Annotated in this window: 48 protein-coding genes (2 of these 48 cut by a window edge); 34 read left to right on the plus strand and 14 right to left on the minus strand. The window is 65.7% G+C overall.

Features of this window, described 5'->3' with window-relative positions; genetic code table 11:
- Nucleotides 1-727, plus strand: the 3' end of a protein-coding gene (gene adeC, locus WHX56_RS17625; RefSeq protein WP_338878521.1) for an AdeC/AdeK/OprM family multidrug efflux complex outer membrane factor. Its footprint begins 737 nt before the window's first position; the window shows 727 of its 1,464 coding nt (coding positions 738-1,464); the start codon falls outside the window, past its left edge; it ends in the stop codon at nt 725-727.
- Nucleotides 728-814: 87 nt separating this feature from the next.
- Here adeC and WHX56_RS17630 read toward each other — a convergent pair whose 3' ends face one another.
- The 6 genes from WHX56_RS17630 to WHX56_RS17655 all read right to left on the minus strand — a co-directional run bounded on the left by WHX56_RS17630 (nt 815) and on the right by WHX56_RS17655 (nt 7,932).
- Complete coding sequence (locus tag WHX56_RS17630) at nt 815-1,066, minus strand: GlsB/YeaQ/YmgE family stress response membrane protein (RefSeq protein ID WP_129245500.1); 252 nt, start codon at nt 1,064-1,066, stop codon at nt 815-817.
- A 101-nt stretch (nt 1,067-1,167) separates the two neighbouring features.
- Complete coding sequence (locus WHX56_RS17635; protein WP_129245502.1) at nt 1,168-1,782, minus strand: SCO family protein; 615 nt, start codon at nt 1,780-1,782, stop codon at nt 1,168-1,170.
- 183 nt (nt 1,783-1,965) lie between these two features.
- Nucleotides 1,966-4,032: a M3 family metallopeptidase gene (locus WHX56_RS17640; protein WP_338878522.1), complete on the minus strand. Its 2,067-nt coding sequence runs from the start codon at nt 4,030-4,032 to the stop codon at nt 1,966-1,968.
- 612 nt (nt 4,033-4,644) lie between these two features.
- Nucleotides 4,645-5,499 (minus strand): bifunctional methylenetetrahydrofolate dehydrogenase/methenyltetrahydrofolate cyclohydrolase FolD, encoded by an 855-nt coding sequence (gene folD / locus WHX56_RS17645; protein ID WP_287756377.1) that lies wholly within the window; start codon nt 5,497-5,499, stop codon nt 4,645-4,647.
- Nucleotides 5,500-5,554: 55 nt separating this feature from the next.
- Nucleotides 5,555-6,181, minus strand: coding sequence for a response regulator transcription factor (locus WHX56_RS17650; protein WP_129245508.1), 627 nt, complete (start codon nt 6,179-6,181; stop codon nt 5,555-5,557).
- The gene (locus WHX56_RS17655) at nt 6,178-7,932 is read right to left on the minus strand and encodes a PAS domain-containing sensor histidine kinase (RefSeq protein ID WP_129245510.1); all 1,755 of its coding nucleotides are present in this window, start codon (nt 7,930-7,932) and stop codon (nt 6,178-6,180) included. The genes WHX56_RS17650 and WHX56_RS17655 overlap by 4 nt, the downstream gene beginning before the upstream one ends.
- A 349-nt stretch (nt 7,933-8,281) precedes the next feature.
- On the opposite strand from WHX56_RS17655, the gene aceE reads away from it, so the two are divergent.
- The 3 genes from aceE to lpdA are packed head-to-tail and all read left to right on the plus strand — an operon-like array spanning nt 8,282 to nt 14,509.
- On the plus strand, nt 8,282-10,990 hold the full coding sequence (gene aceE / locus WHX56_RS17660; protein WP_129245512.1) for a pyruvate dehydrogenase (acetyl-transferring), homodimeric type: 2,709 nt from the start codon (nt 8,282-8,284) through the stop codon (nt 10,988-10,990).
- Nucleotides 10,991-11,002: 12 nt separating this feature from the next.
- The gene (gene aceF, locus WHX56_RS17665) at nt 11,003-12,688 is read left to right on the plus strand and encodes a dihydrolipoyllysine-residue acetyltransferase (RefSeq protein WP_338878523.1); all 1,686 of its coding nucleotides are present in this window, start codon (nt 11,003-11,005) and stop codon (nt 12,686-12,688) included.
- Nucleotides 12,689-12,700: 12 nt separating this feature from the next.
- The gene (lpdA, locus tag WHX56_RS17670; protein WP_338878524.1) at nt 12,701-14,509 is read left to right on the plus strand and encodes a dihydrolipoyl dehydrogenase; all 1,809 of its coding nucleotides are present in this window, start codon (nt 12,701-12,703) and stop codon (nt 14,507-14,509) included.
- Nucleotides 14,510-14,612: 103 nt separating this feature from the next.
- Here lpdA and WHX56_RS17675 read toward each other — a convergent pair whose 3' ends face one another.
- The 3 genes from WHX56_RS17675 to WHX56_RS17685 all read right to left on the minus strand — a co-directional run bounded on the left by WHX56_RS17675 (nt 14,613) and on the right by WHX56_RS17685 (nt 16,743).
- Complete coding sequence (locus WHX56_RS17675; protein WP_338878525.1) at nt 14,613-14,807, minus strand: YjfB family protein; 195 nt, start codon at nt 14,805-14,807, stop codon at nt 14,613-14,615.
- A gap of 338 nt (nt 14,808-15,145) precedes the next feature.
- On the minus strand, nt 15,146-15,697 hold the full coding sequence (locus tag WHX56_RS17680; protein WP_338878526.1) for an REP-associated tyrosine transposase: 552 nt from the start codon (nt 15,695-15,697) through the stop codon (nt 15,146-15,148).
- A 335-nt stretch (nt 15,698-16,032) separates the two neighbouring features.
- Nucleotides 16,033-16,743, minus strand: a complete 711-nt coding sequence (locus tag WHX56_RS17685; protein ID WP_338878527.1) for a hypothetical protein — start codon at nt 16,741-16,743, stop codon at nt 16,033-16,035.
- A gap of 493 nt (nt 16,744-17,236) precedes the next feature.
- Between WHX56_RS17685 and WHX56_RS17690 the strand changes: the two genes are divergently transcribed.
- Entirely contained in the window at nt 17,237-18,841 is a 1,605-nt protein-coding gene (locus WHX56_RS17690; RefSeq protein WP_338878528.1) for a class I SAM-dependent methyltransferase, read from the plus strand.
- A 410-nt stretch (nt 18,842-19,251) separates the two neighbouring features.
- Here the strand turns inward: WHX56_RS17690 and WHX56_RS17695 are convergent, their stop codons facing one another.
- Nucleotides 19,252-21,120, minus strand: a complete 1,869-nt coding sequence (locus WHX56_RS17695; protein WP_338878529.1) for a flagellin — start codon at nt 21,118-21,120, stop codon at nt 19,252-19,254.
- Nucleotides 21,121-21,475: 355 nt separating this feature from the next.
- A complete protein-coding gene (locus WHX56_RS17700; protein ID WP_129247111.1) occupies nt 21,476-22,231 on the minus strand; it encodes an RNA polymerase sigma factor FliA in 756 nt (251 codons plus the stop codon).
- A 433-nt stretch (nt 22,232-22,664) separates the two neighbouring features.
- Between WHX56_RS17700 and flhD the strand changes: the two genes are divergently transcribed.
- From flhD to flhF, 16 genes are all read left to right on the plus strand, one after another.
- Nucleotides 22,665-22,988, plus strand: a complete 324-nt coding sequence (gene flhD, locus WHX56_RS17705) for a flagellar transcriptional regulator FlhD (RefSeq protein WP_006219025.1) — start codon at nt 22,665-22,667, stop codon at nt 22,986-22,988.
- A gap of 33 nt (nt 22,989-23,021) precedes the next feature.
- The gene (gene flhC / locus WHX56_RS17710; protein ID WP_338878530.1) at nt 23,022-23,603 is read left to right on the plus strand and encodes a flagellar transcriptional regulator FlhC; all 582 of its coding nucleotides are present in this window, start codon (nt 23,022-23,024) and stop codon (nt 23,601-23,603) included.
- 345 nt (nt 23,604-23,948) lie between these two features.
- Complete coding sequence (gene motA / locus WHX56_RS17715; RefSeq protein ID WP_129247107.1) at nt 23,949-24,824, plus strand: flagellar motor stator protein MotA; 876 nt, start codon at nt 23,949-23,951, stop codon at nt 24,822-24,824.
- Between the two features lie 11 nt (nt 24,825-24,835).
- Nucleotides 24,836-25,825: a flagellar motor protein MotB gene (gene motB / locus WHX56_RS17720; RefSeq protein ID WP_129247105.1), complete on the plus strand. Its 990-nt coding sequence runs from the start codon at nt 24,836-24,838 to the stop codon at nt 25,823-25,825.
- 2 nt (nt 25,826-25,827) lie between these two features.
- Nucleotides 25,828-26,208: a response regulator gene (locus WHX56_RS17725; RefSeq protein ID WP_129247103.1), complete on the plus strand. Its 381-nt coding sequence runs from the start codon at nt 25,828-25,830 to the stop codon at nt 26,206-26,208.
- A gap of 29 nt (nt 26,209-26,237) precedes the next feature.
- Nucleotides 26,238-28,364, plus strand: coding sequence for a chemotaxis protein CheA (gene cheA / locus WHX56_RS17730; RefSeq protein WP_338878531.1), 2,127 nt, complete (start codon nt 26,238-26,240; stop codon nt 28,362-28,364).
- A gap of 16 nt (nt 28,365-28,380) precedes the next feature.
- A complete protein-coding gene (gene cheW, locus WHX56_RS17735) occupies nt 28,381-28,881 on the plus strand; it encodes a chemotaxis protein CheW (RefSeq protein ID WP_129247084.1) in 501 nt (166 codons plus the stop codon).
- Nucleotides 28,882-28,973: 92 nt separating this feature from the next.
- Nucleotides 28,974-30,677: a methyl-accepting chemotaxis protein gene (locus tag WHX56_RS17740; protein ID WP_338878532.1), complete on the plus strand. Its 1,704-nt coding sequence runs from the start codon at nt 28,974-28,976 to the stop codon at nt 30,675-30,677.
- Between the two features lie 38 nt (nt 30,678-30,715).
- Complete coding sequence (locus WHX56_RS17745) at nt 30,716-31,540, plus strand: CheR family methyltransferase (RefSeq protein WP_129247099.1); 825 nt, start codon at nt 30,716-30,718, stop codon at nt 31,538-31,540.
- Nucleotides 31,541-31,554: 14 nt separating this feature from the next.
- On the plus strand, nt 31,555-32,613 hold the full coding sequence (locus WHX56_RS17750) for a protein-glutamate methylesterase/protein-glutamine glutaminase (RefSeq protein WP_129247088.1): 1,059 nt from the start codon (nt 31,555-31,557) through the stop codon (nt 32,611-32,613).
- Between the two features lie 45 nt (nt 32,614-32,658).
- Nucleotides 32,659-33,048, plus strand: coding sequence for a chemotaxis response regulator CheY (cheY, locus tag WHX56_RS17755; protein ID WP_006219033.1), 390 nt, complete (start codon nt 32,659-32,661; stop codon nt 33,046-33,048).
- An 8-nt stretch (nt 33,049-33,056) separates the two neighbouring features.
- Complete coding sequence (gene cheZ, locus WHX56_RS17760) at nt 33,057-33,689, plus strand: protein phosphatase CheZ (protein WP_129247091.1); 633 nt, start codon at nt 33,057-33,059, stop codon at nt 33,687-33,689.
- Between the two features lie 205 nt (nt 33,690-33,894).
- Nucleotides 33,895-35,442, plus strand: coding sequence for a methyl-accepting chemotaxis protein (locus WHX56_RS17765; RefSeq protein ID WP_338878533.1), 1,548 nt, complete (start codon nt 33,895-33,897; stop codon nt 35,440-35,442).
- 186 nt (nt 35,443-35,628) lie between these two features.
- Nucleotides 35,629-36,783 carry a flagellar biosynthesis protein FlhB gene (gene flhB, locus WHX56_RS17770; RefSeq protein WP_338878534.1) on the plus strand — a complete coding sequence of 385 codons (1,155 nt, stop codon included), beginning with the start codon at nt 35,629-35,631 and terminating at the stop codon, nt 36,781-36,783.
- A 3-nt stretch (nt 36,784-36,786) separates the two neighbouring features.
- Nucleotides 36,787-38,907 carry a flagellar biosynthesis protein FlhA gene (gene flhA, locus WHX56_RS17775; RefSeq protein ID WP_129247095.1) on the plus strand — a complete coding sequence of 707 codons (2,121 nt, stop codon included), beginning with the start codon at nt 36,787-36,789 and terminating at the stop codon, nt 38,905-38,907.
- A complete protein-coding gene (flhF, locus tag WHX56_RS17780) occupies nt 38,904-41,624 on the plus strand; it encodes a flagellar biosynthesis protein FlhF (protein WP_338878535.1) in 2,721 nt (906 codons plus the stop codon). The genes flhA and flhF overlap by 4 nt, the downstream gene beginning before the upstream one ends.
- Nucleotides 41,625-41,819: 195 nt before the next feature.
- On the opposite strand, the gene WHX56_RS17785 is transcribed toward flhF, so the two are convergent.
- From WHX56_RS17785 to flgA, 3 genes are all read right to left on the minus strand, one after another.
- The gene (locus WHX56_RS17785) at nt 41,820-42,308 is read right to left on the minus strand and encodes a flagella synthesis protein FlgN (RefSeq protein ID WP_129246961.1); all 489 of its coding nucleotides are present in this window, start codon (nt 42,306-42,308) and stop codon (nt 41,820-41,822) included.
- A 31-nt stretch (nt 42,309-42,339) separates the two neighbouring features.
- Nucleotides 42,340-42,633 carry a flagellar biosynthesis anti-sigma factor FlgM gene (flgM, locus tag WHX56_RS17790; protein WP_129246963.1) on the minus strand — a complete coding sequence of 98 codons (294 nt, stop codon included), beginning with the start codon at nt 42,631-42,633 and terminating at the stop codon, nt 42,340-42,342.
- A gap of 128 nt (nt 42,634-42,761) precedes the next feature.
- Nucleotides 42,762-43,475 carry a flagellar basal body P-ring formation chaperone FlgA gene (gene flgA, locus WHX56_RS17795; RefSeq protein ID WP_338878536.1) on the minus strand — a complete coding sequence of 238 codons (714 nt, stop codon included), beginning with the start codon at nt 43,473-43,475 and terminating at the stop codon, nt 42,762-42,764.
- Between the two features lie 176 nt (nt 43,476-43,651).
- Here flgA and flgB point away from each other — a divergent pair, with 176 nt between their 5' ends.
- From flgB to WHX56_RS17860, 13 genes are all read left to right on the plus strand, one after another.
- Complete coding sequence (gene flgB, locus WHX56_RS17800; RefSeq protein ID WP_129246967.1) at nt 43,652-44,059, plus strand: flagellar basal body rod protein FlgB; 408 nt, start codon at nt 43,652-43,654, stop codon at nt 44,057-44,059.
- Between the two features lie 22 nt (nt 44,060-44,081).
- Nucleotides 44,082-44,501, plus strand: coding sequence for a flagellar basal body rod protein FlgC (flgC, locus tag WHX56_RS17805; protein WP_129246969.1), 420 nt, complete (start codon nt 44,082-44,084; stop codon nt 44,499-44,501).
- Between the two features lie 19 nt (nt 44,502-44,520).
- Complete coding sequence (locus WHX56_RS17810) at nt 44,521-45,219, plus strand: flagellar hook capping FlgD N-terminal domain-containing protein (protein WP_129246972.1); 699 nt, start codon at nt 44,521-44,523, stop codon at nt 45,217-45,219.
- 72 nt (nt 45,220-45,291) lie between these two features.
- Entirely contained in the window at nt 45,292-46,758 is a 1,467-nt protein-coding gene (locus WHX56_RS17815) for a flagellar hook-basal body complex protein (RefSeq protein ID WP_338878537.1), read from the plus strand.
- A 172-nt stretch (nt 46,759-46,930) separates the two neighbouring features.
- Nucleotides 46,931-47,695: a flagellar basal body rod protein FlgF gene (locus WHX56_RS17820; RefSeq protein WP_129246976.1), complete on the plus strand. Its 765-nt coding sequence runs from the start codon at nt 46,931-46,933 to the stop codon at nt 47,693-47,695.
- A 64-nt stretch (nt 47,696-47,759) separates the two neighbouring features.
- Nucleotides 47,760-48,545 carry a flagellar basal-body rod protein FlgG gene (gene flgG, locus WHX56_RS17825; RefSeq protein WP_129246978.1) on the plus strand — a complete coding sequence of 262 codons (786 nt, stop codon included), beginning with the start codon at nt 47,760-47,762 and terminating at the stop codon, nt 48,543-48,545.
- A complete protein-coding gene (locus WHX56_RS17830; protein WP_129246980.1) occupies nt 48,545-49,234 on the plus strand; it encodes a flagellar basal body L-ring protein FlgH in 690 nt (229 codons plus the stop codon). Before flgG ends, WHX56_RS17830 begins: the two co-directional genes overlap by 1 nt.
- A gap of 32 nt (nt 49,235-49,266) precedes the next feature.
- The gene (locus tag WHX56_RS17835) at nt 49,267-50,394 is read left to right on the plus strand and encodes a flagellar basal body P-ring protein FlgI (RefSeq protein WP_129246982.1); all 1,128 of its coding nucleotides are present in this window, start codon (nt 49,267-49,269) and stop codon (nt 50,392-50,394) included.
- Between the two features lie 5 nt (nt 50,395-50,399).
- On the plus strand, nt 50,400-51,377 hold the full coding sequence (gene flgJ, locus WHX56_RS17840) for a flagellar assembly peptidoglycan hydrolase FlgJ (protein WP_287753155.1): 978 nt from the start codon (nt 50,400-50,402) through the stop codon (nt 51,375-51,377).
- A 73-nt stretch (nt 51,378-51,450) separates the two neighbouring features.
- Nucleotides 51,451-53,124, plus strand: a complete 1,674-nt coding sequence (gene flgK, locus WHX56_RS17845) for a flagellar hook-associated protein FlgK (protein WP_338878538.1) — start codon at nt 51,451-51,453, stop codon at nt 53,122-53,124.
- A 47-nt stretch (nt 53,125-53,171) separates the two neighbouring features.
- On the plus strand, nt 53,172-54,419 hold the full coding sequence (gene flgL / locus WHX56_RS17850) for a flagellar hook-associated protein FlgL (RefSeq protein WP_129246988.1): 1,248 nt from the start codon (nt 53,172-53,174) through the stop codon (nt 54,417-54,419).
- A gap of 140 nt (nt 54,420-54,559) precedes the next feature.
- Nucleotides 54,560-56,428, plus strand: a complete 1,869-nt coding sequence (locus WHX56_RS17855) for a methyl-accepting chemotaxis protein (RefSeq protein WP_129246990.1) — start codon at nt 54,560-54,562, stop codon at nt 56,426-56,428.
- Between the two features lie 100 nt (nt 56,429-56,528).
- A protein-coding gene (locus WHX56_RS17860) for a methyl-accepting chemotaxis protein (RefSeq protein WP_338878539.1) crosses the window boundary here: on the plus strand, nt 56,529-57,671 show its 5' portion. The gene runs 720 nt beyond the window's last position; 1,143 of the gene's 1,863 nt are visible here — the first part of the coding sequence; the start codon lies at nt 56,529-56,531; the stop codon falls past the right edge of the window.

Here is a 57,671-nt window from a genome sequence, read left to right on the forward strand (position 1 = left end):
GCAGGCCGCGCAGGACCGCAATGCCCTGGTGCTGCTGGTGGGCCAGCCCTTGCCGCCCGAGATGACGGCGGCGCTGGACAGCGCGGTCAAGCTGGACGACGGCATGCTGCCGATCACGCTGCCGGCCGGGCTGCCCTCGGACCTGCTGGCGCGGCGCCCGGACATCCGCGCGGCCGAGCACCAGTTGAAGGGCGCCAACGCCAATATCGGCGCGGCGCGCGCCGCCTTCTTCCCGACCATCAGCCTGACCGGCTCGGCCGGCACCGCCAGCGCCAGCCTGGGCGGCCTGTTCGAAGGCGGCTCGGGCGCCTGGAGCTTCGTGCCCCAGATCACCGTGCCGATCTTCGCCGGCGGCTCGCTGCTGGCCGGCCTGGACCTGGCGAAGGTGCAGAAGAACATCCAGGTGGCGCAATACGAGAAATCCATCCAGACCGGCTTCCGCGAGGTGGCGGACGCCCTGGCCGGGCGCGGCACGCTGGACGAGCAGATCCAGGCGCAGCAGCTCCTGGTGGCGGCCAACCAGCGCGCTTACGACGCGTCGGAGCAGCGCTTCCGCCAGGGAATCGACGACTACCTGAGCGTGCTGGATTCGCAGCGTTCGCTCTATAGCGCGCAGCAGGCCCTGGTGGATACCCGCCTGGCCCGCCTGGCCAACCTGGTTACCCTGTACAAGGTGCTGGGCGGCGGCTGGACCGAACGCACCGCGACCGCCCAGGCCGGGTCTTGATAGGCGCCGCGCACCCCGCGCGGCGCCTGGAATGAAAACGGGCCGATCTTCCGATCGGCCCGTTTTCATTGCCTATGCAGCAAGGCGTCAGGCGCGCTTCTTGGCGATCAGGCCCACCACGAACAGCACGACGATCGCGCCGACGACCGAACCGATCCAGCCCGCGGGCTCGCCCGGCGCGTACCAGCCCAGGGACTGGCCCAGGAAGCCGGCGACGACCGAACCGATGATACCCAGGATGGTGGTCATGATGATCCCCATGTTCTGGTCTCCGGGCATGATGGCGCGGGCGATCAGGCCCACGATGAACCCGACGATGATCATGATGATGATGCTCATGCGCGTACTCCTTGACTAGAGTAAAAGGGGGCAGTGTGCACAGATGATACCCAAGCCGCGCCCGCGCCGGCTGTAACAACTGGTATGCGAAGGGCGCCGGCTCAGGAGGTCAGGTCGATAAGCTGGCGCACGTCCTTGGTCAGCGCCTCGATGCTGTCCGTATCCGAGGCCAGCAGGCGCGCCTTGCCGTCCTTGTCGAAAATGTACACGCCGCGGCTGTGCGTGACCTCGTACATGTCCGCGTCGTCGCCGGGGCGGGGCTTCTCGATCTGGTAGGCCACGCGGTAGCGCCGCGCCAGGTCGGCGATCTGCTTTTCGTCGCCCGTCACGCCGATGGCGTTGTTGTTGAAGGCGTTGACGTAGGCCTGCAGGATATCGGGCGTGTCGCGGTGCGGGTCCACGCTGACGAACAGGATGCGCACGTCGCGGGCCTTGTCGCCCAGGTTCTGCAGCACGGCCGTCAACTGCGCCATGGTGGTGGGGCAGATGTCCGGGCAACTGGCGTAGCCGAAGAACAGCAGCACGGTCTTGCCCTTCAGGTCGTCGCTGCTGACCGTCTTGCCGCCCGCCCCGGGCAGCGAGAATTTGAGGTCGGGCAGGTGCCCCTTCACGTTGTAGAGCGTCCAATCGACGTTCCTGTCGCCGCAGGCGGCAAGGAACACGCACAGGGCCAACAGCAGGCCGCGCCAGGCGCGGCCGGAAATGAGGTGTCGCATGAGTCCAGGGGCGGGTAAAGGGGTAAACCTTTCGATTCTACCCGCAAGCCGGGGACGTGGCCTCGGAGCGGCCGCCGGCGCGCGCGGCGATGTGGCGGCGGCTTGTCCTGGCGCAAGCGCGGCGCGGAAAGCGCGACGGCCCGCGCGAGGCGGGCCGTCGGAGAACGCGGGGGCGCCGGGCGATCAGGCGGGCGTCATGCCGCTGTGGCGCAGCAGGGCGTCGATGCGCGGGGCGCGGCCGCGGAAAGCGGCGAAGGAGTCGGCCGCCGGGCGCGAACCGCCCACCGCCAGCACTTCGCGCCGGAAACGGGCGCCCGTCGCCGGGTCCAGCGTGCCCAGCGCATTGCCGGCCTGCAGGGCGGCGGCTTCCTCGAAGGCCTCGTAGGCGTCGGCCGACAGCACTTCCGCCCACTTGTAGCTGTAGTAGCCCGCGCCGTAGCCGCCCGCGAACAGGTGCGAGAAGGCGTGCGGCAGGCGGTGCCAGGCCGGCGGGAACAGCACGGCCACTTCCTTGCGCACTTCCTGCAGCAGGTCCAGCACTTCGCCGATGGAAGCGCCCTTGGCGCGGTCGTGCATCAGCATGTCGAACAGCGCGAACTCGATCTGGCGCACCGTCTGCATGCCGCTCTGGTAGTTGCGCGCGGCGAGCAGGCGGTCGTAGAGCGCGCGCGGCAGCGGTTCGCCCGTATCGACGTGGGCCGACAGCTTCTGCACCACCGCCCACTCCCAGCAGAAGTTCTCCATGAACTGCGAGGGCAGTTCGATGGCGTCCCATTCCACGCTGGCGAAGGCCGCCGCGCCCGGCTCGTCCACCTCGGACAGCAGGGCGTGCAGGGCATGGCCGGTTTCATGGAACAGCGTGATCACGTCGTCGTGGGTCAGGACGGCGGCGCGGTCGCCGTTGGGCCGCGAGAAATTGCAGGTGAGATAGGCGATGGGCGTCTGCACCTGGCCGCCCACGACGCGGCGCGTGCGTTCGCTGTCGACCCAGGCGCCGCTTTGCTTGCCGGAGCGGGCGTACAGGTCCAGGTAGAGGTGGCCGATGAGCTTGCCGTCGGGGCTTTCCACGCGCACGCCGCGCACGTCGCCGTGCCAGGACGAGACCGGCGTTTCCGCCAGGCGCACGTCGAACAGGGTTTCGATCACTTCGAACAGCCCGGCCAGCACGCGCGGCTCGGTGAAGTACTGCTTCACCTCATCCTCGGAATAGGCGTAGCGGGATTCGCGCAGGCGCTCCGAGGCATAGGGCACGTCCCAGGGCTGCAGCTCGTCCAGCCCGAGTTCGGCGGCGGCGTAGGCCTTCAGTTCGGCCAGGTCGCGCTGGGCGAACGGCTTGGCGCGCGCCGCCAGGTCGCGCAGGAAAACGGTGACTTCGCGGGCGTCGCGGGCCATGCGGGTCTGCAGGCGCAGCGCCGCGAAAGTACCCAGGCCCAGCAGGCCGGATTCTTCGGCGCGCAGCGCCAGCAGTTCTTCGATCAGGGGGGAATTGTCGAACTGGGCGTCGCCCTGTTCGGAGGCCACCGTGCCGTAGCCGCGGTACAGCGCCTCGCGCAGCGCGCGGTCCTGGGCGTACTGCATGACGGGCAGGTAGCAGGGCATCTTCAGCGTGAGCTTCCAGCCCGGCTTGCCGTCTTCCTCGGCGGCGGCGCGGGCGGCGGCCCGCACGTCGGCGGGAATGCCGGCCAGGCGGGATTCGTCCTCGATCGTCAGCGACCAGGCGTCGATGGAATCCAGCACGTTTTCGGAGAATTTCTGCGAAGCCTGGGCCTCGCGGTCGGAAATGGCGGCGTAGCGTTCGCGGTCGGCGCCTTGCAGCTCGACGCCGCTGAGCCGGAAATCGCGCAGGGCCATTTCCACGATGCGCCGGCGCACCGGCGGCCAGGAGGCGAAATCGGGGGCGGCGGCCAGGCGCTGGTACTGCTTGTACAGGCCTTCGTGCAGGCCGACCCAGGTGGAGAATTCGGTCACCAGGGGCAGGGCGGCGTTGTACGCCTCGCGCAGCTCCGGCGTATTGACCACGGCGTTCAGGTGGCCCGCCACCGACCAGGCGCGCCACAGGCGTTCCGAGGCGGTATCCAGCGGCTCCACCACGGCTTCCCAGGTGGGCGCGAGCGCGGGGGCGGCGGCAAGATCGACGGCCTGGCGGGCGACGCCCAGCAGCTCCTCGACGGCGGGGACGATATGCCCGGGCTTGACGGCCGCGTAATCGACCAGATCGGAAACAGGAGCAAGCAGGGGGTTTTGGGACATGGCGGTAGCGGCGTGAATGAGGGCGGGCGATGGATAAAGATCAGGTAGGGACGAAATACCCGAATGCAAGGTGCGCCGGCGAAGGCGGTGGAGCAGGCAATGGAGCAGGTGTCTGACACCCCTACGGGATGACCGTCAGGCTGCCAGGATCGTTTCCGGGTGTCAGACACCCACGGAGAGGCAGGCTCGACGCAAGTGTCTGACACCCCTACGGGATGACCGTCAGGCTGCCAGGATCGTTCCCGGGTGTCAGACACCCACGGAGAGGCAGGCTCGATACAAGTGTCTGACACCCCTACGGGATGACCGCCAGGCTGCCAGGATCGTTCCCGGGTGTCAGACACCCACGGAGAGGCAGGCTCGATACAAGTGTCTGACACCCCTACGAGATGACCGTCAGGCTGCCAGGATCGTTCCCGGGTGTCAGACACCCACGGAGAGGCAGGCTCGATACAAGTGTCTGACACCCCTACGAGATGACCGTCAGGCTGCCAGGACCGTTCCCGGGTGTCAGACACCCACGGGATACCCAGACAAAGCGACGATCATCTCCTCGGGTGTCAGACACAAACGGACCTCTCTCCCTAGGGCGTCAGACACAGAGAGACAATCTCAGGAAGCCGCCGCCCGTTCGGCCGCTTCGACGGTATTGACCAGCAGCATGGCGATGGTCATGGGGCCCACGCCGCCCGGAACGGGCGTGATGGCGCCGGCCACTTCCTTGGCAGAGGCGAAGTCCACGTCGCCGCACAGCTTGCCGTCCGCGCCGCGGTTGATGCCCACGTCGATGACGACGGCGCCGGGCTTGATCATCGAGCCGTCGATCATGCCGGGCTTGCCGGTGGCGACCACCAGCACGTCGGCGCGGCGGGTCTGCGCGCCCAGGTCGCGCGTCTTGGAATTGCACAGGGTGATGGTGGCGCCCGCCTGCAGCAGCAGCATCGCCATGGGCTTGCCGACGATATTGCTGGCGCCCACGATCACGGCCTCGGCGCCGCGCAGCGCCACGCCTTCGGATTCCAGCATCTTCATCACGCCGTAGGGCGTGCAGGGGCGGAACAGCGGCTGGCCGGTCATGAGCAGGCCGGCGTTGCTGATGTGGAAGCCGTCCACGTCCTTCTCGGCCGCGATGGCCTCGATGACCTTGTGGGAGTCCATGTGCTTGGGCAGGGGCAATTGCACCAGGATGCCGTGGATGGACGGATCCCGGTTCAGCTCGCCGATGCGGGCCAGCAATTCGGCCTCGGTCATGTCGGCGGGGTATTGCTCTTTCACGGAGTGCAGGCCGGCCTTTTCGCAGGCGGCGACCTTGTTGCGCACGTAAACCTGGGAGGCGGGGTCTTCGCCCACCAGCACCACGGCCAGGCCGGGGCGGGTTCCCTTGGCGGCCAGGGCGGAAACGCGCTGGGCCACTTCTTCGCGGATGCGCTGCGACAGGGCGGCGCCGTCAATAATCCTTGCGGTCATGCGTAAACCTCCGCGCTGCGCGCTTCGGTATTCGCCTTGGGGGCGGCCCGGCGGCTCATGCATGCGCCTCCGGTTTGGCCAAGGCGACCTTCATCAAGTCGGCTACGGTAGTCACTTCCAATTTCTCCATGATGTTGGCGCGGTGCGCCTCGACGGTCTTGATGCTGATGCCCAGGTCGTCGGCGATCTGCTTGTTCAAGCGGCCGGCGACGATGCGCTCCAGCACCTGCTGCTCGCGCGCGGTCAGGCGCGCCAGCATGGCTTCGTGGTCCTTCTGGGCCTGGTGCTTGCTGACGCGCTGCGTCGCCTGCTCCAGCATGCGCGCCACGATTTCCCGCAGGTCCGATTCATTGAACGGCTTTTCCAGGAAGTCGACCGCGCCCTTTTTCATCGTCGATACGGCCATCGGCACGTCGCCGTGGCCGGTGATGAACACGATGGGCAGCGGGGCATTGCGGGCGATCAACTGTTCCTGCAGTTCCAGGCCGCTCATGCCGGGCATGCGCACGTCGGCGATCAGGACGCCGACCTGGCTGGCGTCGTAGTCTTCCAGGAAGGATTCGCCGCTGGCATAGGCGCGGACGCGATAGCCATTGGCCTCCAATAGCCAGCGCAGCGAATCGCGTACCGCTTCGTCGTCGTCAACAATGAATACCGTGGTCGACAGGTGGGGCGTGTTCATGCGTGCAACTCCTCGGACTGATCGTTCTGGGCCTGCGTCTGGGTCGCAGCGCAGGGCAGGGTAAAGCGGAAGATAGTACCGCCGGCGGGGTTGGGGTCTGCCCACAGGCGGCCGTGATGCGATTCAATAATGGTACGGCAGATATTCAGTCCCATGCCCAGGCCCTGGGTCTTGGTGCTGAAGAAAGGTTCGAACAGGCGCTCGGGCTCGGCCAGGCCGTGGCCGCGGTCGACCACCGCCACTTCGATGTGCTGTTCGTGCAGGATCACGGCGACCTTGAGTTCGTCGGATTCGCTTTTTTCCATGGCCTCCAGCCCGTTTTTCAGCAGGTTCAGCAGCACCTGCTCGATCAGGATGGGGTCGGCCAGCACGTCCGGCGCGTTCGACGGCACGAACCTGTCGATGCGGATGCGGCGCTTGCGCGCGTCGATGTCGGCGAAGCCGATGGCATTGTCGACAATGCGGCCGATGGCCACGCGCTGGCGGCGGGGCTCGCTGCGCTTCACGAATTCACGGATGCGGCTGATGATCTTGCCGGCGCGCTCGGCCTGGGAGGCGGCCTTTTCCAGGGCGGGCAGCAGCATGTTGGGGCTGGTGTGGCCGGCCTTGACCAGCGCCACCGCGCCCATGCTGTAGTTGGCGATGGCGGTCAGCGGCTGGTTCAGTTCGTGCGCCAGCGACGAGGCCATTTCGCCCATGGTGGTCAGGCGGCTGGTGAGCTGGATTTTTTCCTGCTGCACGCGGGACGCTTCTTCGTGGACGCGGCGCTCGGTGATGTCGCGCGCCACCTGCATGCGCACGCGGCGGCCGTCGGTCCAGGCCAGCATGCGGTGGTGCACTTCGAACCAGCGCTGCACGGAGGGCGCGAAGACCTCGACGGATTCGTCGGTGAAGCGGCCGCGGCGGCCGGCCAGGAGTTCGTCGTGGCCGCCGGTCTGTGCGCCGAAGACGCGCCGGTAAGTGCGGTTGGCGAACAGCAGTTCCAGGCCGTCGTGGGTGTCGGCCGTGACCGAAATGGCGTCGTCCAGGCCTTCCAGCACCGTCATGAAGCGCTCGTGCGCGGCGGTCAGGGCCTCGCGGATGCGCTTGGGTTCGGTGATGTCGGTCATGGAGGTCATCCAGCCGATCTGGTTGCCGTTGGGATCCAGCAGGGGCGACACGTACATGCGCGCCGTAAAGCGGGAACCGTCGCGGCGCTGCGCCTCGACCTCCAGCCCGCTGCTGGGCGTCTTGCCCGACATCAGCACGTCCAGGGTGTGCTGGTGCTGTTCGTGGCGGCCCGGCACCCAATAGGGGAAGGGGGGGCTGCGGCCGATCAGGTCGGCCTCGTTCCAGCCGATCATGCGGCAGAACGCGGGGTTCACGTAGGCGATGCGGCCTTCCATGTCCAGCACGCGCATGCCGGTGGACATGGAATTCTCCATGGCGCGGCGAAAACCGGTCTCGGCGATCAGGGCGGCTTCGGCGGACGAGCGGAAGCGCGTGTACCGCCACAGCATCAGCAGGCTGATGACGATCACGCAGGACAGGGCCAGCACCACCCATATCAGGCGCTGCTGGCGCATTTCCTGGTCGATCGTGACAAACATGACGCTGTCGTCATGGATGCGCTGCAACCAGAAGAACACCGCCATCACACAGATATAGAGGATCAGCACCATCGCGGGCGTGACCCAGTACACCCCCCGCCGGCGGGTGCGGGCGTGATCGTGGAACGGCGTAGGAATATTGGACTTGGGCGCGCTGGACATGGAATTCGGGCCGGATAGACCGCGCATTTTAGTGCGTGTTGGCGGTGAATTGCCGGGAATCAACGCCTCCATTTGGAGGACATACTAAAAAGGATGAGGCGAAGTCGTTCAGCTTGGGGTCAATTTTCCGCATTATGAAATGCCGTACCGCAACATGAAATTTTCCTTGCGACCGGTTACTCTTCTTTCTTAGAATGCCGGCTGATAGGGAACCGACCCAAGCAGGTCTCTAGAACACCCCGACCCATGCATTGCATGGTAGCCCGGATGATCCCGGCTACCATGCAATGTCCGCGAGTAGACAAATAAGCGGGTGTGGTCACGAACGAACCCCAACAGGAGACACACGATGTCCTCTTTCGCCCAGGCTGGCGCCGTGCAGGCTGCCAACGACGAAGACACCCTTGAAACCCAGGAGTGGCTCGAAGCCCTGGCGGCAGTCCTTGATCGCGAAGGACCGCAGCGCGCCCACTATCTGCTCGAACGCCTGATCGACGAAGCCCGTCGTTCCGGCGCTCACATCCCATTTTCGCCCAACACCGCGTACGTCAACACGATTCCCCCCGGCCTGGAGCCGGCGCATCCGGGCAACCTGGAACTGGAAGCCCGCATCCGTTCGTACGTGCGCTGGAACGCCATGGCCATGGTGGTCAAGGCCAACAAGCACAACCCGCCGGACGGCGGCGACCTGGGCGGCCACATCGCGTCGTTCGCGTCGCTGGCCACCATGATCGGCTGCGGCCAGAACCACTTCTGGCATGCGGAAGACGAAAGCCACGGCGGCGACCTGGTCTATTTCCAGGGCCACACCTCGCCCGGCATGTACGGCCGCGCCTACCTCGAAGGCCGCCTGACCGAAGACCAGTTGAACCACTTCCGCCAGGAAGTGGACGGCAAGGGCCTGTCCTCGTACCCGCACCCGAAGCTGATGCCGGACTTCTGGCAGTTCCCGACGGTGTCGATGGGCCTGGGCCCGCTGATGGCGATCTACCAGGCGCGCTTCCTGAAATACCTGCACGCGCGCGGCATCGCCGACACGAGCAAGCGCAAGGTCTGGGTATTCTGCGGCGACGGCGAGATGGACGAGCCCGAATCGCTGGGCGCCATCGCGCTGGCTGCGCGCGAAAAGCTGGACAACCTGATTTTCGTGATCAACTGCAACCTGCAGCGCCTGGACGGTCCGGTGCGCGGCAACGGCAAGATCATCCAGGAACTGGAAGGCGACTTCCGCGGTTCGGGCTGGAACGTGATCAAGCTGATCTGGGGCGGCTACTGGGATCCGCTGCTGGCGCACGACAAGGAAGGCATCCTGCGCCAGATCATGGAAGAGACCGTGGACGGCGAGTACCAGGCGTACAAGGCCAACGACGGCAAGTTCGTGCGCGAGCATTTCTTCGGCAAGCATCCGAAGCTGCTGGAAGCGGTGTCGCGCATGAGCGACGAGGACATCTGGCGCCTGAACCGCGGCGGCCATGACCCGCACAAGGTGTTCGCCGCGTTCGACTCGGCCGCCAAGCACGAAGGCCAGCCCACCGTGATCCTGGCCAAGACGATCAAGGGCTACGGCATGGGCCACGTCGGCCAGGCCAAGAACCCGACCCACCAGCAGAAGAAGCTGGAGCTGGATTCCATCCGCGAATTCCGCGACCGCTTCGCGATCCCCATCCCGGACGACCAACTGGCCGATCTGCCGTACTTCAAGCCGGCCGACGACTCGCCCGAAATGAAGTACCTGCACGAGCGCCGCGCCGCGCTGGGCGGCTACCTGCCGCACCGCCGCCAGAAGGCCGACGAGCACCTCAAGGCCCCGGCGCTGGACGCCTTCAAGGCCGTGCTGGAGCCCACCGCGGAAGGCCGCGAGATCTCCACCACCCAGGCTTTCGTGCGCATCCTGAACCAGGTCCTGCGCGACAAGGAACTGGGTCCGCGCGTCGTGCCGATCCTGGCCGACGAATCGCGCACCTTCGGCATGGAAGGCCTGTTCCGCCAGATCGGCATCTACGCGCCGGAAGGCCAGAAGTACACCCCGGTCGACAAGGACCAGGTCATGTACTACAAGGAATCGGCCGACGGCCAGCTCCTGCAGGAAGGCATCAACGAAGCGGGCGCGATGAGCTCCTGGATTGCGGCGGCCACGTCGTACTCCTCGAACAACCGCATCATGATCCCGTTCTTCATCTATTACTCGATGTTCGGGTTCCAGCGCATCGGCGACCTGGCCTGGGCGGCCGGCGACATGCAGGCGCGCGGCTTCCTCCTGGGCGGCACCGCCGGGCGCACCACGCTCAACGGCGAAGGCCTGCAGCACGAGGACGGCCACAGCCACATCCTGGCGTCCACGATCCCGAACTGCGTCTCGTACGACCCGACGTTCGGCCACGAACTGGCCGTGATCGTCCAGCATGGCTTGAAGCGCATGGTGGAAGACCAGGAAAACGTCTATTACTACCTGACGGTGATGAACGAAAACTACCCGCAGCCCGGCCTGACCGCGGGCGACGAGGAAGGCATCATCAAGGGGATGTACAAGCTGCAGTCGCGCGGCAAGGGCAAGAATCGCGTCCAACTGATGGGTTCGGGCACGATCCTGCGCGAAGTCATGGCCGCGCAAGAGCTGCTGGAAGCCGATTGGGGCGTGGCCTCGGACCTGTGGAGCGTCACCAGCTTCACCGAACTGCGCCGCAACGGCCTGGATGCCGAACGCCACAACATGCTGCACCCCGAAGAAAAGAAGCCGCAGGTGGCTTACGTCACGGAGCAACTGGCCAAGACGGAAGGTCCGATCATCGCGTCGACCGACTACATGAAACTCTTTGCCGACCAGATCCGTCCGTTCGTGCCCAAGGGCCGCGAATACAAGGTGCTGGGCACCGATGGTTTCGGCCGCTCGGATTTCCGCTCGAAGCTGCGCGAGCACTTCGAAGTGGACCGCCACTTCGTCGTGGTCGCCGCGCTGCGCGCGCTGGCCGACGAAGGCAAGGTGCCGGTGGCCAAGGTGGCCGAAGCCATCAAGAAGTACGGCATCAATCCGAACAAAGCCAACCCGCAATACGCCTGAGGGTAAAGAGACATGAGCAACATCGTGCAAATCAAGGTTCCCGACATCGGCGACTTCAAGGAAGTGGAAGTCATCGAGGTGCTGGTGGCGGTGGGCGACACGATCAAGGCCGAACAAAGCCTGATCACCGTCGAATCCGACAAGGCCTCGATGGAAATCCCCGCCTCGCAGGGCGGGGTGGTGAAGTCCATCAACGTGAAGGTGGGCGACAAGGTCGCCGAAGGCACGGTCGTGCTGGAAGTGGAAGCGGGCGAGGCCCAGGTGTCAGACACCCAAGCCAAGACAGCGCCCCAAGCTGCCGGCAGCCAGGTGTCTGACACCCAAAAGAATGCCTCGGCCGCCCCGGTGTCTGACACCCCCAAGAACGCGCCGGCGCCCGCCACCAGCACCGGCCCCATCGAGATCCAGGTCCCCGACATCGGCGACTTCAAGGAAGTCGAAGTCATCGAAGTCATGGTCAACGTCGGCGACACCATCAAGGCCGAACAAAGCCTGATCACCGTCGAGTCCGACAAGGCCTCGATGGAAATCCCCGCTTCGCAGGGTGGGGTGGTCAAGGAAGTGAAGGTCAAGGTGGGCGACAAGGTCGCCAAGGGCTCGGTCGTGGTCGTGGTGGAGGGCGCCGCGCCCGCCGCCGCCGGCGCCGCTGCCGCCCCGGCCGCCAAGGCCGAGGCCGCTCCCGCGCCCGCGGCCAGGACCGAAGCCGCGCCGGCGCCAGCCGCGCCCGCGCAGCGCCCGGCGCCGACCGCCGCGCTCGAAGACGCCGGCCTCAAGCCCGGCCAACTGCCGCATGCCTCGCCGTCGGTGCGCAAGTTCGCGCGCGAACTGGGCGTGAACCTCAGCAAGGTCAAGGGCTCGGGTCCCAAGGACCGCATCACCGCCGACGACGTGCGCGGTTTCGTCAAGCAGGCGCTGGCCGCCGGCACGACGGCCGCCGCCGCGGGCGGTTCGGCCGATGGCGCCGCGCTGGGCCTCTTGCCCTGGCCGAAGATCGACTTCACCAAGTTCGGCCCGATCGAAGCCAAGCCGCTGTCGCGCATCAAGAAGATCTCCGGCGCGAACCTGCACCGCAACTGGGTCATGATCCCGCACGTCACCAACAACGACGAAGCGGACATCACCGACCTGGAAGCGCTGCGCGTCACGCTGAACAAGGAAAACGAGAAGTCCGGCATCAAGGTCACGATGCTGGCCTTCCTGATCAAGGCCGTGGTCGCGGCCCTGAAGAAGTTCCCCGAGTTCAACGCTTCGCTGGACGGCGACAACCTGGTGCTCAAGCAGTACTACCACATCGGCTTCGCCGCCGACACGCCCAACGGGCTGGTGGTGCCGGTGATCCGCGACGCCGACAAGAAGGGCATCCTGCAGATCGCGCAGGAAATGACCGAACTGTCCAAGAAGGCGCGCGACGGCAAGATCTCGCCCGCCGAAATGCAGGGCGGCTGCTTCTCGATCTCGTCCTTGGGCGGCATCGGCGGCACCTCGTTCACGCCCATCATCAACGCGCCTGAAGTGGCCATCCTGGGAGTGTCGCGCTCCTCGCACAAGCCCGTATGGGACGGCAAGCAGTTCGTGCCGCGCCTGATCGTGCCGCTGTCGCTGTCCTATGACCACCGCGTCATCGACGGCGCGTCCGCTGCCCGCTTCAACGCCTATCTGGGCGCCTTGCTGGCCGACTTCCGCCGCATCGCGCTGTAAACGGGGAGCCCCATGAGCAATACCGTTCAAATCAAAGTGCCCGACATCGGCGACTTCAAGGAAGTGGAAGTCATCGAGGTTCTGGTGGCGGTGGGCGACACGATCAAGGCCGAGCAAAGCCTGATCACCGTCGAGTCCGACAAGGCCTCGATGGAAATCCCCGCGTCGCAGGGCGGCGTGGTGAAGTCCATCAACGTGAAGGTGGGCGACAAGGTCGCCGAAGGCACGGTCGTGCTGGAAGTGGAAGCAGGCGAGTCTGCCCAGGTGTCAGACACCCAAGCGAAGACAGCGCCCCAAGCTGCCGGCAGCCAGGTGTCTGACACCCAAAAGAAAGCCTCGGCCGCCCCGGTGTCCGACACCCAGAAGAAAACCGAAGCCCCCCCCGCCTCGACCTTCAAAGGCTCCGCCGACGCCGAATACGACGTGCTGGTCCTGGGCGCCGGCCCCGGCGGCTATTCCGCCGCCTTCCGCGCCGCCGACCTGGGCCTGTCCGTGGTCCTGGTCGAACGCTACGACACCCTGGGCGGGGTCTGCCTGAACGTGGGCTGCATCCCGTCCAAGGCCCTGCTGCACAACGCCGCCATCATCGACGAGGCCCGCGAGCTGGCCGCCCACGGCATCAGCTTCGGCGAGCCCAAGATCGACCTGGACAAGCTGCGCGGCTACAAGGACAGCGTGGTCGCCAAGCTGACCGGCGGCCTGGCCGGCATGGCCAAGGCGCGCAAGGTCACCGTGGTGCACGGCGTGGGCGAATTCGCCGACCCCAACCACCTGACGGTCAAGTCGGCCGACGGCAAGAGCCAGACGCTGCGCTTCAAACAGGCCATCATCGCCGCCGGCAGCCAGTCGGTGAAGCTGCCGTTCCTGCCCCAGGACGACCGCATCGTCGACTCCACCGGCGCCTTGCTGCTGCGCGAGATCCCCAAGAAGATGCTCATCATCGGCGGCGGCATCATCGGCCTGGAAATGGGCACGGTGTATTCCACGCTGGGCGCGCGCCTGGACGTCGTGGAAATGCTGGACGGCCTGATGCAGGGCGCCGACCGCGACCTGGTCAAGGTCTGGCAGAAGAAGAACACCGGCCGCTTCGACAACATCATGTTGAAGACCAAGACGGTGGGCGCCGAAGCCAGGAAGGACGGCATCTACGTCACCTTCGAAGGCGAGGGCGCTCCCAAGGAACCGCAGCGCTACGACCTGGTGCTCCAGGCCGTGGGCCGCAGCCCCAACGGCAAGAAGATCGGCGCCGACCGCGCCGGCATCGCCGTGACCGACCGCGGCTTCATCGAGGTCGACCGCCAGATGCGCACCAACGTGCCGCACATCTACGCCATCGGCGACATCGTCGGCCAGCCCATGCTGGCGCACAAGGCGGTGCATGAAGGCCACGTGGCGGCCGAGGCCGCCGCCGGCCAGAAGTCCTTCTTCGACGCGCGCGTCATCCCGTCGGTGGCCTACACCGATCCGGAAGTGGCGTGGGTCGGCCTGACCGAAGACGAAGCCAAGAAGCAGGGCATCAAGGTCGAGAAGGGTGTGTTCCCCTGGGCCGCCTCCGGCCGCGCCATTGCCAATGGCCGCGACGAAGGCTTCACCAAGCTGATCTTCGACGCGGAAACGCATCGCATCCTGGGCGGCGGCATCGTGGGCACCCACGCGGGCGACCTGATCAGCGAATTGTGCCTGGCCGTGGAAATGGGCGCGGACGTCGTCGACATCGCCAAGACCATCCACCCGCACCCGACCCTGGGTGAATCGGTGGGCATGGCCGCGGAAGTCGCCGAGGGCGTCTGCACCGACCTGCCGCCGATGAAGAAGAAGTAAACGCCGGGCGGCCCGCCGCCCGACGCAAAGCAAAAGCGCCGGCCCTGTTCAGGGACCGGCGCTTTTTTTCGGCCTGCCGTGCCGCAGGCGCCGAGCCGCGCGGTCAGGCGTGCGTGTCGATACGCGAACCCAATGTGGCATCCACCGCCAGCACGGGCAGCGACTGCATCAGCGTCAGCGCGGTATCCGCCTGGGCGTTCAGTGCCTTTTTCAATACCCGCGCCTGGATCTCCTGATTGAGATTCGCATCCTGCAAAGCCAGGGCGGTATTGACGGTGCTGCTGATCGAAGCGTCCATGTTCAGGCAATCCCAATGCGTAAAGCCCGGCACACGCCGGTCCGCAATTATTGCGCACAGTGCGACGCAAAGCCAAGTGTCTGAGCCAGGTGTCTGACACCCCTACGAGACAGCCCTCAATCCACACCGCTGTCCCCGGGTGTCCGACACCCATGAGCCACAGCCGACCGTTCCTATCAGCTCAGGCAGCCCAGGTGTCAGACACCCCAGGGCCACGGCCGTCCGTCGCCATCAAACCACTTCAGCCCAGGTGTCAGACACCCCATGAGACCCAGGTTCAATTCGCAGTTGCCCTCCACGGGTGCCTGACACCCATCAACCACAGCCATCCACCCCCCTCAAACCCCTTCCCGGCACCACTCCTCATAAGCCCTCCGCCGAGCCTCTGCATCCATCCCCATCGCCAGATACAACGCATGCAGATCCAGTTCCCCCCCATTCCCCCATCCCATCCTCGCCCGATAACTCGACCAAGGATACGCCGCGACAGACTCCGCCAGCCTTGCCCGCACCGGATTCATTTCAATGTACCGGCAGCATTCCAGCAAATACCGCTCGGCGTCGATCACCCGCGACTTGAAGCGCGCCTCCCACAGCGAGCCGCCAGTTTCCCGGCGAACATTCCAGCGCCGCGTCGCTCGCCTTGCCAGGCGTTGCATCAACACGGATACCGTCCGCGGATCGTCACCCGGCGTCAGCAGCAAATGCACATGGTTGGGCATCAGGCACCAAGCGTGCAGGGCGACGCCCAATGCCGTGCGATAGGTATGCAGATCGCGCAGATAAGCACGATAGGCAGCCGGACCATCGAACACGGCCTGCCGCCGATGGCCGCGCTGCACGACATGGTGGGGTTGATGGGCGATGAGAATGCGGGGAGGTCTTGCCATGGCTGCGCACGCGTATAAGCTGAATGGCGTTTCAGGATATGCGTTCGGCGCCGGGCGTGGAGCAAGGGAGGGATGTTTTCGGCACGCTGAAGCGGCGGGCGGGTGTCTGACACCCGGTAACGCCATCGCGGATTGATGCGTCTCCCCGTAAGGGTGTCAGACACTGAACGCGGTGCTCGCGTCCGCAGTCACGCAGATGGAAATGGCGGCGGTGTCCAGTGTCTGACACCCTTACGGGCGATCGCCACGAACCGTAGCGGTCTTCCCGGGTGTCAGACACCAGTGAGAAACCGCCAGCCCGACCCGCACAACGGCGTGCCCAAGCACTTGCCCCGTCAAGGCCGGCTCGGACATTCCTTGACCGTGCCCCAGGCACGATGCGGTTCACAGAACTGCTCGCGGGCGGTCCAGGCGCAATCCGGCCGCTCGAAAAAGCCCAGTTGCGCGCAACGCGCCAACTCGCTCTTGAGCGCATCCACCCAGCCCAAGGGATCCTGCGCGGCAATCTCGGTGACGCGCAAGGTGGACTGCGGCGCGGGCGAACCCGGCATGGCCGCGTGCCCCGGTGGCGAGGCAGGAACGGGCGGCGCCTCGGCAGGAACAGGCTCCGGCTGCGTAACCGCGCCGGGCCCAGGGCCGGGGACCGCTGCGGGCGAAGGATCCGCCTCAGGTGGCTGGTGGCCATCGTCTCCCGTGGGCGGCGACGGCACCCATGGCAGCAACGGCACCCGCACGGGTCCCGCCGCCGCCGCGCCGGAACGCGCCGTATTCGGCGAATTCCAGGACACGACCAGCAGCACCAGCGCGCCGTAGATCGCCAAGGTATACAGCACGGTCAAGGTCGCATAGCCCACGCGCTTGCCGGTTATCGGCCGCCCGCCATCGCGGCCCAGCAGGCTCCGCCAGCCGACCAGCGCCGCGCCGGGCGCGGAAATCAGCCACCAGCACATCCGCCGGAGCGGGCCGGGCCGATGCGAGGGAAGCGCGGCCTGCGCCTGGGCGGCCAGCAGTTCGCGCAAGGCGCGGTTCTCTTCTTGCAGACGCAAAGTCTGCTCGTCCAGCGGCGCCTGAGGGTCTGGATCCGGGGGGCTGCCGTGCTGCGTAGCGAGTGGATCGGGAGGCGTCGCGGTCATATTAAGAAAACTATAGATACAAAATCGTGCGGAGGCAATTATGGGGCAGCGGACACCGTAGGTAAACGAGGAACAGACACGGAAAAGTGGGGTTTGCTGTCCGATCGCGGCGCTCATTGTCTCGAAGACTACGAAAATGGAAGGGCCCTCAGCCAAGACATTGAATGGATAGAGGGGACGGCTACTGCGCGGCACGGAACGATGTGGTTCCGGGAGGACGTTCCTTCTAAGCCGTGCCCGGCGCTGGCGCCCGTCTGGATGGCTGGCCTGGGCCGCGATCCGGCTTTCATTGTTGACCGGTGATCAAGTCGAATCATGGTCTTTTCAGCCCTAGATTCGCGATTTAAGGTCACGTTCAGGCTGGTACGCTGCTTCAGATCATTTTTATTCTGCTTTGGAGCTTGCCTTGAACGCCCCAGTAACCCTTGACAGCCACAATCAGCATATCGCAGCTGCCTATGACAATCGGCCATATGTCTCCAAGGCGTTCTGGTACTCATCCCCAGGCCACTTGCGCGCCGCCGCTCACCTCTATGGTGTCGACACCGTGCCGTTGGAACGGGCCAGGGTGCTGGAGTTGGGATGTGCCGCGGGCGGCAATTTATTGCCTTTCGCCTTGGCCTACCCGAACGCTACGGTAGTAGGCGTGGATCTGTCACCTGTGCAAATCGAGCACGGGCGCCATATCATTGAGAAGCTCGGGGTGGAAAATCTGCAGTTGCATGCGCTCGATTTGAGCAAGATTACCCGGGAGTTCGGAGAGTTTGACTACATTATTGCCCACGGCGTCTTTAGCTGGGTGCCTCCAGAAGTCAAACAAGCATTGCTGCGACTGTGCCGCGAAAACCTATCGCCTAAGGGGCTAGCGTACGTAAGTTATAACGCATACCCTGGCTGGAAGGCTGGTGACGTTGTGCGCGATGCGATGACTTTGCATGGCTTTGGCGCTGAGACTGACGAGGAGCGTATCGGCAGTGCGCGGGCGGTGCTGGGTTTCCTGTCAGAGGGAATGGCTGCCAGTAATGGAATGGGGGTTGCGCTACAGAATGTCGTGCGGGTTTTACGTGAACAATCGGACTTCTATATCGAGCACGAATACCTGGAACGTTTCAACACGCCCTGCTATTTGGTCGAGTTCGCCGACGCCGCGGAGCAAGCGGGGCTCACCTATTTGGGAGATGCCGATCCGCATACGGAAGTCCCTGCCGCTTATGGGCCGAATGTCCAACTGCGCCTCGGCCTGATAGCGATGGGCAAACCCAAGGCGTTGCGTCAGCAATACCTGGACTTTGCCACGGGGCGGAACTTTCGCAAGAGCCTTCTGGTTCACAAGGACCGGGCCGCCGAGATAATGGCACTTCCCGACCCGGAGAAGCTGAAGGACTTGCGATATGCCGGCCGATTTGTGGAGCTGCCCACAACTCCACAGTCCGACGCGCGGCGGGTGGTCCGTAACCAGCGCGGTAATTCGATTGTGCTGGAATCTTCCACGATGGAAAGCGTTACCACTGCAATGACCGCGGCATGGCCGCGATGCGTGACCTACGAGGAGTTGGTCGCGGAGGTGAGCAAGACGCCCAGCCAGTTGACGCCTGAAGATGAGGTGTTGGCATGCTTGAACGCGCTGTTCTGCAAGGGCGGGATCGTTCATATGAGTATGGGAGAAGGGCCTTATGATCGCGACTCCCCAGATGTACCGACACTGATTCCCGGTTTCGCTTACTTGCATGGAATGCATGCAGAGGCTGGTTTTAGCCTTGGGGTTTTCAACCTTTGGCACAATGCCATCGGCGTCAGTTTGGACGGTGCGCAAGCCTGGCTGTTGCGCCACATGGATGGACAATCCGATCACAAGCAATTGCTCGCGAAGTTGATTCGTGCCTGGCAACAGGGCGTTGTGCCCGGGAGCGATGGGCAGTCTTTGGCGGGCCAACGCAATTTGGATGCGGCCGCGCAGAAATGCCTGAACTCCTTGATTCGTGTTCTGCGGGAGACGGCTGTGCTTCGTTAGGCATGCGCTTCATGCTGCAGGCCGGCGATGGAGTTAGCGCCCGATGAGGTTCGTCGGGCGTTTTCCATTGTATGGATAGCAGATGAACTGTCCGCGGCCCTAATCCTATAGCGACGCCGTGGCTCTTATACGTCATCTTGCGTTTTTCTATCTGCTCGACTATCGGCATTCAAAAAGCCTGGGTAGAGTCGGGCTGCATACAACATGATCTTTGATTCCGCTGACTCTCCTTCTTGATGTTCAAAAAGGTGTCAACCAATTCCAGGACGGGTCATTACGAATAAAGAAGCCCGATGAAAATTCATCGGGCTTCTTTCCCACAGACAAAGCTTGCGAAGAACCGTCGTCTATCGGTGTGAACCGATTCTAGGACGGGTCATGAAGTTGTCTTTGGCCGGTTGTGCTTGAGCTTAACGCAGCAGCGACAGGACGGTTTGCGGGACTTGGTTGGCCTGGGCCAGGACGGAGGTGCCTGCTTGTTGCAGAATCTGCGCCTTCGTCATGTTCGACACTTCCGTGGCGTAATCCGCATCTTCAATGCGCGAACGAGCGGCCGACAGGTTGTTGACCGTATTGTTCAGGTTGGCAATGGTCGACTCGAAGCGGTTTTGAACTGCGCCCAACGCGCTGCGGAAACCGTCAACCGAAGCCAGCGCGTGGTCGATCATGGCCAGCGGATCCACCGTGGCGGCATCACCCTTGGTCACGGCCACTTCGCCAGCGGCGTTCGGGGTGCCGAGCGTGGCGTAGTTGTAGGTGGGATTGTCGGCGGTGCCGCTCTTGATGACATACGTACCCGTGCCTTGGCCCGAGCTCGAGAGAACCTCGTGCAGGGTTTCGCCGGCGGCCAGGCCGGTCAGCGTGGCCGAAGCCGTGCCGGTCTTGACCTTGGTGACGGCGGCGGAAGTATCGACGTCGGCGGCGTTGAGCGCAGCCGTCGAAGAATCCCAGCTGACGTTACCGGTGGTGGTGTCCACAGTGGCGGCGTAATAGCTGCCGTCGCTGCCCTTGACGGCATAGCCGCCGTCGTTCAGCGCATACACCCCGTCGGCGGTCGGTGCGGTGCCGGGGTTGATCGCGACGTTCTGCAGGTCGGTGTTGGCGGTGATCGTTTGTTCAGCCACCGGCACCGAGGTCAGGGCCGTGCCGGGATTGACCACGTTGCCCACGCTGACTTCCGTCATGTCCGCGGCGTCAACATCTGCCTTCAGCGTCCAGGTGGTCGCGTCGGCGGCATCGTAGCCGGCTGCGGCGGTGTCAACGCTCACGCTGACGGCATAGAACTTGCCGTCCGAACCCTTGGTGACGAAGCTGTTGTCCAGCGTATCGGTGGCCGGAGTGGTGATGTACTCCGACGCCGCGTCGTTGCGCTTGTACAGGCCGGAAAGCGTTACACCGCCGGCGAGGGGGCCGTTGGCGATGGTGATCGCAGCGGGCACATTGCTGGTGCTGATTTCGACGTTGCTGACGGGGCCGCCGGCCACATCCACGTTGCTGGCAGCCACGGCGGTCGAGCCGGAGTCCCACGTCAGGTCGCCGGTGACCGGGTTGGTCGCCAGTTCGAAATACTGGCCGTCGCCGGCCTTGACCACATAACCCGTGCCGGCGCTGTTCTTGTACACGCCATCTGCGGTTTGCGCAGGTCCCGGAGTCGGAGTGAAGGTGTTCGCTTGTACGGTGGCGGTGGTGTAGGTGTCGATTTTCGTGCCGGCGGTGATCGCGGCGCCGACCGACTTGCTCGACAGGATCTTGGTCGTGTCCAGGTCACCCAGGCCGAGCGTGGAAGCGTTGATTTGCTTCAGGTCGATGGTGATGGTTTCGTTGTCGTTGGCGCCGACTTGGATCTTCAGGGTTTGATCCTCTTGCAGAACCTTGACACCGTTGAATTGGGTCTGGTCCGACACGCGCGTGATTTCGTCCAGGCGCTGGTTGATTTCAGCCTGGATCGACTCCAGGTCCGACTTCGAGTTCGTGCCGGTGGCGGCTTGCGTGGTCAGTTGGCGGATGCGCTGCAGGTTGTTGTTGATTTCGTTCAGCGCGCCTTCGGTCGTCTGGGCGATCGAGATGCCGTCGTTGGCGTTGCGGGCGGCTTGGGTCAGGCCGTTCACGTTGGCCGTGAAGCGGTTGGCGATGGCTTGGCCAGCGGCGTCGTCCTTGGCGCTGTTGATGCGCAGGCCCGAGGACAGGCGCTCGATGGCGTTGCCCAGTGCCGATTGCGACTTGTTCAGGTTGTTTTGAGCAACCAGCGACAGATAGTTGGTGTTGATAACTGCAGCCATGTTCAGGCTCCCAAGAGAGAAAAGCTTCTTCAAACTGGGCAGCAAGGCCGCCCACTGGTGTTAACGGGAAAGTTCGTTTACTTGCGTCTACGAATCCCTCCGTTGCCAGGATTACGGCAGTCCCAAATCAATCTTTAGGGCGATTTCGCGAAAGTCGAAATTCTTGTTGGGTCTTGCCGGCATCCGATGCCCGGCGCTTTCGCGGGTCGACGCCGGTCTCGGGGAGGGGGCGTTGACGTCTCTTCTTATAGAGAGAGGCAGTGGTGCGAGTGGGTGTCAGACACCCGGCGGCGTCTGCGCAGCCTGAAGGTCGGCCCGTGGGGTGTCTGACACGGGCGGGCCATCATCTATAGGACTAAATTACCTGCGCGATCTGCCCCTCCCGGGGCAGTTCCTGCCAAGATTGCTCCCGCAGTTTTGCGCGGATCCGCGCCGTGGCCTGGGAGCGCAGTTGGCACACCCGGGCTTCGGTCACGTTCATGATGGCGCCGATTTCCTTCAGGTTGAGGCCTTGCTCGTAGCAAAGCGACAGCAGCAGTTTTTCGCGGTCGGGCAGGGCGTCGATGGCGTGGATCAGCGCCTGGCGGAAGTCGCCCGCCAACAAGGAATCCAGCGGGTTGCCGTCGGCCGAGCCGTGGCTGAGCGTGGCCGACCAGTCGGCCTGGCCCGAGCCGGAGTCGGGCTCGATGGTGAAGTCTTCGTAGTGAACGATCTGCACGCCTTGGGCATCGTGCAGCAGTGTTTGGTAGTCGCCCAGGGGAATGTCCAGTTGTCGCGCGATCTCGGCCTCGGTGGGCGGGCGCATCAGGCGCTGCTCCAGTTGCTGGATCGCCTGTTCGATCTTGCGCGCCTTGGCGCGGACGCTGCGCGGCAGCCAGTCCTGGCCACGGAGTTCGTCCAGCATCGCGCCACGGATGCGGGTCGTGGCGTAGGTCTCGAATTGGGCGTCGGCGGTTTCCTGGTAACGCCGCACGGCGTCGAGCAGGCCGATCATGCCGGCCTGTATCAGGTCGTCCAGTTCGACGCTGGCCGGCAGCCGGGCGAGCAATTGCAGGGCCAGCTTCCGCACTAGCGGGGCATATTCGACCAAGCTGTCATCTGCGTGGGGCATTGCGGAATGTCGGGCGGTATCCATCATGACGCGTCGCCGAATGTTGTCAATTTACGACATTGTCGACAAACGCGCGGGGGAGGCTAAAGCAAACAGAATTGAGTGATCGGCAAGTTGCCATTGTGAACATTGGCGCCTATTTCATTCCTCGAAGTACGCAATGTTTTGAATGCTTGTTTTCTTAATTGGCGTAAATTTTGTGAGAAAGTTCTATGTCAAGGTGTATCGAAAAAGGCAAGTTGCGCAACATCAACAAAGATTTGTCATATAAGTCATAGAAAATGACATCACCTGTGGTAAATTTTACTTAAATTGCGAACAAATGATACATTTCGCATTAAAGCAGGGCGTGTCTGGATCTACGGCAACGGTGATTGCCGAACATTTTGCTTATCGAAGCCCCGTGGGCGGGAACGGAACTAGGGAGTTGGGCGTGCAACAAGTCGAAAATTCGTTGTTGGCAGACATTCGCGAAGTCAATTTGTCATATCTGTTACTAGCCCAGCGCATGCTTCGCGATGATTACGCCGCGTCGATGTTCCGCCTGGGGTTCAGCAACGAGGTCGCCGACATTTTGATGCGCCTTTCTCCGGCCCAGTTGGTCAAGCTGGCCAGCTCCAGCTCGCTGCTGTGCCGTTTCCGCTTCGATGACTACAGCTTGCTGTCCGCGCTGACCCACGACGTCCTGGGTGGTGCGCTGCAACAAGCGCACGCAACGATCCTGCTGGCCAAGCAACCTGTCGAAGAATTGGCCTGACGGCCTGATGAATTCCACTCGGAAACCCGTGTAATGGCCTCCAAGAGCGTATCCCAGGAAGCGGACGACATTCTGCTAGCCAGTTCCATGATCACGCTGGGAGCCCGGCTGCAGGTGCTGGAGGCTGAAACCAGCCTCAGCCACGACCGCCTGGCCCGCCTGTACCGAGAAATCCGCGGTTGCTCGCCTCCCAAGGGCATGCTGCCTTTTTCGGTCGACTGGTTCATGACCTGGCTGCCGAATATCCATTCGTCGCTGTTCTACAACGTCTATTCGTTCCTGAACACGCGCACCAGCAGCAAGGGGATACGGGCCACCATCGACGCCTATCGCCTGTATCTCGAAAACGCCGGCATGGATTCGTCCGAATCGGCCGAGCCGGTCCTGAGCTTCACCCGGGCCTGGATGCTGGTGCGTTTCTTCGACAGCGGCATGCTGCAACTGTCCGCCTGCCGCCAGTGCGGCGGCCATTTCATCGCCCACGCCCACGATCCCCAGTCGGATTTCGTGTGCGCGATCTGCCGGCCGCCACCCCGCGCGGGCAAGACGCGCGCCGCGGCCAAGGCGCGCGCCGGTACTCCCCCCGCGCCCGCCGCGAACATCGTCCGGTCCTGACCGGCGCGTTTCCAAATACATCAAAAGCCCTGGAAAACTCCCCGTAACCCGCCTTTTTGGGCCGGGGGGAACAGGGGATCATTTACGCCGGTGTTTTGCCGCCGGGCCGCCCCAAGGCAGAAAAGCCCCCTTGGGGGGCAGCAAGCCGAAGGCGCGGCGTGGGGGCATTTTTGCCGCCGGGCCGCCCCAAGGCAAAAAAGCCCCCTTGGGGGCAGTAAGCCGAAGGCGCGGCGTGGGGGCATTTCTGCCGCCGGGCCGCCCCAAGGCAGAAAAGCCCCCTTGGGGGGCAGCAAGCCGAAGGCGCGGCGTGGGGGCATTCTTAGACTTCGTTGGCAGGGGCCTGATGTGTTGATTGTTATCGGTTTTCTCGTGGTGTCCGTGTCGGTCGTCGGCAGCTTCATCGCGCTGGGCGGCCATCTGGGCGCGCTTTACCAGCCCTTCGAGCTCACGCTGATCTTCGGCGCGGCCTTCGGGGCCTTCCTTGCCAGCAACAGCAAAAAGTCGCTGATGCTGGTGAAGGCGGCGCTGCCCGACGCGCTGAAAAGCTCGCGTTACGGCAAGGACGTGTACATGGAGCTGATGGCGCTCCTGTACGTGCTGCTGAACAAGGCGCGGCGCGAAGGCCTGATGGCGATCGAATCGCACATCGAGGACCCGGAGTCCAGCCCGATCTTCAGCGAATATCCCCGCATCGCCAAAGACGCGAAGCTCATGGAGTTCATCACGGACTACCTGCGCATCATGATCAGCGGCAACATGAGCTCGTTCGAAATCGAGACGCTCATGGACGAGGAGATCGAAACCTACCGCCACGAGCGCGAAGTCCCCGCGCGCGCCTTGCACCAGATGGCCGACGGGCTGCCGGCATTCGGCATCGTGGCCGCGGTGCTGGGCGTGATCAAGGCGCTTGCCGCCGTGGACCAGCCTCCCGCGATCCTGGGCGACCTGATTTCCAAGGCCATGGTGGGCACTTTCCTGGGCATCCTGCTGGCCTACGGTTTCGTGGGGCCGATGGCCTCGCGCATCGAGCGCCGCAGCGACGAAGCCATGAAGGTCCTGGAGTGCATCAAGACCACGCTGCTCGCCAGCATGAACGGCTACCCGCCCCAGTTGGCGGTGGAATTCGGCCGCAAGGTGCTGTTCTCGGCCGTGCGCCCGACCTTCGGTGAGCTGGAAGAGCACGTCCGGCAAGCCAAGTCGGCCACGACCGGCAGGGCCTGACGGAGCTGTCCATGAGCACGGTAAACAACCACCGTGTGGTCATCCGCCGCAAGAAGGGCAAGGGCGGCGCGCACCACGGGGGCAGTTGGAAGATCGCCTACGCCGACTTCATCACGGCGATGATGGCGTTCTTCCTGGTGATGTGGCTGATCAGCGTCGTCCCGCGCGAAGAACTCAAGGGGATCGCGGAGTACTTCCGCATGCCCCTGCGCGTCGCCATCACGGGCGGGCCCAGCAATTCGGCCGAGACCAGCGCGGTGCCCGGCGGCGGGCAGGACCCGCTGCGCAGCGACGGCGACGTGCGCCGCGCGCAGGGCAACCGGGTCGAGGCCCAGCCCATGGGCGACGCCGAGCGCCGCGAGCAGCACCGCCTGGAAAACCTGAAAAAGCGGCTCGAGAATGTCATCGAGACCAGCCCGGTGCTGAAGAGCTTCCGGCCGCAGTTGCTGATCGACCTGACGACCGAGGGCCTGCGCATCCAGATCATCGACAACCAGAACCGCCCGATGTTCGCCACCGGCCGCGCGGAAGTGCAGCCCTACATGCGCGACATTCTCCGGGAACTGGGGCCGGTCCTGAACGAGCTGCCCAACAAGGTCAGCATCTCGGGCCATACCGACGCGTCGCAGTATGCGCGCGGCGAGCGCGCCTACAGCAACTGGGAGCTTTCGGCCGACCGCGCGAACGCGTCGCGGCAGGAATTGGTGGCCGGCGGGATGAACGAAAGCAAGGTCATGCGCATCCAGGGTCTGTCTTCGAGCATGAGCCTCGTTAAAGATGATCCATATGCGGCCGTTAATAGGCGTATCAGCCTCGTGGTGCTCAATCAGAGCACCCAGCGGCGCATCGAAAACGAGAACGCCGCCGCCGCGGACGTCTCGGCCAAGGATGCCCGCGAGGTGGGGACGGCAGTGGACGCGGCCCGAACGGCGGTCCAGGCCACGACGGCAACCAAACCAGGCGAAACGGAGAGCAACCCGTCCGCCGAAGGGGTTCGATAGCAATGGCGGCAACGATTCTGGTGGCGGACGACTCGGCGACGATGCGCATGATCGTCCAGGCGACGTTGGCAGGCGCGGGATGGACGGTTCTGACGGCCGGCAACGGCCAGGAGGCGCTGGAGATGGCCAGGCGCCACCCGGTGGACCTGGTGGTGAGCGACTGGAACATGCCGGTCATGGGTGGCCTGGAGCTGATTCAGGGTTTGCGCGAGGACGATCAGTATCTGGACGTGCCGGTGCTGGTGCTGACCACCGAAGACGACGTGGACAGCAAGATGGCAGCCCGGGATCTGGGCGTTTGCGGCTGGCTTTCCAAGCCGGTCGATCCCGATGTGCTGGTCGAATTGGCGTCCGAACTGCTCGATGAGCAGGCCGGCGCGTAAGCAGGTTCATTTATGAAGGCGTACGGGTCATGAGTTCTGGTTTGGACCTCAGTCAGTTTTACGAGACCTTTTTCGACGAGGCGGACGAGCTGCTCGCGCAAATGGAACAATTGCTGCTCGAGCTGGATGTGGGTTCGCCCGACATCGAACAGCTCAACGCAATCTTCCGCGCGGCCCACTCGATCAAGGGCGGCGCGGCGACCTTCGGCTGCTTCACGCAGCTCGCGGGCACGACCCACTTGCTTGAAAACCTCCTGGATGCGATCCGTCGCGGCGAAATGGCGCTGCGCACGGACATGATTGATATTTTCTTGGAAACGAAAGACGTGCTCAAAAGCCAGTTGGATGCCTACAGGGCCTCCGAAGAGCCCGATGAAGCCATGTTTGAGCGTATTTGCGCCGTGTTGAGGCAGCTTGCGCTGGAGCATAAGGACCCCGCCGCGGCGGCAGCCCCCGCGCCGGCCCCGGCCCCGGCCCCGGCTCCCGCTCCGGTGGTTGCGGCCCCGGCCCCGGCGCCCGCGCAGGCGGCCCCCGCGCAGCCCGAACCGCAGGCGGCTGTCGCGGACGCGGGCAGCGTGCCGCTGCGCGTGCGGATCACGAAGGTGTCCGACAAGGACGCCGCGTCCCTGCTCGAGGAAATGGGCAATCTGGGCACGGTCAAGGCCAGTGAACGCGCGGGCGGCGCCCTGACCGTGTGGATGGACAGCACCTGCACGCCGGACGATATCGAGGCGGTGTGCTGCTTCATCGTCGACGGCGATCAGTTGAGCATTGCCCGCGAGGCCGCGCCGTCGGGCGACGCCCCGGCCGCCGCGCCCGAGCCCGCCGCCGTCCAGGCCCCGGCTCCGGCCGAAGCGCCCGCCGCGCCGGCTCCGGCCGTCGCGGAATCGGCCGCCGCGGCCGAGGCCATCACCCAGGCCGCGCGCGCCGCCCGGCCCGCGGCTCCCGCGCACGCGGACAAGGAATCCACCTCGATCCGCGTGGGCGTCGAAAAGGTCGACCAGGTGATCAATCTGGTGGGCGAACTGGTCATCACGCAGGCCATGCTGGCGCAGACCGCGTCCACGCTGGATCCCGTGCTGCACGACCGCCTGCTCAACGGCATGGAGCAGTTGGAGCGCAATGCCCGCGACCTGCAGGAAGCGGTCATGTCGATCCGCATGATGCCGATGGACTATGTGTTCAGCCGCTTCCCCCGCCTGGTGCGCGACATCGCCAGCAAGATGGGCAAGCAGATCGAACTTCAGACGTACGGCCGCGCGACCGAGCTGGACAAGAGCCTGATCGAGCGCATCATCGACCCGCTGACCCACCTGGTGCGCAACAGCCTGGACCACGGCATCGAGACCCCGGAAAAGCGCGTCGCGTCCGGCAAGGATCCAGTCGGGCAACTGGTGCTGTCGGCCCAGCACAACGGCGGCAACATCGTGATCGAGGTCAGCGACGACGGCGCCGGCCTGAACCGCGAGAAAATCCTCAAGAAGGCGATCGCGCAGGGCCTGCCGGTCAATGAAAATTCGCCGGACGACGAAATCTGGCAACTGATCTTCGCGCCGGGCTTCTCCACCGCGGAGAAAGTCACGGACATTTCCGGCCGGGGCGTCGGCATGGACGTGGTGCGCCGGAACATCCAGGACATGGGCGGCCACGTGCAGTTGTCGTGCGAGCCGGGCAACGGCACCACCACGCGCATCGTCCTGCCGCTGACACTGGCCATCCTGGACGGCATGTCGGTGCGGGTGGGCGAGGAAACCTTCATCCTGCCGCTGAACCACGTGACCGAGTCGCTGCAGCCGACGAACGACCAGATCTACTCGGTCGCGGGCAACGAACGCGTCATGCACGTGCGCGGCGAATACCTGCCGCTGGTCGAGATGCACCGGGTGTTTTCGGTGGGCGAGGCCCAGACCGACCCCACCCAGGCCATCGCCGTTATCATGCAGGCCGAGGACCGGCGCTTCGCGCTGCTGGTGGACCACCTGATCGGGCAGCACCAGGTCGTGGTGAAGAACCTCGAATCGAATTACCGCAAGGTTCCAGGCATCTCCGCCGCCACCATCCTGGGCGACGGCAGCGTGGCCCTGATCGTCGACGTATTTGCGCTTGCGCGCGCCAACCGCGAGCGTTGGTCGCAGCCCGAAGCCATTCTGAATTGATGGAGAAATAAACCTCATGGCAGCCAAACCGCAAGCGCAAGCCGCGCGCAATGAAGATGTCGGCAGCGAATTCCTGGTGTTTACGCTGGGCGACGAAGAATACGGCATCGACATCCTGAAGGTGCAGGAGATCCGCGGCTACGACGCCGATACGGTCACCCGCATCGCCAATGTTCCGCCGTTCATCAAGGGCGTGACGAACCTGCGCGGCATCATCGTGCCGATCGTCGACCTGCGCATCAAGTTCAATCTGGGCCGCGTCGACTACAACGAGCAGACCGTGGTCATCATCCTGAACCTCGACCGCCGCGTGGTCGGCATCGTGGTGGACGGCGTGTCGGACGTGCTCATGCTCAATTCGGGCCAGGTCCGCCCGGCGCCGGAGTTCGGCGCGACGCTGTCCACGGAATACCTGACCGGCCTGGGCACGGTGGATGAGCGCATGCTGATCCTGGTGGATATCGAAAAACTCATGACCAGCGATGAAATGGCACTGGTGGAGAAGGTCGCCTCCTGATCGGAGCCTGGCCGTATGCGGGGTAGAGGCGCCATATTCGATCCGATGTGGCGCTTTCCTTTAACGATTGCAGTCAAGGAGTGGTGCTTGTGATGCGCAAGTTTTTCGCGAACATGACGATACGCAGCAGCCTGTTGTGGGTGCTGGCGTTTTTCTCATTCATGTTGGTGATCGGGGCGGCGCTTGGCGTCCTGTCCCTGCGCATCAGCAATGGGACCCTGGCGGAGATCAAGCAGTCGCAGGAGCTGGACGACGCGGTCGGACGCGTGGTGTCCAGCTACAAGGACACCCTGAATGGCCTGGGCCGCGCGGCCTCGTCCAACTACGCCGACATCGTGCGCAATGTGGGCCAGGCGACCCTGCTGACGCAGGGCCTGTCCGCGGAAGCCACCGGCCTGCTGGAACGCGCGAAGGCGTCCATGAACAAGGGCCAGGCGGAGTTCGAGTACTACAAGACCCTGCCGCGGCCGCAGGAAGCGGCCGAGGCGCTCAAGGAAATCGACGATTCCTACGGCGCGCTGGCGCAGCAGGGCCTGGGGCCGCTGGTCGCCGCCCTGGAAAAGGCCGACATGCCGGCTTTCCAGAAACAGGTCCAGACGGTGCAGGACGCCCTGGAGGGGCGCTTTGCCCGGGCGATCGAAGGCTTCGATTTCTGGCGCGCCAGCAAGATGCTGGACGCCTACGAGGTGGCGCAGGTGCGCTACCAGTTCGTGCTGATTGCTGTCGGCGCGGGCGGCGTGCTCGCCGCGCTGCTGGTGTTCGCCACCTACGTCTTCCTGCGCCGCCGCGTGCTGCTGCCGCTGAAGGAAGCGGGGCATCACTTCGACCGCATCGCCGGCGGCGATCTGACCACCCGCGTGGACGTGCGCAATACCAACGAGATCGGCCAGTTGTTCGCCGCGCTCAAGCGCATGCAGGAAAGCCTGACCCGCACGGTGGCAACGGTGCGCCGCGGCGTGGATGAAATCAACGTGGGTTCCCACGAGATCGCCGCGGGCAACACGGACCTGTCCAGCCGCACGGAACAGCAGGCGGCGTCGCTGGAGGAAACGGCGGCGTCGATGGAAGAACTGGCCTCGACGGTGAAGCAGAACGCGGACAACGCGCGCCAGGCCAATCAACTGGCGGCCAGCGCGTCGGACGTGGCGGAACGCGGCGGCTCGGCGGTGTCGGAAGTGGTCAACACCATGCAGGAGATTTCGGCCAGCTCGCGCAAGATTTCCGAGATTGTGTCGGTGATCGACGGCATTGCTTTCCAGACCAACATCCTGGCGCTGAACGCGGCGGTGGAAGCGGCGCGGGCGGGCGAGCAGGGCAAGGGCTTCGCGGTGGTGGCGGGCGAAGTGCGCTCGCTGGCGCAGCGCAGCGCGCAGGCGGCCAAGGAAATCAAGGGCCTGATCGAGGATTCGGTCACGAAGGTCGGCGCGGGCTCGCAACAGGTGGAGCGTGCGGGCGCGACGATGCAGGAGATCGTGGCGTCGGTGAAGCGGGTGACGGACATCATGGGCGAGATCTCGGCGGCGTCCGAGGAGCAGTCCAGCGGTATCGACCAGGTCAACCGCGCGGTTTCGCAGATGGACGAGGTGACGCAGCAGAACGCGGCGCTGGTGGAAGAGGCGGCCGCGGCTGCGGGCTCGCTGCAGGAGCAGGCGCAGCGCCTGGCCGAGGCGGTTGCCGTGTTCAAGGTCAACGCGGGTGAAGTCATCGAAGTGCCGGCGCATCGCCTGTCTTCCGTGCGTTCCTCCGATGACGACTCACGCTTGCAGGCGCCCGATGCGCTTGCGCTCGGGCACTGAGGGCCGCCGTGGCAACTTCGGCCCATCCGGCGCCGTCCATGTCGGTGGACCGCCAATTCGATTTTCGCGACGCCGATTTTTCGCGCGTGCGCAAGATGATCCATGCGCACGCCGGCATTTCGCTGGGCACGCACAAACGGGAAATGGTCTACAGCCGGCTCGCGCGGCGCCTGCGCGCCCTGGGCCTGCAGGATTTCGGCAGCTACCTGGACCAGCTCGAGGACGAGCCCGGCGCCGCCGAGTGGGAAGATTTCGTCAATGCGTTGACGACCAACCTGACGGCCTTCTTCCGGGAATCGCATCATTTCCCGATCCTGGCCGATTTCGCCAAGCGGCGCGGCGGCCCGGTATCGGTGTGGTGCTGCGCGGCGTCCACCGGTGAAGAGCCGTATTCCATCGCCATGACGCTGGTGGAGGCGCTGGGCCCGCGGGCCGGGTCGAGCAGCGTGCTGGCGACGGACATCGACACCAATGTGCTGGCCCGGGCGCGGACCGGGGTCTATCCCGCGGAGCGCGTGGCGAAGATGGAAGACGAGCGCCTGCGGCGCTTCTTCCTGAAGGGGCGGGGCGCCAACGCCGGACAGGTGAGGGTGCGCCCCGAGATCGTGGACATGGTGCGCTACGAGACCCTGAACCTGTTGGCGCCGGCCTGGCCGATCGACGAGAAGTTCGACGTGATCTTCTGTCGCAACGTGATGATTTATTTCGACAAACCCACCCAGGCGAGGATCTTGGAGCGGTTTGTTCCGCTGCTCAAACCCGGCGGACTGCTGTTCGCGGGCCACTCCGAGAACTTCACCTACATCAGCCGCGACTTCCGGCTGCGGGGGCAGACGGTCTACGAATGTGCGGGCAAGGCCTGAACGGGGCAGCAAAGATGAAAAAAATAAGCGTTTTGTGTGTGGACGACTCCGCGCTGGTGCGCGGACTGATGACCGAGATCATCAATAGCCAGCCTGACATGGAAGTGGTCGCGACGGCGCCGGACCCCCTGGTGGCGCGCGAACTGATCAAGCGCCACAATCCGGACGTCCTGACGCTGGATGTGGAAATGCCCCGCATGGACGGGCTCGATTTCCTGGAAAAGCTGATGCGCCTGCGGCCGATGCCGGTCGTGATGGTGTCGTCGCTGACCGAGCGCGGCGGCGAAATCACGCTGCGAGCGCTGGAGCTGGGCGCGATCGATTTCGTGACCAAGCCCAAGCTGGGCATACGCGACGGCCTGTTGGAATACACGGAAATCATCGCGGACAAGATCCGCGCGGCATCGCGCGCCCGGCTGCGCGCGCCCGCGCCGCACGGCACGCCGGCCGCGCCCGCGCCCATGCTGCGCCGGCCGCTGTCCAGTTCGGAAAAACTGGTGATCGTCGGGGCGTCCACGGGCGGCACCGAGGCCATCCGCGAAGTGCTGCAGCCGCTGCCGCCCGACAGCCCGGCCATCCTGATCACGCAGCACATGCCCGCGGGCTTCACCCGCTCCTTCGCGCAACGGCTGGATGCGCTGTGCGCGGTGACCGTCCGCGAGGCCGTGCATGGCGACCGCGTGCTGCCGGGCCACGTGTACCTGGCGCCAGGCGGCGACACGCACATGCGGCTGGGCCGCAGCGGCGCCAACTACGTGATCGAGCTGGAGGCCAGCGAACCCGTAAACCGCCACCGCCCGTCGGTGGACGTTCTGTTCAATTCCGCGGCGGTCGCCGCCGGCAAGAACGCCATTGGCGTCATCCTGACCGGCATGGGCAAGGACGGCGCCGCGGGTATGCTGGCCATGCATCGCGCCGGGGCGCACACGATCGCGCAGGACGAGGCCAGTTGCGTGGTGTTCGGCATGCCCCGCGAGGCGATCGCCATCGGCGCCGCGGATGAAGTGGTTTCGTTGTCCGCGATGAGCGAACGCATTCTGACTCGCCTGGGCGACCGTGGCCACCGCGTTTGACGCGGGCGCACGATCGTTCCCAAGCACATTTTTTCTGGAGTAGAAATGGTAGACAAGGGCATAAAGATTCTGGTGGTGGATGATTTCCCCACCATGCGGCGGATCATCCGCAACCTGCTAAAGGAGCTGGGTTTCGAGAACGTGGATGAAGCCGAAGACGGCGCGATCGGGCTGGAAAAACTGCGCAACGGCGGTTTCCAGTTCGTCGTGTCCGACTGGAACATGCCTAATCTCGACGGCCTTGAAATGCTCAAGCAGATCCGTGCGGACGCCTCGCTGGCGTCGCTGCCGGTCCTGATGGTGACGGCCGAGGCCAAGAAGGAAAACATCGTCGCGGCGGCCCAGGCCGGCGCCAACGGTTACGTGGTCAAGCCTTTCACCGCGGCGACGCTGGAAGAGAAGCTCACCAAGATCTTCGAGAAAATTGCCGGCTGAGGTGTGCAATGAGCACGACGGAAAATGTTGACCCGGCTGAGTCCCCCGACCTGATCCACCGCATTGCGTCGCTGACGCGCATGTTGCGCGACAGCATGCGCGAACTTGGCCTGGACCAGGCGATCAAGGACGCCGCCACCGCCATCCCCGACGCCCGCGACCGCCTGCGCTACGTGGCGCAGATGACCGAGCAGGCCGCCAACCGCGTGCTGAACGCGACCGAGCAGGCCGGCCCGATCCAGGACCAGTTGTCGCGTTCGGCGCAGTCGCTGGATACGCGCTGGCAGCAATGGTACGACCAGCCGCTGGAACTGCCCGAGGCGCGCGAACTGGTGAAGGATACCCGCGCGTACCTGCAGGAAGTGCCGAAGCAGGCGCAACAGACGCAGTCGCACTTGATGGAAATCATCATGGCGCAGGATTTCCAGGACCTGACGGGCCAGGTCATCATGCGCATGATGGACGTGGTCGGCGCGATCGAGCGCGAGCTGCTGCAGGTGCTGCTGGACAACGTGCCGCAGGAGCGCCGCGAGGAGGCCAACAGCCTGCTCAACGGGCCGCAGATCAGCCCTCAGGGCAAGGCCGACGTGGTCACCAGCCAGGACCAGGTCGACGACCTGCTGGCCAGCCTGGGGTTCTAGGCCGCGCGGGCGGCGCCGGCGGACCTGCCCTCCGGCGGTGCGCGCCGCCGCGCTTCATGACGTATTCCCTAAGGGCGCGATCCGCGCCCGGCCGATAGACTTCCCGCCATAAGAATCGGGGCCTCGCAGCATGAAACAGGCGCCACGCGCGCCAGGCAACGGATGCCCATAGAAGGCGATCCGGGCCAGCACAAGGAGGTTCATCTTGGCCAGATCCGTATTCCGCCTGGGCGGCATGTGGGCATTGTTGCGCCGGCTAAACCGGGGCGACGCCATGCTGTCGGAACGCACCCTGTCTATCAGTCCGGCCGTTTGGCCGCTATACCGGTTCCTGGGGCAGATCCGCCGCCGGATCGTGACCGTGCGGCAGTCCAGCATCGAAATCGCGCTGAACGCGGCGCGCACCCAGTACCAGGCGGGACGCTGCGCGCAACTGGCGCAGGAGCAGGCGCGCGCGGCGCAGGCCCTGGCCGCGAGCGGCACGCAGATCGCGGCGCTGTCGGCGTCCACGTCCACCCACGCGCGCGAAATCTCCGAGGTATCCGGACACAACCTGCAGGCGGCGGAGCAGGCGCTGGCGGAACTGTCCGAGGTCAAGCAGCGCGTCGACCGCATGACCCGCGAGATGGGCGCTTTCACCGACGTGGTGGGCCAATTGACCGCGCGCGCCCGTTCGGTCGGCGACATCAGCAAGCTGATCAAGGAGATCGCCTTGCAGACGCAGTTGCTGGCGCTGAACGCGGGCGTGGAGGCGGCCAGGGCAGGGGATGCCGGGCGGGGTTTCGCGGTGGTGGCGAGCGAGGTCGGAAGGCTGGCCGAGCGCGTCAATTCGGCCACCAGCGACATCGCCAGGCACAGCGGGGAAATGCTGGAGCTGGTCGACAGCACCCAGCGGCAGACCGGCAGCCTGCGCGACGACGTCGATGCCTCGGGCCAGGTCCTGGACCGGACGTGTTCCGATTTCCAGCGTTTCGTGGACGATTTCGGCAGCATGAACCGCCAGGTGTCCGAAGTGGTGCAGGCGATCGGCGAGGTCGACGCCACCAACCACGGCATGAGCGAGGAAGTGGGCCGGATCGCCGCGCTGAGCGCGGACGTGCTGCAGCGCATGGGCAGCATGTCGGGCGAAATCGACCGCATCCGCCGCCAGACCGAAAGCGTGCAGGAAGTGCTGGCGGACATGCGCACCGGCAATACCGCCTTCGATGGCCTGTCCGACGCGCTCGAGGCATTCCGGGACGCGGCCGCCGGCCTGCTGGAAGCGGCCAGGAAGGGCGGGACGGACGTGTTCGACCGCCACTACCGGCGCATCCCGGGCAGCGAGCCGCCGCGCTACCACACCGCCTACGACCGCCAGATCGAGGAACCCTTGACCCGGTTGCTGGACCGGGTGCTGGAGTCGGTGCCCGGCGGCATCTACACGATCCTGGTGGACAACCGGGGCTACGCGCCGGCGCACAACAGCCGCTACTCGCACGCGCCCACCGGAGACCCCGGGCAGGACATCGTCCGAGTGCGGCACAAGCGCATCTTCGACGATCCGGTGGGCTCCCGGCTGGCCGCCAACACCGGCGCAATGCTGTTCCAGACGTATTCGCGCGACACGGGTGAAATCGTCAATGACATATCCATCCCGGTTTATTTGGGGCCGGAGCACTGGGGCGCCGTGCGGATCGGCCTGGATTACGGACGCTTCCAGGCGGCGCTGGAGGGGCGGGAGCCCGGCCACCGGGCGGTTCCCGCGGCCGGCTGACGCGGCCGGCGGGGCCGGGTCCCGGGGCGTTCCCGGCCGGGCGGCGCGGGCGGGTCCGGGACGCAGCCCGGAATAGCGCCGCTTTCCCCCCGCTTCTTGGCTTATCGCCAAGGCCCCAGGCCTCCTAGAATCTCGGCGGGCAGCTCGTAATCCCAGAATCCGCGAGCCGCAACGACACCGCAGAGCATGGCCGAAGAAAGCGACCTCGAAAAGACCGAAGCCGCCTCTCCCAGGCGCCTGGAAAAGGCGCGCGAGGAGGGGCAGATTGCGCGTTCCCGGGAACTGGGCACGTTCATGATGCTGGCCGCGGGCGTCGGGGCGGTCTGGGTGGGCGGCAGCTCGCTCTACCGGTCCCTGAGCGGGGTGCTGCGCAACAGTCTGGGGTTCGACCAGCGCATCGTCGCCGATCCCGGCGTGATGGTCGAACGGGCGGTCGACGGCTTCGGCCAGATCCTGCTGACGCTGCTGCCGATTTTCGGGTTGCTCGCGGTGGTCGCGATCCTGTCCAGCGTGCTGCTGGGCGGCATCGTCATCTCGGGCAAGCCCTTGCAGTTCAATTTTTCCAAGCTCAGCCCGCTGTCCGGGCTGAAGCGGATGTTCTCGTCGCAGACCGTGGTGGAGCTGATCAAGGCGCTGGCCAAGGCCGCGCTGGTGGGCGGCGTGGCCGTCTGGGTGATCTGGAGCTACCACGACGACATGCTGGGCCTGATGCACGTGGCGCCGTCGGCCGCGCTCATCAAGGCGCTGACGCTGGTGGCGATGTGCTGCGCCTTCATCGTGGCGTCCCTGCTGATCATCGTGATGCTGGACGTGCCGTGGCAGATCTGGAGCCACCTGAAGAAACTGCGCATGTCCAAGGAAGACGTCCGCCAGGAGCACAAGGAAAGCGAAGGGGACCCCCACGTGAAGGCGCGCATCCGGCAGCAGCAGCGCCAGGCGGCGCGGCGGCGCATGATGTCGGAAGTGCCCAGGGCGGACGTCGTGGTGACCAACCCGACCCATTACGCCGTGGCGTTGAAGTACGACGAGGACAAGCACGGGGCGCCGCGGGTGCTGGCCAAGGGCACCGGCCTGATCGCGGCCAAGATCCGCGAACTCGCGGCCGAGCACCGCATCCCCACATTGGAGGCGCCGCCGCTGGCGCGCGCCTTGCATCAACACGTCGAGCTGGGGCAGGAAATCCCGGCCGAGCTATACACCGCGGTGGCAGAAGTGCTGGCGTGGGTCTTCCAGTTGCGTTCCTGGCGATCGGGATGGGGGGCCGAGCCTATGGCCCCGACCCGCCTGGCCGTGCCCGCCGAACTGGACCCGCAGGCCAACACCGCAGCACAAGGAGTTTGAGGAATGAGCGCTTTGCTCACCATGTTGAAGAGTGGCGGCGCCACGCACGCGCGGCTGCTGGCGGGCCCGATCCTGATCGTGATGGTGCTGGGCATGATGGTGCTGCCCCTGCCCACGTTCCTGCTGGACCTGCTGTTCACCTTCAACATCGCGTTGTCCGTGATGATCCTGCTGGTGGCCATGTTCACGCGCAAGCCGCTGGACTTCGCCGCCTTCCCGGCCGTCCTGCTGTTCGCCACGCTGCTGCGCCTGTCGCTGAACGTCGCGTCCACCCGCGTGGTGCTGCTCCATGGCCACACCGGCCCGGACGCGGCGGGCAAGGTGATCGAGGCCTTCGGCCACTTCCTGGTGGGCGGCAACTTCGCCGTGGGGATCATCGTGTTCGTGATCCTGACCATCATCAACTTCATCGTCATCACCAAGGGCGCGGGCCGTATCGCGGAAGTGGGCGCGCGGTTCACGCTGGACGCCATGCCCGGCAAGCAGATGGCGATCGACGCGGACCTGAACGCGGGCCTGATCGGCGAAGACGAGGCGCGCAAGCGCCGCGCGGAAGTGGCGCAGGAATCCGATTTCTTCGGGTCCATGGACGGCGCCAGCAAGTTCGTGCGCGGCGACGCCATCGCCGGCCTGCTGATCATGGCGATCAACATCATCGGCGGCCTGATCGTGGGCGTGGCCCAGCACGATATGTCGATGAGCGATTCGGCGCGCGTCTATACGCTGCTGACCATCGGCGACGGCCTGGTCGCCCAGATCCCCGCCCTGGTGATCTCCACCGCCGCCGGCGTGGTCGTGTCGCGCGTGTCGACAGACCAGGACATCGGCCAGCAGATCATCAGCCAGTTGTTCTCCAATCCGAGCGTGCTGTTCCTGACCGCCGCCATCATCGGCATCATGGGGCTGATCCCCAACATGCCGCACGTCGCCTTCCTGACCCTGGCCGGCGCGCTGGCCTGGGGCGGCTGGCTGCTGTACAAGCGGAGGACCGCCGCCGCGGCGGCGGCCGCGGAGGTGCCCCCGCAGGCGATCACCCAGGCGCAGGCCGCCGCGGCCGAGGCCAGTTGGGACGACGTTTCCATGGTGGACCAACTGGGGCTGGAAGTGGGCTATCGCCTGATTCCGCTGGTGGACCATGCCCAGAACGGCGAGCTGCTGCACCGCATCCGCAGCCTGCGCAAGAAGTTCGCGCAGGACGTGGGCTTTCTGCCGCCGGTGGTGCACATCCGCGACAACCTGGAACTCAAGCCCAACGACTACCGCATCCTGCTGTCCGGCGTGGAAGTGGGCCATGGCGTGGCGATGCCCGGCCAGTGGCTGGCGATCGACCCGGGCGGCGTGACCATGCAAATCAAGGGCACGCCCACCACCGATCCGGCGTTCGGCCTGCCGGCGCTGTGGATCGACGGCAGCCTGCGCGACCAGGCGCAGGTGGCGGGCTACACCGTGGTGGACGCCGGCACGGTCGTGGCGACGCACTTGAACCACTTGATGCACCGCCACGGCTCGAACCTGCTGGGCCGCCAGGAAGTGCAGCAGTTGCTGGACCGCATCGGCCGCGACGCGCCCAAGCTGGTCGAGGACCTGGTGCCCAAGACGCTCTCGCTCACGGCGCTGCAAAAGGTGTTGCAGGGCCTGTTGTCGGAAGAGGTGCCGATACGCGACATGCGCACCATCATCGACACCCTGTCCGAGCATGGTCCGCGCCTGGCGGCGCTGGCCGCCGGTTCTGGCAGCCAGCCCGACATCAACGAGCTGATCGCGCTGACCCGCCGCTCGCTGGGCCGCGCCATCACGCAGCAATGGTTCCCGGGCGAGGGCGAGTTGCGCGTCATCGGCCTGGACGTGAAGCTGGAGCGCGTGCTGTCGCAGGCCATGACGACCAGCGGCGGCCTGGAGCCGGGGCTGGCCGATACGCTGCTGCGCGAAACGCAGGCGGCCGTCGAGCGGCAGGAGTCGCAGGGCAATGCGCCGGTGCTCCTGGTGTCGCCGGTGCTGCGCGCGCCGCTGTCGCGCTTCCTGCGGCACCACTTGCCGCAACTGGGCGTCTTGTCGAATACGGAAATACCCGATGAGCGCATGGTCCGCGTGACCGCGCTGATCGGCGGAGGCAATGGGGCATGAAGATAAGCCGTTTCTTTGGGATCAACAGCCGTGAAGTGATGCGGCAGGTGCGCCAGGTCCTGGGGCCGGACGCGCTGATCGTCTCGAACCGCAGCGTCGACGGCGGCGTGGAGGTGCTGGCCACCGTCGAGGGCGCTTTCGACGACGCGCCCGGGCAGACGCCGCCGCGCGAAGCGCTCGCGCAGCCCCGTCCTTCCGAGGCGCGCCCGTCCCCGGCGCCCGCCATGCCGGCCATGCCCGCGGCGCCCGTCGCGGCCTTGCCCCCGGCGGCGGGCTATATGACGCCCGCGCGCTCCATCGCGGCCTACCAGTCCGCTTACGCCGCGCCGGTGCAGGCCGAGGCCGAGATCGAGGCGCCGGCCGTCTCGGCGCCGGCTGCGCCCCTGCGCGCGGAGCCGCCGGCCATCGTTCCCGCGGCGCCGCAGCCGGCGGTGGCGCCCGCTTCCGCGGCAGCGCCGGCGATCGCCGCGCCGGCCTCCGCGCCCGCGTACGTGCCGGCCGCACCTCAATCGGCCGTGCCTCAACCGGCCGCGCCGCCGTCGATGGCCCGCATGCCGGACGCGCCGCTGCGGCAGCCCCCGGCCATGCCGCAGGCCGCCTTGCCCGGCGACGCGGCGGCCGGCCTGCAGGATGCGATCAGCGCCTTGCGCGGCGCCCTGGAAAGCCGCATGGACGGCCTGCTCTGGGGCGGTCGCCAGGGGCCGGGCCGCGAGCCCGCCGCCGCGGCGCTGTTTCGCAGCCTGCTGGATGCGGGATTCAGCACGAAGCTGGTGCGTACCCTGGTCGAACGCCTGCCGGAAGGAATGACGCCGGAAGCCGCCCTGAGCTGGGCGCGCAATGAACTGGTGACGCACCTGCCCGTGGTGCGCTCCGAAGACGAATTCCTGGGCGGCGGCGTGTATGCGCTGGTCGGGCCGACCGGCGTCGGCAAGACGACGACGCTGGCCAAGCTGGCAGCCCGCTGCGTCGCGCGCGAGGGCCGCGAGCAGGTGGCGATGCTGACCACCGACAATTTCCGGATCGGCGCGCTGGAACAATTGCAGATCTACGGCCGCCTGATGGGCGTCCCCGCCCATTCGGTGCGCGACGCGGGCGAACTTCGCCGCATCCTGGCCGAACTGGGCAACCGCAAGATCGTGCTGATCGACACCACCGGCATCAGCCAGCGCGACCGGCTGGTGGCCGAGCAGGCGGCGATGCTGTGCAACGCGGGCAAGCCCGTGCGCCGGCTGCTGGTGCTGAACGCCGCCAGCCAGGGCGATACGCTGGACGAGGTGGCCCACGCCTACCGCAACGGGGTGGGCGAGGACGTGGCCGGCTGCATCATCACCAAGCTGGACGAGGCCACCCGCCTGGGCGCGGCGCTGGACACCGCCATCCGCCACCGCCTGCCGATCCACTACATGTCGGTCGGCCAGAAGGTGCCGGAACACATGGAACTGGCCCGCGCCGACGTGCTGATCGACCGCGCGTTCTCGATGGTCGAACGGGCGCGGGCGCTCTACACCCCCAGCGAGGCGGACCTGGCGTCGCTGGTTTCGTCCTCGCGCGAAGCCGAGGGCGGCGATCCGGCCCGCCGCCGGCAATTGCTGGCCTCGGCCATCCTGCGTCCGCAGGGCGGGGCGGGTTCGATCGAAGCCGCGCAGAACCTGGACGACACCATCGCGTGGCTGGAAAGCGATCCGGCCTGCATCCAGGCGCGCGCCTCCTGGCGCGAATACGTGGGCGACGGCGCCAGCCTGGCCGCTCTGGGCGACGAGCCGCTGGAAATGGTGCGCCGCGAGTTTTCGGCCACCTGCAACCGGCATCTGCTGGCCGTGCACGGCAAGACCGGCATGAAAGGAGAAGGCCTGCCGGGCGGGACGCTGCTGAGCACGCTCCTGATGAGCGACCGGGGCGCGGCCCTGGCGGCTCCCTCGCAGCAACTGGCGCTGCCGCACGGCACGCTGTCGTCGTTCGCGCCGGCGGAGCCGGCCCAGCCGGACGCGGCCCTGGCGCTGGAGGCGCGGGTGGGCTGGCTGGGCGGGAAACTGGTGCGCCTGCCGGTCGTGCACCTCCTCGAGGCCGGCACTTCCGCGCTGTGGCCGTCCCTGACCGGGCAGGGCGTTTCCTGGGTGGCGCGCAGCGCCGGCGGCCAGCGCGTGATCCAGGACGAATGCCCCACCAACCTGAATGCGGTGGGCAAGAGCGTGGGCTATCTGCCGGTGGGCCAGCCCGGCGACATGCCCGGACTGCACAGCGTCAAGAACGGCCAGCGCGTGCCATTGGCGCTCTGGGCCTCGGGCACCGAAGTCTCGTTGCCCGGCCGCGGCGAGAGCGCGCCGGTCCGGCTGGTGTGCGCCCGGCTGATCGATACGGTCAGCGGCGAGGTGGCCGGGCAGTTGTTCGGCATGACCAATCTGCCGGCGTCCCAGGCGGACGCGGGCACGGTGGCGCGCTGGCTGGTGCTGCAGGACGAGGCCAAGGCCGGATTCCGCTATATGGCGAGCGCATGGCAGGCGCTGCCCGCCGTCGATGGGGCCCACGCGCTAGCGCGCCAGGCCCTGATCGCCGGACAGATGGGCGCCGCGTGCTGGCAACTGGCACATTCCTCGGCCGCGGAGGTCGTGCAAGGGCCCTTGTCGGGCATCATGGGAACGGAACGCAAGCTATCCGGCCGCATGCTGCCGGTGGCCTTGCTGAAAATGTACGCAATGCTGGAAATGACAGCCGCGTAGGATGGGTGGAGCGCGAGAGTTCTTAAGCAAGAACCTCAGTACTGAACGCGCGAAACCCATGCGGCCATGGGCAGATAGTGCCTGGCATCGGCCGGAAAACAATCGATTGCGGCCGCATGGGTTTCGCGCGCTGGATAGCAGTGTTCTAGCTTAAAAACTCTCGCGCTCCACCCATCCTACGCGTGCTGCGAACGATCAGCCCGCGACAATGGGCTTGCGGCCCGGCGCGCTGCGGGCGCCGCGGCCCCGCGCGTCGTAGGTGGCGGGCGCGCCCGCCGCGCCCAGGTTGCGCAGCGCGTCCAGCGATTGCTGGGTGTAGCGCAGGTGCACGTCGATCAGGGCGCCGTTGCGCAGGTTGATTTCATTGGCGGACGCCGATTTCGTCAGCAAGGCCTGCCAGATCCCGGCCAGTTGCGGGTGCAGCACGGCGGCCTGTTCGGTGCCGGCGTGCCCGCCGGGCAGGCCGATTTCGGCGAGCAGGGTGTCGCGCGCCTGGCTCAGGTCCACCAGCTTGCGGGCCACGCCGCTCTTGCGTTCGGTGATTTCCTGCAGCGCGCCCACGTTCCCCGGCCCCACCAGCACTTCGGTCTCTTCTTCCAGGATGGCGGAGAACTCGGTGATCAGGGCGTCTTCCTGCCTCATGCAGGATTGCAGGGAATCGACGGGGGCTGGGCTGGTGGTCATGCTGCGGCTCGGGTCGGAGTGTTGCGGGGGCTTACTTCAACAGGTCTCGGGCGCTGGCGATCAGGCTGTCCGCGATGCGGCCGGTATCGATCTTGAGCTGGCCCGAGGCGATCGCCGCACGGATGGCGGCCACGCGCTCGACATTGATGTCGTTCGAGCCGTCTTGCAGCGCCAGCATCTTGCGCGACGCCGAACTCAGCGCCACCTGCGAGCTGCTGGAGCCGCTGGCGCTGCCGGCGCCATAGGCCTGGGCGACCGCGGATTCAGGGCGGTTCCCGACGGCATCCGCCGATAGGGGGCGGTTGGTGGTGGAATTGATCTTCAAGATTATCTCCGCAGGGCGTCCTGGGTCGGTTGTGCGACGGGTCCGCCTACTTATGTCTCTGTAACGACAGGGCCGGAAGGAACTTTAGGGTAGGCGGGCCCCCGGCGCAACGCGATATGTAACAACCCCTACAGTTGTATTTCAACCAGGCCGGCGTTGCGCACAATGCCGCTGACCACCTGGCCGCTGGCGGTGCGCACCTGCACCGTCGCGCCGGGCGCCGCGTTGTCCAGCGCCTGGCCCTCGCTGCTGACCACGAATCCCTTGCCGAGCGCGTTGATGCGCACATTGGCGCCGCGCAGCACCGACTGGGCGTTGCGCAGCGACGAGCCCCGGACCGTCTGCCCGGCGTTGATCCGGTAGGCCGCGGTCATGCCGACCACGGTTTGGGGATCGGTGATGGCGCCGGGGGGCAGGGCGATGAGGTCGCCGTCCCGGGGCGCCAGGTCGTCCGGCGTCAGGGCCTGGCCGGCCGCGATCAGGCGCGAGGCGACGTAATACTGGCCCGGCACGCTGATCGTCGCCTGCACATAGGTCGTCCAGGGCCGGGGCGCGTTGCAGCGCACTCCCACGGTCATGCGCGAGCGCAGCTTCATGCCGGAAGGCATAAATGGGGACATGGCATCGCAAGGCGTCAGGCGTTCGGCCCGCGGGGGATCGATGGCGATCGACGGCTGGCCGGGCAGGCTGGCCAACTGGTCCTGCAGATAGGCTTGCGCGGCCAGCGCGATCGCCTCGGATGGCTGGGCCGCCGCTTCCTGGGCCTGCGCGGCCGCCAGGGGCAGCAGCAGGGCGGCCAGGCAGCCGGCGCGCGCGCGGAGTCGTCTTGCGGGGATTTTCATGATGGATGAATTGTAGAAGTCCGCGGCGCTTGGCAATACGTGAATTGGATGAGAAATGACGGGTTATTTGGCTGATTGTGCCGGGTCGCCGGCCCCTATGATGCCGTCATCCAATGGGATAACGGTGCGTCCGGGATCCCGTGTCCATCCGAATTGCAATGCACGAAGGCGCCACGATGCTAGACAGGCTTAACGAGGATTTCCGCTTCTTCCAGCAGTCCCTGGGGCTGCGCGCGCAGCGCCAGGAAGTGCTGTCGTCGAATATCGCCAACGCCGATACGCCCAACTACAAGGCCCGCGATTTCGACTTCAAGACGGCGATGGCGAATGCCATGGAAGGCACCATGCGCCTGTCGGACACGTCGCTCACCTTGACGTCCGCCCGCCACATTCCGGCCAAGGCCGTATCGCAGGGGCCCACCGACCTCCTGTACCGCCTGCCGTACCAGCCCAGCATGGACGGCAACACGGTGGACATGGACATCGAGCGCGTGCAGTTCGCCGATAACACCTTGCACTACCAGAGCACCATGCAACTGCTGTCTGGCCGTATCCGGACCATGATGGCCGCAATCCAGGAATGATCATTGAACGGAGCGTCAGGCAATGTCCTTGCTGAGCATTTTTGATATCGCCGGTTCGGCGTTGAGCGCGCAATCGCAGCGCATGAACGTCGCGGCCAGCAACATGGCCAACGCCGAAAGCGTGGTCGGCCCGGACGGCCAGCCCTACCGCGCCCGCCAGGTCGTCTTCCAGGTCAACCCGGCCGCCGGCCAGGCGCTGGGGCAGGAGATCGGCGGCGTGCGCGTGGCGGGGGTGGTCCAGGACCAGTCTCCCCTGAAGCAGGTCTACGACCCCCAGCATCCCATGGCGGACGCCCAGGGCTACGTCAGCATGCCCAACGTCGATCCGGTCGCCGAGACGGTGAACATGATCGCCGCGTCGCGCTCCTACCAGGCGAACGTCGAAGTGCTCAACACCGCCAAGGCGCTGATGCAGAAGACGCTGACCATCGGCCAGTCCTAACTCTTGAACAAGTGAATCCATGACCACTGTCGACCAAACCACGAGCCAGACCGGCCTGGGCCTTGCGCAGACCGGCGCCTATTCCAGCAGCACGGCGCAGGGCCTGCAGGACCAGTTCCTGAAGCTGCTGGTGACCCAGCTACAGAACCAGGATCCGCTGAACCCGATGCAGAACGCCGAGCTGACTTCGCAGCTTGCGCAGATCTCCACCGTGGAAGGCATCAACAACCTGAAGAACACGATGTTGGCCATCAGCGGCCAGATCGACGTGTCGCAGTCGATGAACGCGGTGTCGATGATCGGCAAGGGCGTGCTGATCCCGGGTTCCAAGATCAAGGTCGGCGTGGACGGCGAGAATGCCGACGCGCGCGTGGTCACGCCTTACGGCCTGGACCTGCAGGCCGACGCGGCCAAGGTGCAGGTGCGCATCGCGGACGCGAACGGCGCGGTGGTGCGCACCATCGAACTGGGCGAGCGCGAGACCGGCGTGTACACGCTGGACTGGGATGGCAAGAACGACGGCGGCGTGGCGCTGGAGCCGGGCGCGTACACCGTGTCCGTCCTGGCGACGGATGCCGATGGCAATAAGGTGAACTCGGAAGTGCTGAGCTACGGTCTGGTCAAGAGCGTGGCGTATTCCACCAACGGCCTGCGCCTGGACCTGGGCCTGGACGGCCAGACCAGCATGCTGGACGTGCGCAAGGTGATCGGCGCCTGAGTCGGGCGCGGCGAATCGGTGCCGGCGCACGGGCGGCGGCTTCACTCAGTTTAAGGATTAGCGAGAAAAAACATGGGCTTCGGACAAGGATTGAGCGGCTTGAACGCCGCGGCGCAGAACCTGGACGTCATCGGCAACAACATCGCCAACTCGGGCACCGTCGGCTTCAAGTCGTCGACCACGTCGTTCGCCGACGTCTACGCCAGTTCGCGCGTCGGCCTGGGCGTGAAGGTCGCGTCCATCAACCAGCGCTTCACCGTGGGCACGGTCAACGGCGGCGGCGGTGAATACGACATCGCGATCGACGGCGCCAAGGGCATGTTCCGCGTCACCGACCAGAGCGGCGCCGTCATGTACACCCGCAACGGCGAATTCCTGGTCGACAAGAACAACTTCATCGTGAACGCCCAGGGCTACCGCCTGACCGGCTACCCGGCCGGCGCCATCGGCGCGAACCCGGTGGAACTGCAACTGCCCATGGCCAACGTGGCGCCGAGGGCGACGGCCACGGCCACGACGGTGGCCAACCTGGACGCGAACGCCAAGGTGATTTACGAAACCGACACCACCACCGATCCTGGCGCGGACGGCAGCGTCACGCTGGGCGGCACGGCCTACACGTTCACGCGCGACGGAGCCGGGACCCTGTCGTGGGTCACCGCCCCGCCGGACGGCACCTACACGGAAGGTACCGAGACCGTGGTCATCACGGGCGGCGACGGCACGATCGCGTCGGGCGACATCAAGCTGATCGCGGGCTATTCGGAATTCGAGGCGCCCACCGTCGAACTCGGCCGGCCGTTCGATCCCAAGGTATCCAGCACCTATACGAACGCTTCGCCCATGACCGTGTACGACTCCCTGGGCAATTCGCACCAGGTGATGCAGTACTTCGTCAAGCGCCCCGCGGGCGGGTCGGGCAGTGAATACGACGTGTACTACACCATGGACGGCAAGGCCATGGCGCCGACCACAGACGTCAGCGGCGTCTGGGGCAACCCCCAGAAGCTGACCTTCAACAACGCGGGCACGATGACCAACGCGCCGGTGGTGAACCTGAGCTTCGCGCAGCCGGGCGGCAACACCACCCCGGCCGATCCCCTGAACATCGCGCTGGACTACACCGGCACCACGCAATACGGCAGCAACTACAAGCTGGTGGCAAAACCGGACGGCTACACCTCGGGTGAATTCAGCGGCATCAACATCGGCGGCGACGGCAGCCTGGTCGCCAGCTACACCAACGGCGAAACCCAGATCGTGGGCACCATCGTGCTGGCCGATTTCTCGAACCTGCAAGGCTTGCAGCCGGTGGGCAACAACGCCTGGACGGAAACGGCGGCCTCGGGCCAGCCCATCCTGGGCCAGCCGGGCACCAACGGCCTGTCCAAGGTGGTGGGCCAGGCGACGGAATCCTCCAACGTGGACATGAGCAAGGAGCTGGTCAACATGATCGTCGCCCAGCGCACCTACCAGGCCAATTCGCAGACCATCAAGACCCAGGACGAGATCATGCAAGTCCTGATGAACCTGAAGTAGAGGGCTCACCCCCGAAGCGCCGCAGGCGCTTCCCCCTCCAGGGGGCGCGCCAGCGGACCGGCGGAGCCGGATCCGCGGCGCCCCGCTCCGGGAGCACCGGCTATAGAGGGCCGATTGTGGCGGGGAGGGCACCGTGGACGCATATTCGATGACGATGGCGATGGAATAGGAAATGGATCGGATTATTTACACCGCGATGAATGGCGCGGCGCGCATCACGGAGCACCAGGCCGCGTTGAGCAACAACATGGCCAACGTGAACACGCCGGGCTTTCGCGAGCAGATCGCGCTGTACCGGTCGGTTCCGGTGACCGACGGCGTGAGCCTGCCCACGCGCGTGTCGACGGTGGCGTCCACGCCCGGCAACAGCTTCCAGATGGGCACGATGCAGACCACGGGCCGCGACCTGGACGTGGCCCTTGCCGACGAACGCGGCTGGCTGGCGGTGCAGACGCCCCAGGGCGAAGCCTATACCCGCGCCGGCAGTCTGCAGGTCGGCGTCAATGGGCTGCTGCAAACGTCGCTGGGCCAGCCGGTGCTGTCGGACCAGGGCGGCATCATCGACGTGCCCGACCAGGCCGCGCTGACGATCACCTCGGACGGCACCATCACCGCCATCGGCGCGGGCGATGCGCCGAACAACATCCTGAACCTGGGCCGCCTCAAGCTGGCCGACCCGCCGAAGGAACAACTGGTGCATGGCGACGACGGCGTGTTCCGCCGGGCGCCGGTCGATGGCCAGCCCGCGCCTCCCATGCCCGCCGACCCCAGCCTGCGGCTGCTGTCGGGCGTGCTGGAAGGCAGCAATACCAATCCGATGGCGGCGATGGTCGGCATGATCGCGAACGCGCGCCGCTTCGAGCAGCAGATGCAGGTGATCCAGCAATCGGACCGCAACGCCGAGCGCGCCAACGGCCTTCTTTCGATAAGCGCCTGATCCGGCGGCTGATTCAAAACCATTTTTGCGCGCGGCCGGGCCGCGGCACCAGGAGTACTTCATCATGATGCGTTCGCTGTGGATCGCCAAGACGGGCCTGGAGGGTCAGCAGACCTCCATGGACGTGATTTCCAACAACCTGGCCAACGTCTCCACCAACGGGTTCAAGCGCGGCCGCGCCGTGTTCCAGGACCTGATGTACCAGACGCTGCGCCAGCCCGGCGCCCAGGTCGGGGATGCCACCCAGTTGCCCTCCGGGCTGCAACTGGGCACCGGCGCGCGCGTGGCCGCGACCGAGCGCATCCACACCGCGGGCAACCTGAACAACACGGGCAGCGAGATGGATATCGCCATCAACGGCCGCGGCTTCCTGCAGATCGAACTGCCCGACGGCACCCAGGGCTACACCCGCGACGGCGCGCTGCAGCGCGACCAGAACGGGCAACTGACCACGGTCAGCGGCTACGTGATCCAGCCGCCGATCAACGTGCCCGACAACGCCTTGTCGCTCACCATCGGCAATGACGGCACGGTCTCGGTGACCCAGCCGGGCGCCGCCGGCGTGAACGTGCAGATCGGCCAGTTGCAGATCGCCACGTTCATCAACCCTACCGGCCTGCAGAGCATCGGCGAGAACCTGTACCTGGAAACCGACGCCTCGGGCCCGGCCAACCTGCTGCAGCCGGGCGTGGACGGCGCCGGCTCCATCATGCAGAACTACGTCGAAACCTCCAACGTGAACGTGGCCGAAGAACTGGTCAACATGATCACCACGCAGCGCGCCTACGAAATGAACAGCAAGGCCGTCAAGACCTCGGACGAAATGCTGGCCCGCCTGACGCAACTGTGATGCCCATGTCTGTACTGCGCCTGGCGACGAGCGCGGCCCTGGCCATATCGATGGCCGGCTGCGCCATGATTCCGCCCGAACCCATCGTGACCGGGCCGACGACGGCCGCGCCGCCGGTGCCGCCCATGCCTTCGGCGCAGCCCACGGGCTCGATCTACCAGCCCACGACCTACGGCAACTATCCGCTGTTCGAGGACCGTCGGCCGCGCAACGTGGGGGACATCGTCACCATCGTGCTCAACGAGAAGACGAACGCGTCCAAGAACGTCGCCACGAACACCAACCGCAGCGGAAGCGCCAGCCTGGGCATCGCCGCAGCGCCGTCCTTCATGGACGGCTGGGCCAACGCCAACCTGAACACCGACGCCAAGGGCGGGAACGTGTCGCAGGGCAAGGGCGACAGCACGGCCAACAACGCCTTCACCGGCACCATCACCACGACGGTGGTGGGCGTGATGTCCAACGGCAACCTGCAGGTGGCGGGCGAAAAGCAGATCGCCATCAACCGCGGCAGCGAATACGTGCGCTTCTCCGGCGTGGTGGACCCGCGCTCCATTACCGGCACGAACACCGTGTCGTCCACGCAGGTGGCCGACGCCCGCATCGAATACCGCAGCAAGGGCGTCATGGACGAAGTGCAGACCATGGGCTGGCTGCAACGCTTCTTCCTGATGGCATCGCCGTTCTGACGTTCTATGCATGGGCGCCCTGGACAATTGACATGAAACACGCTGTTTTCTTCTTCCGCCTGCTGGCGCGCGCCTGCGTCGCCGCGGGCATGCTGGCCGGCGTTGGCCCGGCGCACGCCGAACGGCTCAAGGACCTGGCCTCGATCCAGGGCGTGCGGGGCAACCAACTGATCGGCTACGGCCTGGTCGTGGGCCTGGACGGCAGCGGCGACCAGGTTCGCCAGACGCCGTTCACGCAGCAAAGCCTGACCAACATGCTGTCGCAGCTTGGCATCACCGTGCCTTCGGGCAGCAATATGCAATTGAAGAACGTCGCGGCCGTCATGGTCACGACGACGCTGCCCGCCTTCGCGCGGCCCGGCCAGACGCTGGACGTGGTGGTGTCCTCCATGGGCAACGCCAAGAGCCTGCGCGGCGGCACCCTGTTGATGACGCCGCTCAAGGGCGCCGACAGCCAGGTCTACGCCATCGCCCAGGGCAACATCCTGGTGGGCGGCGCGGGCGCTTCCGCGGGCGGCTCCAGCGTGCAGATCAACCAGTTGAACGGCGGCCGCATCAGCGCGGGCGCGATCGTCGAGCGTTCGGTGCCCACCACGTTCTCGCGCGACGGCTACATCCACGTCGAACTGAACAACACGGATTTCGGCACCGCCCAGAACGTGGCGGCCGCCCTCAACAAGAAGTTCGGCCAGGGCACGGCCGCGGCCCTGGACGGCCGCGTGGTGCAGGTGCGCACCCCCATGGAACAGGCGTCGCAGGCGCGCTTCCTGTCGCTGGTGGAAGACCTGCAGGTCGCCCGCGCGCCCACGGTGGCCAAGGTGATCATCAACGCCCGCACGGGTTCGGTCGTCATGAACCGCACCGTCATGATCGAAGAAGCCGCGGTGGCGCACGGCAATCTCTCGGTGATCATCAACCGGCAGAACCAGGTATCGCAGCCGGACACGCCGTTCACGGAAGGGCAGACGGTGGTGGTGCCCAATACCCAGATCGAAGTGCGCCAGGACAACGGATCCCTGCAGCGCGTCAGCACCAGCGCCAACCTGGCCGACGTGGTCAAGGGCCTGAATGCCCTGGGCGCCACGCCGCAGGACCTGCTGGCGATCCTGCAGGCCATGAAATCCGCGGGCGCCCTGCGCGCCGAACTGGAAATCATCTGACGGCGATGGCATATACCCAAGACGCGGCGCGCGGCGCCCAGCGGCAGGATTCGGTCTTCGACATGGGGCGCCTGTCGGACCTGAAGCGCGACGTCAAGAAAGATCCCGCGGGCACCGAACAGCAGAAACAGGTGGCCAGGCAGTTCGAGGCCCTGTTCCTCCAGATGATGCTCAAGCGCATGCGCGAGGCCACGCCCAAGGAGGGGCTGTTCGATTCGCAGCAGACGCAGATGCTGCAATCGATGGCCGACGAGCAACTGGCGCTGCACCTGGCGACGCCGGGCATCGGCCTGTCCCAGGCCATCCTGGCGCAGATGCAGGAAGGCAAGCCGGGCGACGTGCCGGAAGACGCCGTCAAGCGCATCGGGCAGGGCGGCGACCTCGATTTCCGCACGGGCGGTTCGCGCGAGGTGTCGGCGCTGCTGAACGTGATGCGCAACAACCGTCCCAGCGACCGGGCCCTGGCGGCCGCCGAGGGCGCGCCCGAACACGTCGTCGACTTCGTGTCGAAGATGGCGCGCGCGGCCAACCTGGCCTCGCAGCACAGCGGCGTGCCGGCCCGCCTGATCATGGGCCAGGCGGCGCTGGAATCCGGCTGGGGCAAGCGCGAGATCAAGCACGACGACGGCAGCACCAGCTACAACCTGTTCGGCATCAAGGCGGGCGCCAACTGGAAGGGCAAGGTCGTCAACGTGCTCACGACCGAATACGAAGACGGCGTGGCTAAAAAGGTGACGCAACCTTTCCGCGCCTACGCCTCCTACGAGGAATCGTTCGCGGACTACGCCCGCCTCATCGGCAACAGCCCGCGCTACGAGAGCGTGGCGCAGGCGCGCAACGAGATCGAGGCGGCCCGGCGGATCCAGGACGCGGGCTACGCGACCGATCCGCAGTACGCCCAGAAGCTGATCGGTGTCATGAGCCAGCTACGGGGCGCGGCTTCCAAGGTGGAAATTTCTCGCCAGATGTTGGAAGGACTCTAAATTCACGTCGTCCGCTGCCGTTAATGGAGTATCCAGTCATATCGGTCGCGGTTAAATACGGGGCATTGTCAGCATGAATTTGTACAAAACGGCATTGGGCGGGCTGAACGCGGCTCAGGCAGGCCTGGCAACCACCAGTCATAACATCAACAACGCCACGACGGTCGGTTACAACCGTCAGCGCGTCATGGTGTCCACCGCCGGCGCCCAGGCGACCACCAACGGATACATCGGCCGCGGCGTCCAGGTGGACACCGTCGTGCGCAGTTACGACAGCTTCCTGTACAAGCAGCTCGTCGGCGCGCAGGGCAGCGGCGCCCAGTTGCAAGCCCAACTGGACCAGGTGTCGCAGGTCAACAACCTGTTCGCGGACCGCACGGTCGGCATCGCGCCGGGCCTGAACAATTTCTTCACCAGTATGAACACCGTGGCCAGCAAGCCCGCGGACCCGGCCGCGCGCGCCGATCTGCTGGGCAAGGCCAACAGCCTGGCCACGCAGATCCGTTCGGCCTACACCGAAATGCAGAACCAGCGCGAAGGGCTGAATACGCAGATCACGACGACGGTGGAGCAGGTCAACAGCTACCTGTCCCGCATCGACGACCTGAATACGCAGATTTCGCTGGCTACCGGCAAGGCGGGCGGCAGCCCCCCGAACGACCTGCTCGACCAGCGCGACCAGGCCGTGATGGAACTGAACCAGTTGATCGGCATCACGACGTACGAGCAGGGCGACAAGATCAGCATTTCCCTGGCCAGCGGCGGCCAGTCGCTGCTGTCCGGCAACAGCATCTACCCGCTGCAGGCGGTGGCCTCGTCCAAGGATGCCGGCCGCACGGTGCTGGCCTATACCTTGCCGGCGGGTTCGGGCAAGACCGTGGCCGTGGAACTCGACGACAGCGAAGTCACCGGCGGCAAGCTGGGCGGCCTGCTGCAGTTCCGCTCCTCGTCGCTGGACGTGATGCAGAACCAATTGGGCCAGATGGCGGTCGGCCTGGCCCTGTCGTTCAATAAGCAGCACAAAGAGGGACTGGACCAGAACGGCGATCCCGGCACCGACTTCTTCAGCATCGGTTCTCCCGCGGCCGTGCCAAATACCCAGAACAAGAGCAACGCGCAGATCTCGGGCACCTTCACGAACCTGGACAACATCAACGCCAAGGACTACGAGATTTCGTTCGACGGCACGAATTACCAGGTCGTGCGCCTGCCGGAAGGCGTGCGGGTCTATAACGGCCCCGCCACCGGCACGCCGCCCAACGCGACGCTGGACCTGGACAGCGAAATGGGTGTCACCCTGACGATCGACGCGCCGCCCCAGGCGGGCGACAAGTGGTCGCTGTCGCCCACGCGCGACGCCGCCCGCGACATTGACGTCCTGATCCGCGATCCGGAAAAGATTGCAGCGGCCGACGCGGACGGCGGCGACGCCAACGGCAAGAACGCGCTCAAGCTCGCGCAACTGGAAAACGCCAAGGTCCTGGGCCACGGCACGATGAGCACGACCGACATGTTCGCGCAGGTCGTGAACACGGTAGGGGTGCAGACCGCGCAGGTCAAGGCGGCCGCCACGGCGCAAGTGAATCTGATCAAGCAGACGACGGCCGCCCAGCAGTCGGTGTCGGGCGTCAACCTGAACGAAGAATACGTCAGCCTCTCGCTGTATCAAGAGCAATACCAGGCCAGCGCGCGCATCATCGATGTGGCCAGCACCATTTTCGACACGCTGCTGGGCCTGCGCGGCTGACCGGACCGTTGAATTGTGATGACTAAAGAGACTTTCGGAGTTGCACCATGCGCCTGAGTACCACGATGATGTACACGAACGGCCTGAGCGGCGTTCTTGCTCAGGAATCCGACATGAACCGCCTGGTCGAGCAGATCGGCAGCGGGCGCAAGAACCTAAGCCCGGCGGATGATCCCCTGGCGGCGGCGCTGGCCATCGGTGTCGCGCAGACGCAGAGCATGAACTCGGCGTACGCAATGAACCGCCAGACCGCCAATACGAACCTGGGCCAGGAAAGCAACACCCTGGATGCGGTGACGAACATCCTGCAGGAAGCGCGGACGCGCATCATCCAGGCGGGCGGCGTGCTGTCCGACAGCGATCGCCAGGCGTTGTCCACGGCGCTCAAGAGCACGCGCGAAGCCTTGCTGGGCCTGGCGAACGCGACGGACGGCAACGGCCAGTACCTGTTCTCGGGCAATGATGGCAACGTGATGCCGTATTCCACGGACGCGTCGGGCAAGATCGTCTATAGCGGGTCGACCGGCGAGCGGACCGTCCAGGTCGACCAGAGCCGGCAGCTTTCCACCAGCGACCTGGGCAAGGACATTTTCGGCCGCGCCAACCCCGGATCGCAGACCTACGTGTCTTCGGTGCCCGAAACCAACACCGGCACGGCGGAGTTCGGCGCTGCCTCGGTGACGCCGGGCAGCCCGAACCTGGGCAAGAATTTCGCGGTGGAGTTCGAAGCCGATCCCGTTACCGGCGAGATGGGCTACCGCGTCACCACGACCGACGCCGACGGCACCAATCCCGTCACCGTTCCGGATACCGCGCAGCCCGCGACGCCCTATGTCAGCGGCGCAACGATCGATTTCGGAGGAGTCTCCGTGGCGATCAAGGGGGCTCCCGAAGCGGGCGACGTGGTCAACGTGGAAAGCATCCAGTCGGCCGACATGGACGTCTTCGCCACCTTGGACAGCCTGATCTCCGCCCTGGACGCGCCCAGCGCCGGCGACCCGGTGGCCACGGCAAGGCTGAACAACGAGTTGGCGACCGCCAACAAGAAGTTGGCGAGCGCCTACGACAACGTGTTGACGGTCAATGCGTCGGTCGGCGCCCGCATGAACGAGTTGGACGCGTTGGATGCGACCGGAACGCAAAAGGGCCTGTCGTACGCCAAATCCCTGTCGGACCTGGAAGACCTGGACTATTACCAAGGCGCCAGCCAGCTTGCATTGCGCCAGGTCGCGCTGCAGGCGGCTTCGGCTGCCTTCATGACCATCCAGGGTTCCAGTCTTTTCAGCCGCAAGTAACGCGGTGGAGTTCCAGGCCGCGCCCGTGGGGCGCGGCGAATAGCGCGCTTGCGGACGCTGCTGGCCCAAGGCCGGGGCGTCCGTGGTTGCGTGCACGGTAGGAAATCGTAGGTTCACGTCGCTCAACGCTCGGATATTTCATGCTTGTCAATTTGAAAGTTCGCACCTGCCTCATTCTGGTGCTGCTGCTCTTCACGGGCGCCATGTTCATATCCAATGGCGTGGCGTGGATGGGGCTGGACTCCAGCAGCCAGAAGCTGGACCAGGTCAATGAAGCCTATTCCACGCAGGCGGCGCAGGTAAACCGCGCCTACAGCCTGTTCGTGAGCGGCCGCCTGCTGCTGGCGAATTCGCTGATGGATATGCAGCAGGGCAAGACCGAACAGGCGACATCGCAGGCCCAGCGCGCGGAAAAGCTGATGCAGGACGGCGCCAAGGCGCTCGACGCCTACAGCAAGGCGCCGCGCCTGCCGGGTTCCGAGGCGGTGAACGGCAAGCTGGAAAGCGCCTACAGGCAGTTCGACGGCCTGGTCAAGCGGCAGGCGGCGGCGTTGTCCTCCATGGCGGTGCAGGAATACCTGGATCTGAACGATGCCGGCACGGCGGCGAACGCGGCGCTGCGCGACGCGGTGGGCGAAGTCCTGGCTTTCGTGGACGCGAGCACCGACGAATTGATCGCCCAGGCCGGGGCGGCGCACGGTGTGTCGCGCACTGTCACTATCGTGATGCTGGCGATCGCCCTGGCGCTGGCGCTGGGGTGCTGGATTTTCATCAATCGCACCGTGCTGCGGCCGCTGCACGAGGCCGGCAGCCATTTCGAGAAAATCTCCGCCGGCGATTTCACCGGCCGCATCGAGGTGCGCAGCACCAACGAAATCGGCCACCTGTTCGCGGCGGTCAAGCGCATGCAGGAAAGCCTGACCCGCACGGTGGCGTTGGTGCGCCGCGGCGTGGATGAAATCAACGTGGGCTCGCGCGAGATCTCGGCGGGCAATGCCGACCTGTCCAGCCGCACCGAACAACAGGCGGCGTCGCTGGAAGAAACCGCGGCGTCGATGGAAGAGTTGGCTTCGACGGTGAAGCAGAACGCGGACAACGCGCGCCAGGCCAATCAACTGGCGGCCAGCGCGTCGGACGTGGCGGAACGCGGCGGCTCGGCGGTGTCGGAAGTGGTCAACACCATGCAGGAGATCTCGGCCAGCTCGCGCAAGATTTCCGAGATTGTGTCGGTGATCGACGGCATTGCGTTCCAGACCAACATCCTGGCGCTGAACGCGGCGGTGGAAGCGGCACGCGCGGGCGAGCAGGGCAAGGGCTTCGCGGTGGTGGCGGGCGAAGTGCGCTCGCTGGCGCAGCGCAGCGCGCAGGCGGCCAAGGAAATCAAGGGCCTGATCGAGGATTCGGTCACGAAGGTCGGCGCGGGTTCGCAGCAGGTGGAGCGCGCCGGCGCGACGATGCAGGAGATCGTGGCGTCGGTGAAGCGGGTGACGGACATCATGGGCGAGATCTCGGCGGCGTCCGAAGAGCAGTCCAGCGGCATCGACCAGGTCAACCGCGCGGTGTCGCAGATGGACGAAGTGACGCAGCAGAACGCGGCGCTGGTGGAAGAGGCGGCCGCGGCGGCGGGTTCGCTGCAAGAGCAGGCGCAGCGCCTGGCCGAGGCGGTCTCCGTGTTCAAGATCAACGCGGGCGAAGTCATCGAAGTGCCCGCCCAGCAGTTGGCGCAACCCCGCAGCGCTCCGCGCATGCCGGCGCCGGCGGTCAAGACGCCGGCTGCCGCGGCTCCCGTTGAACGCGCGGAACGTGCCGAGCCCGCCGCGCAAGCGCCGAAGGCCGCTGCCGCGCCTCGCCTGACGCAGGTGGCCCGGCCCAAGCCGGCCGCGGCGGCTTCGTCGGTCCGTCCGCGCCGGCCGGCCAGCCGGACGGCGGACGCGACCGACGCCGCGCCCGTCCGGCCGTCCGCCAACCGGCGGCAGGCGCCGTCGGACGACGATTGGGAATCTTTCTGACGGAGCGATCCGCCAGTGCTTTGTGACCATGCAGTAAAGCTATCCCTTTTACGGCCCGGCGGCGGGATCGCCGCCGGGACGATTACCGGAATACATGGAAATGTTTAGCAATCTGAAGGTGCGCACGGGCCTCATGCTGGCCCAGTTGGCGGTTGCCTTGGCCGCGCTTGCCGCGATCGTGCTGGGCTGGAACGGCATGCGCTCCAGCACCGAGGCGATCAACGCCCTGGATACCTTGAGCGTCCAGCAAGCCAATTTGATCAAGGACTCCTATACGCAGATGCTGCGCGCCACCATACGCGCCGACATCGCGGCGGCGCAGCGCAGCGCCGGCGACTCTGGCGGCGCGGCGGAGAACACGCGCACGGTGCAGCAACTGGTCGGCGACGCCAAGAAGAAGATGGAAGCCTTCAAGGCGATTCCGAAGACCACGGAAGTGGGCAAGGCCGCCGAAAGCGAACTCCTGTCGTCGTTCAATTTGTTCGCCGATGCGCTCCAATCCATGATGTCGGCCCTGGAAAAAGGCGACTCGGCCGCTTATCTGTCGCTGAAGAACACCAAGGCGGGCGCGGCCAGCGGAGCGTTCTCGCAGCGCTTGAGCGCGTTCGCGGACAACATCACCGCCTATAGCGAAGAACTCGTGGGATCGGCGCGCTCGCAATCGGCGACGATGGCGATCGTCTTCATCGCGCTGGCCGTGGTGATCCTGGCGGTGTGGCTGGGCGCGTTCCTGTTCATGAACCGCGTCGTGCTGCGCCCCTTGCGCGCGGTCAGCGACAGTTTCGACAAGATCGCCGCCGGCGACCTGACGGTGCGGGTGGAGGTGGAGTCCACCAATGAAATCGGCACGCTGATGGCGGCGGTCAAGCGTATGCAGGAAAGCCTGGCCCGCACGGTGACGACGGTGCGCCGCGGCGTGGACGAAATCAACGTCGGTTCGCGCGAGATCTCGGCGGGCAACACGGACCTGTCCAGCCGCACGGAAGAGCAGGCGGCGTCGCTGGAAGAAACGGCGGCGTCGATGGAAGAACTGGCTTCGACGGTAAAGCAGAACGCGGACAACGCGCGCCAGGCCAATCAACTGGCGGCCAGCGCGTCGGACGTGGCGGAACGCGGCGGTTCGGCGGTGTCGGAAGTGGTCAACACCATGCAGGAGATCTCGGCCAGCTCGCGCAAGATTTCCGAGATTGTGTCGGTGATCGACGGCATTGCTTTCCAGACCAACATCCTGGCGCTGAACGCG

The sequence above is a fragment of the Achromobacter veterisilvae genome, from assembly GCF_037619525.1.
In the GTDB taxonomy this organism is placed as follows: domain Bacteria; phylum Pseudomonadota; class Gammaproteobacteria; order Burkholderiales; family Burkholderiaceae_B; genus Achromobacter; species Achromobacter veterisilvae.

What these genes read in the sequence shown, in the direction of transcription:
- WHX56_RS17630 (WP_129245500.1), bottom strand. Translation starts at nt 1,066, where the DNA reads ATGAGCATCATCATCATGATCATCGTCGGGTTCATCGTGGGCCTGATC.
- WHX56_RS17635 (WP_129245502.1), bottom strand. Translation starts at nt 1,782, where the DNA reads ATGCGACACCTCATTTCCGGCCGCGCCTGGCGCGGCCTGCTGTTGGCC.
- WHX56_RS17640 (WP_338878522.1), bottom strand. Translation starts at nt 4,032, where the DNA reads ATGTCCCAAAACCCCCTGCTTGCTCCTGTTTCCGATCTGGTCGATTAC.
- folD (WP_287756377.1), bottom strand. Translation starts at nt 5,499, where the DNA reads ATGACCGCAAGGATTATTGACGGCGCCGCCCTGTCGCAGCGCATCCGC.
- WHX56_RS17650 (WP_129245508.1), bottom strand. Translation starts at nt 6,181, where the DNA reads ATGAACACGCCCCACCTGTCGACCACGGTATTCATTGTTGACGACGAC.
- WHX56_RS17655 (WP_129245510.1), bottom strand. Translation starts at nt 7,932, where the DNA reads ATGTCCAGCGCGCCCAAGTCCAATATTCCTACGCCGTTCCACGATCAC.
- aceE (WP_129245512.1), top strand. Translation starts at nt 8,282, where the DNA reads ATGTCCTCTTTCGCCCAGGCTGGCGCCGTGCAGGCTGCCAACGACGAA.
- aceF (WP_338878523.1), top strand. Translation starts at nt 11,003, where the DNA reads ATGAGCAACATCGTGCAAATCAAGGTTCCCGACATCGGCGACTTCAAG.
- lpdA (WP_338878524.1), top strand. Translation starts at nt 12,701, where the DNA reads ATGAGCAATACCGTTCAAATCAAAGTGCCCGACATCGGCGACTTCAAG.
- WHX56_RS17675 (WP_338878525.1), bottom strand. Translation starts at nt 14,807, where the DNA reads ATGGACGCTTCGATCAGCAGCACCGTCAATACCGCCCTGGCTTTGCAG.
- WHX56_RS17680 (WP_338878526.1), bottom strand. Translation starts at nt 15,697, where the DNA reads ATGGCAAGACCTCCCCGCATTCTCATCGCCCATCAACCCCACCATGTC.
- WHX56_RS17695 (WP_338878529.1), bottom strand. Translation starts at nt 21,120, where the DNA reads ATGGCTGCAGTTATCAACACCAACTATCTGTCGCTGGTTGCTCAAAAC.
- WHX56_RS17700 (WP_129247111.1), bottom strand. Translation starts at nt 22,231, where the DNA reads ATGCCCCACGCAGATGACAGCTTGGTCGAATATGCCCCGCTAGTGCGG.
- flhC (WP_338878530.1), top strand. Translation starts at nt 23,022, where the DNA reads ATGGCCTCCAAGAGCGTATCCCAGGAAGCGGACGACATTCTGCTAGCC.
- motB (WP_129247105.1), top strand. Translation starts at nt 24,836, where the DNA reads ATGAGCACGGTAAACAACCACCGTGTGGTCATCCGCCGCAAGAAGGGC.
- WHX56_RS17725 (WP_129247103.1), top strand. Translation starts at nt 25,828, where the DNA reads ATGGCGGCAACGATTCTGGTGGCGGACGACTCGGCGACGATGCGCATG.
- cheA (WP_338878531.1), top strand. Translation starts at nt 26,238, where the DNA reads ATGAGTTCTGGTTTGGACCTCAGTCAGTTTTACGAGACCTTTTTCGAC.
- cheW (WP_129247084.1), top strand. Translation starts at nt 28,381, where the DNA reads ATGGCAGCCAAACCGCAAGCGCAAGCCGCGCGCAATGAAGATGTCGGC.
- WHX56_RS17740 (WP_338878532.1), top strand. Translation starts at nt 28,974, where the DNA reads ATGCGCAAGTTTTTCGCGAACATGACGATACGCAGCAGCCTGTTGTGG.
- WHX56_RS17745 (WP_129247099.1), top strand. Translation starts at nt 30,716, where the DNA reads ATGTCGGTGGACCGCCAATTCGATTTTCGCGACGCCGATTTTTCGCGC.
- WHX56_RS17750 (WP_129247088.1), top strand. Translation starts at nt 31,555, where the DNA reads ATGAAAAAAATAAGCGTTTTGTGTGTGGACGACTCCGCGCTGGTGCGC.
- cheY (WP_006219033.1), top strand. Translation starts at nt 32,659, where the DNA reads ATGGTAGACAAGGGCATAAAGATTCTGGTGGTGGATGATTTCCCCACC.
- cheZ (WP_129247091.1), top strand. Translation starts at nt 33,057, where the DNA reads ATGAGCACGACGGAAAATGTTGACCCGGCTGAGTCCCCCGACCTGATC.
- flhB (WP_338878534.1), top strand. Translation starts at nt 35,629, where the DNA reads ATGGCCGAAGAAAGCGACCTCGAAAAGACCGAAGCCGCCTCTCCCAGG.
- flhA (WP_129247095.1), top strand. Translation starts at nt 36,787, where the DNA reads ATGAGCGCTTTGCTCACCATGTTGAAGAGTGGCGGCGCCACGCACGCG.
- flhF (WP_338878535.1), top strand. Translation starts at nt 38,904, where the DNA reads ATGAAGATAAGCCGTTTCTTTGGGATCAACAGCCGTGAAGTGATGCGG.
- WHX56_RS17785 (WP_129246961.1), bottom strand. Translation starts at nt 42,308, where the DNA reads ATGACCACCAGCCCAGCCCCCGTCGATTCCCTGCAATCCTGCATGAGG.
- flgA (WP_338878536.1), bottom strand. Translation starts at nt 43,475, where the DNA reads ATGAAAATCCCCGCAAGACGACTCCGCGCGCGCGCCGGCTGCCTGGCC.
- flgB (WP_129246967.1), top strand. Translation starts at nt 43,652, where the DNA reads ATGCTAGACAGGCTTAACGAGGATTTCCGCTTCTTCCAGCAGTCCCTG.
- flgC (WP_129246969.1), top strand. Translation starts at nt 44,082, where the DNA reads ATGTCCTTGCTGAGCATTTTTGATATCGCCGGTTCGGCGTTGAGCGCG.
- WHX56_RS17810 (WP_129246972.1), top strand. Translation starts at nt 44,521, where the DNA reads ATGACCACTGTCGACCAAACCACGAGCCAGACCGGCCTGGGCCTTGCG.
- WHX56_RS17815 (WP_338878537.1), top strand. Translation starts at nt 45,292, where the DNA reads ATGGGCTTCGGACAAGGATTGAGCGGCTTGAACGCCGCGGCGCAGAAC.
- WHX56_RS17820 (WP_129246976.1), top strand. Translation starts at nt 46,931, where the DNA reads ATGGATCGGATTATTTACACCGCGATGAATGGCGCGGCGCGCATCACG.
- flgG (WP_129246978.1), top strand. Translation starts at nt 47,760, where the DNA reads ATGATGCGTTCGCTGTGGATCGCCAAGACGGGCCTGGAGGGTCAGCAG.
- WHX56_RS17830 (WP_129246980.1), top strand. Translation starts at nt 48,545, where the DNA reads ATGCCCATGTCTGTACTGCGCCTGGCGACGAGCGCGGCCCTGGCCATA.
- WHX56_RS17835 (WP_129246982.1), top strand. Translation starts at nt 49,267, where the DNA reads ATGAAACACGCTGTTTTCTTCTTCCGCCTGCTGGCGCGCGCCTGCGTC.
- flgJ (WP_287753155.1), top strand. Translation starts at nt 50,400, where the DNA reads ATGGCATATACCCAAGACGCGGCGCGCGGCGCCCAGCGGCAGGATTCG.
- flgK (WP_338878538.1), top strand. Translation starts at nt 51,451, where the DNA reads ATGAATTTGTACAAAACGGCATTGGGCGGGCTGAACGCGGCTCAGGCA.
- flgL (WP_129246988.1), top strand. Translation starts at nt 53,172, where the DNA reads ATGCGCCTGAGTACCACGATGATGTACACGAACGGCCTGAGCGGCGTT.
- WHX56_RS17855 (WP_129246990.1), top strand. Translation starts at nt 54,560, where the DNA reads ATGCTTGTCAATTTGAAAGTTCGCACCTGCCTCATTCTGGTGCTGCTG.